The organism is Streptomyces sp. Ru72 (assembly GCF_002920635.1).
GTDB lineage: Bacteria > Actinomycetota > Actinomycetes > Streptomycetales > Streptomycetaceae > Streptomyces.
On record NZ_PQSR01000007.1, the window covers coordinates 56,516 to 112,737 of the forward strand.

At 70.9% G+C, this 56,222-nt stretch carries 54 protein-coding genes (1 of these 54 cut by a window edge); 38 read left to right on the forward strand and 16 right to left on the reverse strand.

Annotated features, from left to right (window positions below; all coding sequences use genetic code 11):
• Positions 1-402: 402 nt before the first annotated feature.
• Both C3488_RS05360 and C3488_RS05365 read left to right on the forward strand, forming a co-directional pair.
• On the forward strand, positions 403-1,113 hold the full coding sequence (locus C3488_RS05360; protein WP_181138890.1) for a response regulator transcription factor: 711 nt from the start codon (positions 403-405) through the stop codon (positions 1,111-1,113).
• A 48-nt stretch (positions 1,114-1,161) separates the two neighbouring features.
• Positions 1,162-2,679, forward strand: coding sequence for a HAMP domain-containing sensor histidine kinase (locus C3488_RS05365; RefSeq protein WP_103838209.1), 1,518 nt, complete (start codon positions 1,162-1,164; stop codon positions 2,677-2,679).
• Positions 2,680-2,684: 5 nt separating this feature from the next.
• Here C3488_RS05365 and C3488_RS05370 read toward each other — a convergent pair whose 3' ends face one another.
• Positions 2,685-4,640 carry an APC family permease gene (locus C3488_RS05370; RefSeq protein ID WP_103838132.1) on the reverse strand — a complete coding sequence of 652 codons (1,956 nt, stop codon included), beginning with the start codon at positions 4,638-4,640 and terminating at the stop codon, positions 2,685-2,687.
• A gap of 393 nt (positions 4,641-5,033) precedes the next feature.
• On the opposite strand from C3488_RS05370, the gene C3488_RS05375 reads away from it, so the two are divergent.
• Entirely contained in the window at positions 5,034-5,504 is a 471-nt protein-coding gene (locus tag C3488_RS05375) for a DUF4369 domain-containing protein (protein WP_103838133.1), read from the forward strand.
• Between the two features lie 124 nt (positions 5,505-5,628).
• Positions 5,629-5,991 carry a DUF952 domain-containing protein gene (locus C3488_RS05380; protein WP_103838134.1) on the forward strand — a complete coding sequence of 121 codons (363 nt, stop codon included), beginning with the start codon at positions 5,629-5,631 and terminating at the stop codon, positions 5,989-5,991.
• A gap of 155 nt (positions 5,992-6,146) precedes the next feature.
• Here the strand turns inward: C3488_RS05380 and C3488_RS05385 are convergent, their stop codons facing one another.
• Positions 6,147-7,109, reverse strand: coding sequence for a DMT family transporter (locus C3488_RS05385; RefSeq protein WP_103838135.1), 963 nt, complete (start codon positions 7,107-7,109; stop codon positions 6,147-6,149).
• A gap of 299 nt (positions 7,110-7,408) precedes the next feature.
• The gene (locus tag C3488_RS05390; protein ID WP_181138891.1) at positions 7,409-8,089 is read right to left on the reverse strand and encodes a hypothetical protein; all 681 of its coding nucleotides are present in this window, start codon (positions 8,087-8,089) and stop codon (positions 7,409-7,411) included.
• A gap of 139 nt (positions 8,090-8,228) precedes the next feature.
• On the opposite strand from C3488_RS05390, the gene hemL reads away from it, so the two are divergent.
• From hemL to C3488_RS05430, 8 genes are all read left to right on the forward strand, one after another.
• The gene (gene hemL / locus C3488_RS05395; protein WP_103838137.1) at positions 8,229-9,548 is read left to right on the forward strand and encodes a glutamate-1-semialdehyde 2,1-aminomutase; all 1,320 of its coding nucleotides are present in this window, start codon (positions 8,229-8,231) and stop codon (positions 9,546-9,548) included.
• Complete coding sequence (locus C3488_RS05400) at positions 9,545-10,234, forward strand: histidine phosphatase family protein (protein WP_103838138.1); 690 nt, start codon at positions 9,545-9,547, stop codon at positions 10,232-10,234. The genes hemL and C3488_RS05400 overlap by 4 nt, the downstream gene beginning before the upstream one ends.
• Positions 10,235-10,423: 189 nt before the next feature.
• On the forward strand, positions 10,424-11,755 hold the full coding sequence (locus C3488_RS05405; RefSeq protein WP_103838139.1) for a hypothetical protein: 1,332 nt from the start codon (positions 10,424-10,426) through the stop codon (positions 11,753-11,755).
• Between the two features lie 66 nt (positions 11,756-11,821).
• The gene (locus C3488_RS05410) at positions 11,822-12,457 is read left to right on the forward strand and encodes a TlpA disulfide reductase family protein (protein ID WP_103838140.1); all 636 of its coding nucleotides are present in this window, start codon (positions 11,822-11,824) and stop codon (positions 12,455-12,457) included.
• Position 12,458: 1 nt separating this feature from the next.
• The gene (locus tag C3488_RS05415; RefSeq protein WP_103838141.1) at positions 12,459-13,229 is read left to right on the forward strand and encodes a cytochrome c biogenesis CcdA family protein; all 771 of its coding nucleotides are present in this window, start codon (positions 12,459-12,461) and stop codon (positions 13,227-13,229) included.
• Between the two features lie 3 nt (positions 13,230-13,232).
• On the forward strand, positions 13,233-15,089 hold the full coding sequence (locus tag C3488_RS05420; protein ID WP_181138892.1) for a cytochrome c biogenesis protein ResB: 1,857 nt from the start codon (positions 13,233-13,235) through the stop codon (positions 15,087-15,089).
• Positions 15,086-16,168: a c-type cytochrome biogenesis protein CcsB gene (ccsB, locus tag C3488_RS05425; RefSeq protein WP_103838142.1), complete on the forward strand. Its 1,083-nt coding sequence runs from the start codon at positions 15,086-15,088 to the stop codon at positions 16,166-16,168. Before C3488_RS05420 ends, ccsB begins: the two co-directional genes overlap by 4 nt.
• Positions 16,169-16,273: 105 nt before the next feature.
• Positions 16,274-16,693, forward strand: a complete 420-nt coding sequence (locus C3488_RS05430; RefSeq protein ID WP_103838143.1) for an SRPBCC domain-containing protein — start codon at positions 16,274-16,276, stop codon at positions 16,691-16,693.
• Here C3488_RS05430 and C3488_RS05435 read toward each other — a convergent pair.
• The 3 genes from C3488_RS05435 to C3488_RS05445 all read right to left on the reverse strand — a co-directional run bounded on the left by C3488_RS05435 (position 16,690) and on the right by C3488_RS05445 (position 21,581).
• The gene (locus C3488_RS05435; protein WP_103838211.1) at positions 16,690-18,231 is read right to left on the reverse strand and encodes an ABC transporter substrate-binding protein; all 1,542 of its coding nucleotides are present in this window, start codon (positions 18,229-18,231) and stop codon (positions 16,690-16,692) included. The genes C3488_RS05430 and C3488_RS05435 overlap by 4 nt on opposite strands.
• A 121-nt stretch (positions 18,232-18,352) precedes the next feature.
• The gene (locus C3488_RS05440) at positions 18,353-20,458 is read right to left on the reverse strand and encodes a hypothetical protein (RefSeq protein ID WP_103838144.1); all 2,106 of its coding nucleotides are present in this window, start codon (positions 20,456-20,458) and stop codon (positions 18,353-18,355) included.
• Positions 20,459-20,615: 157 nt separating this feature from the next.
• Positions 20,616-21,581: an isopenicillin N synthase family oxygenase gene (locus C3488_RS05445; RefSeq protein WP_181138893.1), complete on the reverse strand. Its 966-nt coding sequence runs from the start codon at positions 21,579-21,581 to the stop codon at positions 20,616-20,618.
• Between the two features lie 373 nt (positions 21,582-21,954).
• On the opposite strand from C3488_RS05445, the gene C3488_RS05455 reads away from it, so the two are divergent.
• Positions 21,955-22,911, forward strand: coding sequence for a DMT family transporter (locus tag C3488_RS05455; protein WP_103838147.1), 957 nt, complete (start codon positions 21,955-21,957; stop codon positions 22,909-22,911).
• Here the strand turns inward: C3488_RS05455 and C3488_RS05460 are convergent.
• Positions 22,799-23,689: a LysR family transcriptional regulator gene (locus tag C3488_RS05460; RefSeq protein ID WP_103838148.1), complete on the reverse strand. Its 891-nt coding sequence runs from the start codon at positions 23,687-23,689 to the stop codon at positions 22,799-22,801. The two genes, C3488_RS05455 and C3488_RS05460, sit on opposite strands and share 113 nt — an antisense overlap.
• On the reverse strand, positions 23,689-24,084 hold the full coding sequence (locus C3488_RS05465; protein WP_103838149.1) for a PLD nuclease N-terminal domain-containing protein: 396 nt from the start codon (positions 24,082-24,084) through the stop codon (positions 23,689-23,691). Before C3488_RS05465 ends, C3488_RS05460 begins: the two co-directional genes overlap by 1 nt.
• 190 nt (positions 24,085-24,274) lie before the next feature.
• Here C3488_RS05465 and C3488_RS05470 point away from each other — a divergent pair, with 190 nt between their 5' ends.
• The 9 genes from C3488_RS05470 to C3488_RS05510 all read left to right on the forward strand — a co-directional run bounded on the left by C3488_RS05470 (position 24,275) and on the right by C3488_RS05510 (position 33,616).
• The gene (locus tag C3488_RS05470; RefSeq protein ID WP_103838150.1) at positions 24,275-25,732 is read left to right on the forward strand and encodes a menaquinone biosynthesis decarboxylase; all 1,458 of its coding nucleotides are present in this window, start codon (positions 24,275-24,277) and stop codon (positions 25,730-25,732) included.
• Positions 25,729-26,631: a menaquinone biosynthesis prenyltransferase MqnP gene (gene mqnP, locus C3488_RS05475; protein ID WP_103838151.1), complete on the forward strand. Its 903-nt coding sequence runs from the start codon at positions 25,729-25,731 to the stop codon at positions 26,629-26,631. Before C3488_RS05470 ends, mqnP begins: the two co-directional genes overlap by 4 nt.
• A 246-nt stretch (positions 26,632-26,877) precedes the next feature.
• On the forward strand, positions 26,878-29,163 hold the full coding sequence (locus tag C3488_RS05480; RefSeq protein WP_103838152.1) for a glycosyltransferase family 39 protein: 2,286 nt from the start codon (positions 26,878-26,880) through the stop codon (positions 29,161-29,163).
• A gap of 153 nt (positions 29,164-29,316) precedes the next feature.
• The gene (locus C3488_RS05485; protein WP_103838153.1) at positions 29,317-30,006 is read left to right on the forward strand and encodes a UbiX family flavin prenyltransferase; all 690 of its coding nucleotides are present in this window, start codon (positions 29,317-29,319) and stop codon (positions 30,004-30,006) included.
• Between the two features lie 103 nt (positions 30,007-30,109).
• Positions 30,110-30,565 (forward strand): Lrp/AsnC family transcriptional regulator, encoded by a 456-nt coding sequence (locus C3488_RS05490; protein ID WP_103838154.1) that lies wholly within the window; start codon positions 30,110-30,112, stop codon positions 30,563-30,565.
• Positions 30,566-30,606: 41 nt separating this feature from the next.
• Positions 30,607-31,770 (forward strand): aminofutalosine synthase MqnE, encoded by a 1,164-nt coding sequence (mqnE, locus tag C3488_RS05495; protein ID WP_103838155.1) that lies wholly within the window; start codon positions 30,607-30,609, stop codon positions 31,768-31,770.
• An 8-nt stretch (positions 31,771-31,778) separates the two neighbouring features.
• Positions 31,779-32,303, forward strand: coding sequence for a GNAT family N-acetyltransferase (locus C3488_RS05500; RefSeq protein ID WP_103838212.1), 525 nt, complete (start codon positions 31,779-31,781; stop codon positions 32,301-32,303).
• Positions 32,304-32,409: 106 nt separating this feature from the next.
• A complete protein-coding gene (locus C3488_RS05505) occupies positions 32,410-32,709 on the forward strand; it encodes a DUF4229 domain-containing protein (RefSeq protein WP_103838156.1) in 300 nt (99 codons plus the stop codon).
• Between the two features lie 217 nt (positions 32,710-32,926).
• On the forward strand, positions 32,927-33,616 hold the full coding sequence (locus tag C3488_RS05510; protein WP_103838157.1) for a TetR/AcrR family transcriptional regulator: 690 nt from the start codon (positions 32,927-32,929) through the stop codon (positions 33,614-33,616).
• Positions 33,617-33,700: 84 nt separating this feature from the next.
• Here the strand turns inward: C3488_RS05510 and C3488_RS05515 are convergent, their stop codons facing one another.
• Complete coding sequence (locus C3488_RS05515; RefSeq protein ID WP_103838213.1) at positions 33,701-34,573, reverse strand: MaoC/PaaZ C-terminal domain-containing protein; 873 nt, start codon at positions 34,571-34,573, stop codon at positions 33,701-33,703.
• The gene (locus C3488_RS05520) at positions 34,573-35,874 is read right to left on the reverse strand and encodes a 3-oxoacyl-ACP reductase (RefSeq protein WP_103838158.1); all 1,302 of its coding nucleotides are present in this window, start codon (positions 35,872-35,874) and stop codon (positions 34,573-34,575) included. The genes C3488_RS05515 and C3488_RS05520 overlap by 1 nt, the downstream gene beginning before the upstream one ends.
• Positions 35,875-36,155: 281 nt before the next feature.
• Here C3488_RS05520 and C3488_RS05525 point away from each other — a divergent pair, with 281 nt between their 5' ends.
• The 3 genes from C3488_RS05525 (at position 36,156) to C3488_RS05535 (ending at position 40,520) form a co-directional block, all read left to right on the forward strand.
• Entirely contained in the window at positions 36,156-38,090 is a 1,935-nt protein-coding gene (locus tag C3488_RS05525) for a long-chain fatty acid--CoA ligase (RefSeq protein WP_103838159.1), read from the forward strand.
• Between the two features lie 144 nt (positions 38,091-38,234).
• The gene (locus tag C3488_RS05530) at positions 38,235-39,242 is read left to right on the forward strand and encodes a DUF1259 domain-containing protein (protein WP_103838160.1); all 1,008 of its coding nucleotides are present in this window, start codon (positions 38,235-38,237) and stop codon (positions 39,240-39,242) included.
• A gap of 72 nt (positions 39,243-39,314) precedes the next feature.
• Positions 39,315-40,520: a cytochrome P450 gene (locus tag C3488_RS05535; protein ID WP_103838161.1), complete on the forward strand. Its 1,206-nt coding sequence runs from the start codon at positions 39,315-39,317 to the stop codon at positions 40,518-40,520.
• Positions 40,521-40,535: 15 nt separating this feature from the next.
• Here C3488_RS05535 and C3488_RS05540 read toward each other — a convergent pair whose 3' ends face one another.
• Both C3488_RS05540 and C3488_RS05545 read right to left on the reverse strand, forming a co-directional pair.
• Positions 40,536-40,850, reverse strand: coding sequence for an AzlD domain-containing protein (locus C3488_RS05540; protein WP_103838162.1), 315 nt, complete (start codon positions 40,848-40,850; stop codon positions 40,536-40,538).
• The gene (locus C3488_RS05545; protein ID WP_103838163.1) at positions 40,847-41,563 is read right to left on the reverse strand and encodes an AzlC family ABC transporter permease; all 717 of its coding nucleotides are present in this window, start codon (positions 41,561-41,563) and stop codon (positions 40,847-40,849) included. The genes C3488_RS05540 and C3488_RS05545 overlap by 4 nt, the downstream gene beginning before the upstream one ends.
• Before the next feature lie 69 nt (positions 41,564-41,632).
• Between C3488_RS05545 and C3488_RS05550 the strand changes: the two genes are divergently transcribed.
• Positions 41,633-42,208, forward strand: coding sequence for a helix-turn-helix domain-containing protein (locus C3488_RS05550; RefSeq protein WP_103838164.1), 576 nt, complete (start codon positions 41,633-41,635; stop codon positions 42,206-42,208).
• A 141-nt stretch (positions 42,209-42,349) separates the two neighbouring features.
• Here C3488_RS05550 and C3488_RS05555 read toward each other — a convergent pair whose 3' ends face one another.
• The gene (locus C3488_RS05555; RefSeq protein WP_043442843.1) at positions 42,350-42,553 is read right to left on the reverse strand and encodes a cold-shock protein; all 204 of its coding nucleotides are present in this window, start codon (positions 42,551-42,553) and stop codon (positions 42,350-42,352) included.
• Between the two features lie 287 nt (positions 42,554-42,840).
• Here C3488_RS05555 and C3488_RS05560 point away from each other — a divergent pair, with 287 nt between their 5' ends.
• The 5 genes from C3488_RS05560 (at position 42,841) to C3488_RS05580 (ending at position 46,984) form a co-directional block, all read left to right on the forward strand.
• Positions 42,841-43,689 (forward strand): menaquinone biosynthetic enzyme MqnA/MqnD family protein, encoded by an 849-nt coding sequence (locus tag C3488_RS05560; protein ID WP_103838165.1) that lies wholly within the window; start codon positions 42,841-42,843, stop codon positions 43,687-43,689.
• A 33-nt stretch (positions 43,690-43,722) separates the two neighbouring features.
• Positions 43,723-44,448, forward strand: coding sequence for an A24 family peptidase (locus C3488_RS05565; RefSeq protein ID WP_103838166.1), 726 nt, complete (start codon positions 43,723-43,725; stop codon positions 44,446-44,448).
• A gap of 89 nt (positions 44,449-44,537) precedes the next feature.
• Positions 44,538-45,752 carry a cyclic dehypoxanthinyl futalosine synthase gene (gene mqnC / locus C3488_RS05570; RefSeq protein ID WP_103838167.1) on the forward strand — a complete coding sequence of 405 codons (1,215 nt, stop codon included), beginning with the start codon at positions 44,538-44,540 and terminating at the stop codon, positions 45,750-45,752.
• A gap of 7 nt (positions 45,753-45,759) precedes the next feature.
• On the forward strand, positions 45,760-46,209 hold the full coding sequence (locus C3488_RS05575; protein ID WP_103838168.1) for a hypothetical protein: 450 nt from the start codon (positions 45,760-45,762) through the stop codon (positions 46,207-46,209).
• Positions 46,210-46,288: 79 nt separating this feature from the next.
• A complete protein-coding gene (locus tag C3488_RS05580) occupies positions 46,289-46,984 on the forward strand; it encodes a demethylmenaquinone methyltransferase (protein ID WP_103838169.1) in 696 nt (231 codons plus the stop codon).
• Here C3488_RS05580 and C3488_RS05585 read toward each other — a convergent pair.
• A complete protein-coding gene (locus C3488_RS05585) occupies positions 46,971-47,312 on the reverse strand; it encodes a PASTA domain-containing protein (protein ID WP_258053297.1) in 342 nt (113 codons plus the stop codon). The two genes, C3488_RS05580 and C3488_RS05585, sit on opposite strands and share 14 nt — an antisense overlap.
• Positions 47,313-47,405: 93 nt before the next feature.
• Entirely contained in the window at positions 47,406-47,912 is a 507-nt protein-coding gene (locus tag C3488_RS05590; RefSeq protein ID WP_103838171.1) for a GNAT family N-acetyltransferase, read from the reverse strand.
• Between the two features lie 158 nt (positions 47,913-48,070).
• On the opposite strand from C3488_RS05590, the gene C3488_RS05595 reads away from it, so the two are divergent.
• The 3 genes from C3488_RS05595 to C3488_RS05605 all read left to right on the forward strand — a co-directional run bounded on the left by C3488_RS05595 (position 48,071) and on the right by C3488_RS05605 (position 52,092).
• Positions 48,071-49,360 (forward strand): geranylgeranyl reductase family protein, encoded by a 1,290-nt coding sequence (locus tag C3488_RS05595; protein WP_103838172.1) that lies wholly within the window; start codon positions 48,071-48,073, stop codon positions 49,358-49,360.
• A gap of 197 nt (positions 49,361-49,557) precedes the next feature.
• Positions 49,558-50,112: a hypothetical protein gene (locus C3488_RS05600; RefSeq protein ID WP_103838173.1), complete on the forward strand. Its 555-nt coding sequence runs from the start codon at positions 49,558-49,560 to the stop codon at positions 50,110-50,112.
• A 168-nt stretch (positions 50,113-50,280) separates the two neighbouring features.
• The gene (locus tag C3488_RS05605; RefSeq protein WP_103838174.1) at positions 50,281-52,092 is read left to right on the forward strand and encodes an FAD-dependent oxidoreductase; all 1,812 of its coding nucleotides are present in this window, start codon (positions 50,281-50,283) and stop codon (positions 52,090-52,092) included.
• A gap of 87 nt (positions 52,093-52,179) precedes the next feature.
• On the opposite strand, the gene C3488_RS05610 is transcribed toward C3488_RS05605, so the two are convergent.
• Positions 52,180-52,983, reverse strand: coding sequence for a C40 family peptidase (locus C3488_RS05610; protein WP_103838214.1), 804 nt, complete (start codon positions 52,981-52,983; stop codon positions 52,180-52,182).
• Between the two features lie 805 nt (positions 52,984-53,788).
• Here C3488_RS05610 and C3488_RS05615 point away from each other — a divergent pair.
• The 4 genes in view from C3488_RS05615 to C3488_RS05630 are tightly spaced (at most 13 nt apart) and all read left to right on the forward strand, a layout consistent with a single transcriptional unit that may run on beyond the window.
• Positions 53,789-54,148 carry an NADH-quinone oxidoreductase subunit A gene (locus C3488_RS05615; protein WP_003992243.1) on the forward strand — a complete coding sequence of 120 codons (360 nt, stop codon included), beginning with the start codon at positions 53,789-53,791 and terminating at the stop codon, positions 54,146-54,148.
• A gap of 13 nt (positions 54,149-54,161) precedes the next feature.
• On the forward strand, positions 54,162-54,716 hold the full coding sequence (locus C3488_RS05620; RefSeq protein ID WP_007383964.1) for an NADH-quinone oxidoreductase subunit B family protein: 555 nt from the start codon (positions 54,162-54,164) through the stop codon (positions 54,714-54,716).
• Positions 54,713-55,477: an NADH-quinone oxidoreductase subunit C gene (locus tag C3488_RS05625; protein WP_103838175.1), complete on the forward strand. Its 765-nt coding sequence runs from the start codon at positions 54,713-54,715 to the stop codon at positions 55,475-55,477. The genes C3488_RS05620 and C3488_RS05625 overlap by 4 nt, the downstream gene beginning before the upstream one ends.
• A protein-coding gene (locus C3488_RS05630) for an NADH-quinone oxidoreductase subunit D (RefSeq protein WP_103838176.1) crosses the window boundary here: on the forward strand, positions 55,474-56,222 show its 5' portion. Its footprint extends 583 nt past the window's final position; only the first 749 of its 1,332 coding nucleotides appear in the window; the start codon lies at positions 55,474-55,476; its stop codon lies beyond the right edge, outside the window. The genes C3488_RS05625 and C3488_RS05630 overlap by 4 nt, the downstream gene beginning before the upstream one ends.

Consider the following 56,222-nt stretch of genomic DNA (forward strand, 5'->3'; position numbering starts at 1 on the left):
CATGATCCAAACGAGAGGCCCAAGGGTCTTTCGTTCGGATCATGCCGTGGGTGAGGGTGGGCCGCCGCCGTCGTGCGTGCCGGCCCACCCTTCCGCGTCGGCCGGTCTCCGGACCGGGGGGAGGATCCGGGACCGGCCGCGCGGACCCTCGCCCGGCCACGCCCTGGGATGGCGGGCCGGGCGGGCTCGGGGATTCGGCGGACCGTCGGCCGCCGTGCCGCGGCCCGCCTCGATGGCTCTCCGCGTCCCCCCCCGGAGGGTCACGCGGTGATGTCGACTTCGCCGACACAGTGGCCCGACCAGGTAAGTCACCGCGGCTGAGGCGGTGAGAGGCGGGTAAGAAGCCCCTTCCTCGCTCCACCACCCGCTGGTGCACCGCCGTGACCTTGGCAGACTGGGGGCGTGACCCAGACAGTGCTGCTCGCCGAGGACGACCGCGCCATCCGCCATGCCCTGGAACGCGCGCTGACGCTGGAGGGTTATCAGGTGACCGCCGTGGCCGACGGGGTCGAGGCCCTCGCCCAGGCCCACCGCAGCCGCCCCGACGTGCTCGTCCTCGATGTGATGATGCCCGGCATCGACGGCCTCCAGGTGTGCCGGGTGCTGCGTGCCGAGGGCGACCGCACGCCCATCCTGATGCTGACCGCGCTGGTCGAGACGGCCGACCGCATCGCGGGCCTGGACGCGGGCGCCGACGACTACGTCGTCAAACCGTTCGACGTCGAGGAGGTCTTCGCCCGGCTCCGGGCCCTGCTGCGCCGCAGCAACGGCGGCTCCTTCGAGGCCCCCAAGGAGGAGGACAAGACCCCCACCGGCCAGGTGTCCGTCGCCGGGCTGCGCATGGACGTGCAGGCGCGCCGGGCGTGGCGAGGCGAGCGCGAGCTGGAACTGACCCGCACCGAGTTCGACCTGCTGGAACTGCTCGCCCGCAACGCGGGCATCGTCCTGGACCACGCCACGATCTACGACCGCATCTGGGGTTACGACTTCGGCCCCGGATCCAAGAACCTCGCCGTCTACGTGGGCTATCTGCGGCGCAAGCTCGACGAGCCGGGCGCGCCGGCGCTCATCCACACGGTACGTGGCGTGGGGTACGTACTGAGGGAGGACTAGGTGCCTCCACCGCGTCGATCGGGCGCCGACGTGGCCGTCGGGTTCTGGATGAGCCTGTGGCATCGGCTGCCGGCCGGGCTCCGCGGCCGGCTGCGGCTGCGGGCCAGGCTGCGCAAGGTGTCCTCGTTGCGGACGACCTTCACGGTGTCGTTCGCGGCCGTCGCCGCCGGCGTCACCGTCCTCGTCGGATTTCTGAGCTACGACGCCGCCGCCCGCCTGGTGCGCGTCGACCAGCAGACCGTGTTCACCCAGGTCGTCGCCGACCTGCGGGCCCAGGTCAGCCAGAAGCAGCTGATGCCGGACGACTTCGCCATCTCCGACAAGGACCACGACACCCCGCGCGACGACATCATCCGGCCCGCCCGCACGGTCGTGCAGGTGCTCGGCCCCGGCGGCGCGGTCGTCGACCACTCCAACCCGCCGCTGCCCGTGGGCGCCGACGACCGCAAGATCGCCGCCAGTGCCAAGGCCGCCAAGCTGCTGGAGCACCGGAACGTCGACGTCGGCGGCGACGTCTACCGGGTCGCGACCGTGGCGCTCGGCCACGGCCGCGGCGGGGTGCAGGTCGCCCAGGAGCTCAGCTCCACCGAGGACCTGCTGCGCAGCCTCCAGCAGCGCACGGCCTTGTTGATGGGAGCGGTCGTGATCGCGGCCGGCCTGTTCGGCTGGTGGCTGGCCCGGCGGATGACCCGGCGGCTGGTCGTCCTCGCGGGGGCCGCGGAGGACGTGGCGCGCACTCGACGGCTCGGCATCCAGGTGCCGGTCACCGGGAACGACGAGGTGGGCCGTCTCGGCCGCTCCTTCGACCGCATGCTCGGGCGCCTCGCCCAGTCGGAGGAGGACCAGCGGCGCCTGGTGCAGGACGCGGGTCACGAGCTGCGCACGCCGCTCACCTCGCTGCGGACGAACATCTCCCTGCTGCGCCGGATAGACGAGCTGCCGCCCGCCGCCCGCGAGGAGCTGGTCGCCGACCTCGCGGAGGAGTCCCGCGAGCTGACCGACCTGGTGAACGAGCTGGTCGCGCTGGCGGCCGGGCAGTCGGACACCGAGCCGGTGCAACGGCTGACGCTGGCCGACGTCGCGGAGGACGCGGCGACGATCGCCCGGCGGCGTACGGGGCGCGAGATCGTCGTCCGGGCCAGTGGTGACACGACGGTCGACGGCCGTACCACGGCCTTGCAGCGGGCGGTTTCGAACCTGCTGGAGAACGCGGCGAAGTTCGACCGGGACGCCGAGGCGCCGATCGAGATCGTCGTGACCGGTCCCGAGCATCCGCTCCAGCTGGAGGACTCGGACGAGCCCGAGAGCGGGGCGCCGCTGGGGATCGTACGGGTGGAGGTGCTGGATCGGGGGCCCGGGATCGAGGAGCCGGATCTCATGCGGATCTTCGACCGGTTCTACCGGGCCGCGGACGCGCGGAGTCTGCCGGGGTCCGGGCTGGGGTTGTCGATCGTGCGGGAGGTCGCCACCTCGCACGGGGGTGCCTCGTTCGCGTACCGGCGTGAGGGGGGCGGGGCGGTCATCGGGTTCACGGTGGGCGGGGGAGCCAGGGCCGGGGGCGACTGACCGGGTCACCCGACGTGCACGCGCGGCCGGCGCGCCCGGTTCGGTTCCGCTTCGCGCAGGACCTCGCGGGTGACCGGGGCCACCTCCCCCTGGCCGAAGAGGAAGAAGCGCAGGAAGTTGGCGAACGGGTTGCCCTCGGTCCACTCGAAGTAGATGTGCGGGATGCAGCCGGTGCTCTCCCGGACGTGCAGCAGCAGGGCCGCGAGGGCGTTGGGGATCGAGGACGACTCCAGGGTGAGCACCCGGTAGCGGCCGTGCATGACCTCGCCGCGGACCGTCATGCTCGACTCGAACTCCGAGGGGTCGCCGACGGTCACCTCCACGAAGACGAAGTCCTCCTGCGGTGGCAGGTCGTTGTCGTTGCGGATCTGCTCGATCTTTTCCCGGTATTCCGCGAAGTCCCGTTTGTTCGGCTCGTTGGCGATGAAGCGGATACGGCGGCTGGCGATATCTCTGACGAAACGTTCCGCCATGTCGTCGAGCGTCACGCTGGTCACGCGCAACTCGAAGGCACGGGCCAGCCGCGACAGCAGCGAGACGAGGATGATCCCGGCGATGAAGCAGGCGCCGATCTTCACACCGTCCGGCCGCTCGATGACGTTCGCGACCGTCGTGTAGAGGAACACCGCGGAGATCACCGTGAAGACGACCACCAGACGGCGCTGGTGGGCCTTGTGGGTGGCGATGGTCACCGCGATCGCCGCCGACGACATCAGCACCAGCACGCCGGTGGCGTAGGCGCCTCCCTGGGCGTCGACGTCGGCGTCGAAGATCCAGGTGACGACGAAGGCGATCAGGGTGAAGACGATGACCATGGGGCGCACCGCGCGGGCCCAGTGCGGGGCCATGCCGTAGCGGGGCAGGTAGCGGGGCATCAGGTTGAGCAGCCCGGCCATGGCGGAGGCGCCGGCGAACCACAGGATCGCGATCGTGGAGATGTCGTAGACCGAGCCGAAGCCGCTTCCGAGGTAATCGTGCGCGAGGTACGCCAGCGCGCGCCCGTTCGCGGGACCGCCCGGCTTGAACGCGGGCGCCGGGATCAGCAGCGTCGTGATGAAGCTGGTGGTGATCAGGAAGACGCTCATGACGAGGGCGGCCGTGGTCAGCAGCTTCCTGGTGTCCCGGATCCGGCCGGTGGGCTTGTCCTCGGTGTCGCCGGGGTCGCCCTGGACGTGGGGCATGACGGCGACACCGGTCTCGAAGCCGGACAGGCCGAGCGCGAGCTTCGGGAAGACGAACAGGGCCAGCCCGACCATGACGAACACATTGCCGTGCTGGACGGTCAGGGCGGCGGTCCAGTCGGTGACGACGTGCTCGGCGGTCAGCACGTGCCACAGACCCACGACCACGACGACGGCGTTCAGCGCCAGGTACACGCCGACCAGGGCGACCGCTACGCCGATGGCCTCCAGGAAGCCCTTGAGGAAGACGGCACCGAGCAGGGCGATCAGGAAAAGAGTGATCAGCATCTGGTGGCCGTGCAGGGCGCCGGTGAGGTGGGGGTTCTGGATCAGGTGGGTGGAGGCGTCGGCGGCGGAGAGGGTGATGGTGATCAGGAAGTCGGTGGCGGCGAAGCCGAGCAGGGTGAGGACGAAGAGCTTGCCCTGCCAGAAGGAGAGCAGGCGCTCCAGCATGGCGATGGAGCCTGCGCCGTGCGGGCTCTCCTCGGCGACGCGGCGGTAGACGGGCAGGGCGCCGGCCAGGGTGACGGCGACGAGGACGACGGTGGCGACGGGGGAGAGCAGGCCGGCGGCGAGGGCGGCGATGCCGGGCTGGTAGCCGAGGGTGGAGAAGTAGTCGACGCCGGTCAGGCACATCACGCGCCACCAGCGCTGGCCCTTGTGCGGGGGCGCGGCCGGGGCGTGCGGACCCTGCGGGACGTCCGCCTTGCTCATGTCGGACAGCCCCTGCAGCATCCACGCCCGCAACCGGCTCGGGCGAACGTGCTCCGTGGCGGCCATCGGCGTGCTCCTGCCATACGGCTCTGCGAACGGGCCCCGACCACCTACGGCACATCCATCCCATACGTGGCCATAGAGGATGCCGCGCTACCAGCGTAGGCGGAGGGAGGGGGCGGGGGCCTTCGCACGGCGTGGGGAGGGGCCGGCGCGGGCCGGTGCGAGTCGGTGTGGATCGGCGGCAGCGACTCGAAGCGGAACAAGGTAAGAAATAGCTCGCCGAGGTGACCCGATCCACCTGCTCTGATTACAAGAGGTAACCGGTTTGGGGGTGTCGGCGTTACTGCAATGCGGTGACATCCGGGTCGCCGCCGGATCGGTTACATGGAAGCCTCAGGAGTGCGCGCGCTGGGGGAGTCCGTCAATGGGGGATCTGTCCGAGCACAGGAGACAAACGTGAAATCGTCACTTCGCACGCACTCCACCCGTGTCCTTGCCGCCGGTGCGCTCTCCGTCGCGCTGCTGACGTCCGCGGGGGCCGCCGCGTTCGCGGCCGACCCGGTCGCGCCCAACCCGGTGGCGGGCACGTCGACCAACGCGCCGAACCTGGCGACGAAGCCGGACCAGCCCAACCTCAAGCCGGCCGTGACCGCGACCACGATCACCATCCGCGCCGACAGGACCGAAGTGAAGTCCGGTCAGTCGGTGACGATCACGGGTCAGGTCAAGGGCCTGAAGGCGGGCGACAGGCTCGACCTCCAGCGCTACGACGGCAGGAAGTGGGCCACCGTGAAGACCGTCACGGTCAAGCGGGGCAGCAGCTCCACCTATGCCCTGGTCACCAAGCTGACCGGGATGGGCAAGGAGAAGCTCCGCGTGGTCCACGCGAAGACGATGTCGCCGACGGTGACCATCACCGTGAAGTGACGCCGTGAAAGCGGGGGCGTCCCGAACCGGGGCGCCCCCGCTTTCACGTGCCTGTCCACGGCGCGGGACCGTCCCCGTCCCTGGGCGCGGGGAGGACGGGCCGCACCCGTAGTTGAATCGGGCCATGATCTATCACGTCGTACCGCTCGCCGACTGGAACGCGGCTCCCGACCGCCCGTACGCCCCCGCCTCCCTCGTGGAGGACGGCTTCGTCCACTGCTCTCCCGACGAGGAGACGACGCTGGCCGTGGTCAACGCGTTCTACCGCGGCGCGCCGAGGCCGTTGCTGGCGCTGCTCCTCGACGAGAGCCGGCTCACCGCGCGGTGCGCGTGGGAGCGTGCGGTCCCCGCGCCGCCGCCGGGCGTGGCCGAGGGCACCCTGTTCCCCCATGTGTTCGGCCCGGTCGACCGCGACGCCGTCGCACGGACCATGGAGGTCGAGTGGGACGAGGAGGGGCGGGCGACCGGACTGAAGGACGCGGACTGATCCGCGCGTCGATCAGCGCCTGCCGCCGGGCAGCCGGACCGACCTCGGCCCGCCCGCCGTGGTCGCCTCTCCGACCGCGCCCCTGCCACTTCGCCGCGGTCCCCTGGGCCGGTCGGTCCCGGAACACCCGGGACCGGGCCGGAAGGCCTCCTTGGCTATCGTTGCCGGCGGCCGGCGCCGACGGGGGCGGTCAACAGGACCAGACCCACAGCGAGGACGGCCAGTCCGCACCAAGAGGCGGCGGGGAGGCGTTCGCCGAGGACGGTGACCCCCAGAATCGCCGCCACGGCCGGCTCGGCCAGGGTCAGCGTCGTGGCCATCGACGCCGGGGTGTGGCGCAGTCCGTGCCCGAAGAGCCGGTAGGCCAGGCAGACGGTGAACAGCGCCAGGTACACGGCCACTGCCGCGCCGCGGGTGGTGGCGAGCCAGTGCGTGTCGAGGAACAGCACGAGCGGCAGGACCAGGAGCCCGGCCGTGCCGAACAGCACGCCCATCACCGCATCGGACGGGTGCCCGCGGGTGATGAGCCTGCCGCCGATCAGCGAGTAGGCGGCGTATGACAGTCCCGCGCCCGCGGCGAGCACGACGCCCGTCAGGTCCATCGGCCTGGCAGGCCCGGTGAGCCCGGGCCCCAGGACCAGGAGGGCGCAGCCCAGCACGGCGGCCGTGGTGGCGCCTGCCCAGCGGGCGGTCGGCCGCGCCTGTCCGGTGATCCAGGACAGCAGTCCGGCGAAGACCGGCGCGCTGCCCAGCGCGATGACGGTGGCCACGGCCACGCCGGTGCGGGCCACCGCCGGGTAGAAGGTGACCGGATACCCGGCCACCGCCAGTGCGCCGAGGACGAGCAGCCACCGTTCGGGGCTCGTGCACGCGGCGGGCAGGGAGGGGACGCCGCGAGAGGTGAGGAACAGCAGGATGCCGCCGAGGGTGAGACCTGCGCAGCCGATGGCCGCCGCGGGTGCGCCGGCTGGTGCCAGAGAACTGGCGGTCCCGGTCGTGCCCCACAGCACGGCCGAGGTGAGGATGGGAGCGGGGCCGCTGAGGAGACCGCTGCCGGAAGGGCGCCGGCAGGCGGCGGCCGGGCGCGCGGGAGTCAGAGGGGTGGTGCGGTTCGGCACAGTCGTGATCTTCCGTCGTCGAATGCGTCTGGGACTGGATCCGAAACGGGCGCACGACAAAACGACCCCTGGCCGCCCAGTGGGTCGGCCGGAGAACGGAATCAAACCGTCAGTGCCTGCGCCCGGTCAGGCGCAGAGCGGCGGCAGAACGACGTGCCAGTAGGTGTTCACGCGGCGATGGTACCCGGCCGGGCCGCGGGTGCCGCGCGCACGGGCCGGAAGCACGGGCTCGCCCGACGCCTCCGCCATACGACGAGGGCGGGACCCGAAAGCCCCGCCCAGACCCACGAAACCTCAACTCACGGCCACACCAGGCAATACGGCTGATGCCCCGCCTCATGCAGCCGGTGGCTGAAATCCTGCCACTCGTGCAGCAGCTGGTACACGTTGAACGCGTCCCGCGGGCCGCCCCGGTCCGGCACCGTCGACCAGATGAAGGCCGCCGCGCCGACCTGTTCCTCGCCGATGCCGCGCAGCGGGTCCACGACCGTCATGGGGAGTTTGACGACCGCGTAGTCGGGGTGGAGGACCACCAGTTCCAGCGGTGGGACCTTGTGCAGCGGGACGCCCTCGATGCCCGTGAGGACCATCGCCGCCATCGTCTCCGGCTTGATCTTGGTGAACATGCCGCCCATGCCGAGCTCGTCGCCGCCGAGTTCCTCGGGACGCATCGAGATCGGGACACGGGCTGCCGTGGCGCCGTCCGGCGCGCCGAAGTACTTGTACGTCACCCCCACCCGACCACCATTCCCGCTTCCTGCCCCGAGCCGATCCCGCCGACGGTTCACATGGTCCATGCCATCCATACGCGTCAGCCGGTCGATTCGCTCAGGACCGCCGGGAGCGACAGGACCACCCTGTGAGCCCTGCGTCTGACGTGTCTCGCTCGTCTCCTCCGCGTCGCGCCGGTGCCTTCCCCGCCGGGCACGCCGAGGACCCAGGTCATCGGTCCCCTCGCCCAGTCCGCCACCGCGATGCATATCTCCACCCGACTGCTTTTCTAGGACGCGTGGCCCCCGCCGCGCAACCCGATCATCGTGTCAGTGACCTCCCCCACGGCCGCCCGCCGAAACGTGCGTTCAACCACCTGTCCGCAGGATCTTCGAGGCCTCTGACACCATGGCTAGTGTGAGCTATCCGTACGAAGCCCCAGTTTCGCAGACTCTTTTCGAGCGCGCGGCGGTCGTCACGCCCGGCGGCGTGAACTCTCCGGTGCGCGCCTTCCGCGCCGTGGGCGGTACGCCCCGGTTCATGGTGTCCGGCAATGGTCCGTATCTGACCGACGCCGATGGACGCGAATACGTCGACCTCGTGTGTTCCTGGGGGCCCATGATCCTCGGGCACTCCCACCCGGACGTGATCGCCGCGGTCCAGGAGGCCGTCGCCCGCGGTACCTCCTTCGGTACGCCCGGTGAGGGCGAGGTCGCTCTCGCCGAGGAGATCGTCGCCCGGGTCGCGCCCGTCGAGCAGGTCCGGCTCGTCTCCAGCGGCACCGAGGCCACCATGTCCGCCATCCGGCTCGCCCGCGGGTTCACCCAGCGGTCCAAGGTGATCAAGTTCGCCGGTTGCTATCACGGGCACGTCGATTCGCTGCTGGCCGCGGCGGGCAGTGGTGTGGCCACCTTCGCGCTGCCCGACACCCCGGGTGTCACCGGCGCCCAGGCCGGCGACACCATCGTGCTCCCCTACAACGACCTCGAGGCCGTCCGCGCCGCCTTCGCCGCGCACCCCGGCGAGATCGCCTGCGTGATCACCGAGGCATCCCCGGGGAACATGGGCGTGGTCCCGCCGCTGCCCGGGTTCAACCAGGGGCTCAAGGACCTGTGCCGGGACAACGGCGCCCTTTACATCTCCGACGAGGTCATGACCGGGTTCCGCACCAGCAGGGCCGGCTGGTACGGCATCGACGGGGTCGAGCCCGACCTGATGACGTTCGGCAAGGTCATGGGCGGCGGTTTCCCCGCCGCCGCGTTCGGCGGCCGCGAGGACGTCATGGCGCACCTCGCGCCGGCCGGGCCCGTCTACCAGGCCGGCACCCTCTCCGGGAACCCCGTGGCCACCGCCGCCGGCCTCGCCCAGCTGCGGCTGCTCGACGACGCCGCGTACGAGAAGGTCGACGCCGTCTCGGTCGAGATCCGCACGCTCGTCACGGAGGCGCTGAGCAAGGAGGGCGTGGCGCACCAGTTGCAGAACGCCTCGAACATGTTCTCCGTGTTCTTCACCGACCGGCCGGTGCGCAACTACGAGGACGCCAAGGCGCAGGAGTCCTACCGGTTCACCGCCTTCTTCCACTCCCTCCTCTCCCAGGGCGTCTACCTGCCGCCCTCCTCCTTCGAGTCCTGGTTCGTCTCCACCGCGCACGACGAGCGGGCCATCCAGCGGATCGCCGACGCCCTTCCGGCGGCGGCCCGGGCAGCAGCGGAGGCAACCGCGGCATGAGCGACATCACAGTCGTCCACCTGATGCGGCACGGTGAGGTCGCCAACCCGGACGGGATCCTCTACGGAAGACTGCCCGGCTACCACCTCTCCGAGCTCGGCCGGCAGATGGCCGAGCGGGTCGCCGAGCACCTGGCCTCCCGGGACATCACCCACGTCGTCTCCTCCCCGCTGGAGCGGGCGCAGGAGACGGCCACTCCGATCGCCAAGGCACACGGTCTCGATCTCGCCACCGACGAGCGGCTCATCGAGGCCGACAACGTGTTCCAGGGGAAGACCTTCGGTGTCGGGGACGGGGCGCTCAGACGGCCCGAGAACTGGAAGCACCTGGTCAACCCGTTCAAGCCGTCCTGGGGCGAGCCGTACGTGGAGCAGGTCGTCCGGATGATGGCGGCGCTGAACGCCGCCAAGGACGCCGCGCGCGGGCACGAGGCCGTGTGCGTGAGCCACCAGCTGCCGATCTGGATCGTGCGCAGCTTCGTGGAGCGGCGGCGGCTGTGGCACGACCCGCGCAAGCGGCAGTGCACGCTCGCCTCCCTCACCACGTTCACGTACCAGGGCGACAAGATCGTGTCGGTGGGCTACACCGAGCCGGCCCGCGACCTGGTGCCGCCGCATCTGCGCGCGGGCGCCAAGCCGGCGAAGGGGAAGTCCGCTGCGGGCAACGGCAAGGCGTTCGGGGCCTGAGCGCCTTTCCGCGCGGTGTCCTGCAGTTGACGGTCCGGCGTACGCTTCGTCACAAGACGTATCCAGTCCTGGCATCAGGCAGTATCTTCGTAAAATCCGCTACAGGTATGCGGTTTCAGCGGAACCTGCCTCTCCATCGCGCCCTCTCACTGTGCGACCACTGAGAGGGCGCTATGAGATGGGGACGGAATGCGGGACATCAGCCGACGGGGACTCATAGGACTCGGCGCGGGTACGGCGGCGGCCATGGGACTCGCCGCCTGTGGTACCCAGCACGACGGCGCGAGTCCCGCCCACGGTTCCGACAAGGGGGGATCCGACGCCACGGGAGGTCCCAGCAACAGCCCCACGGCCACCGGGCGTCCGCTGGGTGACGGCTCCACCGCCGACACCGGCAAGCAGCCGAACCAGCCGGACAAGCCGGTGCCGCTGGAGCCGGGCCAGACTCCTCCGCAGTTCGTGGTCTTCTCCTGGGACGGCGCCGGCGAGGTCGGCAACGGGCTCTTCCCGCGCTTCCTGGACCTCGCCAAGGAGCACGGCGCGCACATGACGTTCTTCCTCTCCGGGCTCTACCTGCTGCCGGAGTCGAAGAAGCGCAAGTACCTGCCGCCGAACAACGCTCCGGGCGCCTCCGACATCGGCTACCTCAGCGACGAGCACATCAAGTCCACGCTGACCAACGTCCGCCGGGCCTGGCTCGAAGGCCACGAGATAGGCACCCACTTCAACGGCCACTTCTGTGGCGAAGCTCACGGCTCGGTCAAGTGGTGGAAGCCCAAGCAGTGGCGCAGCGAGATCGACCAGGCAAAGGCCTTCGTCAAGGAGTGGAAGACCAACACCGGCTGGCACGACCTGCCGCCGCTGCCGTTCGACTACGACAAGGAACTGGTCGGGGGCCGTACGCCCTGCCTGCTCGGCCAGGACAACCTGCTGCCCACCGCCCGTGAGCTCGGCTGGCGCTACGACGCCTCCTCGCCCGGCGGCAACCAGGTGTGGCCGGTGAAGCGGCACGGGCTGTGGGACTACCCGCTCCAGGCGATCCCGTTCCCGGGGCACAGCTTCCAGGTGCTGTCCATGGACTACAACATCCTGGCCAACCAGTCGAAGAACTCGACCAAGGCGCCCGCGTACAACTACCCGGGCTGGCGACAGCAGGCTGCACAGGCCTACATAGCCGGATTCAGGCGGGCATACGAGACGAACCGGGCACCGTTCTTCATAGGCAACCACTTCGAGCACTGGAACGGCGGCATCTACATGGACGCCGTCGAAGAGGCGTTCAAGCACATCGCTCGCGAGAAGGAGAAGGGCGCCGACGTCCGCATCGTCTCCTTCCGGCAGTTCACGGACTGGATCGACGTGCAGCGGCCCGAGATCGTGGCCAAGCTGCGCACGCTCGGGGTCGGGCAGGCGCCGACCGGTGGCTGGAAGGCGTTCCTCTCCGAAACCTCCGGCACCGGCAAGAAGACCTCGGGCGGCCCCTCGGGCGCTTCTTCGGGAAGCCCCTCGAACCCCGCCTGAAATGCGGGTTTCCGCCCACAAGGGGGGTGGGCAAGATCCCCGGAACGGACATGCGAAACTTTTCACATGAGTGCCGCCTGCCGCGCCCCCCAGCGCCTGAACCGCACCCGTAGCCGCAGCCGCCGACGCGCCGTCCTGGCCACCGCCGGGGCCGCCGTCGCGGCGCTCGTGCTGTCCGCCTGCGGATCCGGCGGCACCTCCGGGGGTTCGGGCAACACCAACTTCATCACCGGCAAGGACGGCATCGCGACCGTCAAGAAGGGCGAGCGGGCCGACGCCCCAGACCTGTCCGGCACGACCATCGACGGCAAGAAGCTCGACGTCGCCGACTACAAGGGCAAGGTCGTCGTCATCAACGTCTGGGGCTCCTGGTGCCCGCCCTGCCGGGCCGAGGCCCCCAACTTCGTCAAGGTCGCCAAGGAGACGGCGGGCAAGGGCGTCCAGTTCGTCGGCATCAACACCCGCGACACCAGCACCGGTCCGGCCCGCGCCTTCGAGCAGCAGTACGGGGTCACCTACCCGAGCCTGTACGACCCGACGGGCAAGCTCATGCTCCGCTTCAAGAAGGGCACGCTCAACCCGCAGGCGATCCCGTCCACGCTGATCATCGACAGGGACGGGAAGATCGCCGCGCGCACCCTGCAGGCCCTCACCGAGGACAAGCTGCGCGAGATGCTCGACCCGGTCGTCGCGGAGAAGTGACGTGACGGCCGTCTCCACGCTCGCCGCCGAGGGCTACAACGGCACGGTGCTCAACGGAGCCCTGCTGGTCGCCCTCCCCGTCGCCCTGCTCGGCGGTCTCGTCTCCTTCTTCTCCCCGTGCGTCCTGCCGCTGGTGCCCGGCTACCTGTCGTATGTGACCGGGGTCACCGGCACCGACCTGGCCGAGGCCCGGCGCGGGCGGATGGTCGCGGGCGCCTCCCTGTTCGTGCTCGGCTTCACCGCCGTGTTCGTCTCCAGCGGGGCGCTGTTCGGTTTCTTCGGCTCGACGCTGCAGGAGCACAAGGACGTTCTGTCCAAGGTGCTGGGCGTCTTCATGATCCTCATGGGTCTGTTCTTCATGGGGGCGATGCCCTGGTTCACCCAGCGCGAGTTCCGCCTCCACAAGCGGCCCGTGGCGGGACTGGTCAGCGCCCCCGTGCTGGGCGCGCTGTTCGGCATCGGCTGGACCCCGTGCATCGGCCCGACGCTGTCCTCGGTGCTGATGCTCTCCTCCGACCAGGGCAGCGCGGGCCGCGGCGCCCTCCTCACCGTCGCCTACTGCCTCGGCCTCGGCGTGCCCTTCGTGCTCGCCGCCGTCGCCTTCCGCAAGGCGCTCGGCGCGTTCGGCTGGGTCAAGCGGCACTACCAGTGGGTGATGCGCATCGGCGGCGGCATGATGATCGCGACCGGGCTGCTGCTGGTCACCGGCGCCTGGGACGGCATCGTGCAGCAGATGCAGAGCTGGTCCGACGGCTTCACGGTGGGGGTCTGATCCATGAGCGACACACGGAGCACCGACGTGCACAGTGACGAGACCCCCGAGATCCTGGCGCACGGCAGTGAGCCCGACCTCGGCGAGGCCGGTTCGCAACTGTCCACCGCCCCCACCGAGACGGCCATGCCCGGCTCCTTCGGCGGCTCCCGCGCCCCCGGCGCCAAGGGCTGGATCACCTGGACCGCGCGGGAGATCATCGGCTGGGTCCGCTGGTTCTGGCGGCAGCTGACCTCCATGCGGGTCGCGCTGATCCTGCTGTTCCTGCTCTCGCTCGCCGCGGTCCCCGGCTCGCTGATCCCGCAGACCGGCCAGAACGCGCTGAAGGTCCAGGACTTCAAGGACGCGCACAAGACGCTCGGCGAGATCTACGACAAGCTCGGACTGTTCCACGTCTACAGCTCGGTGTGGTTCTCCGCGATCTACATCCTGCTGTTCATCTCGCTCATCGGCTGCATCGTGCCGCGCACCTGGCAGTTCACCGGCCAGCTCAGGGGCCGCCCGCCGGCCGCCCCCAAGCGGCTGACCCGGCTGCCCGCCTACGCGACCTGGCGCACCGACGCCGATCCCGAGCAGGTCCGCGAGGCCGCGCTGGCGCTGCTGCGGCGCCGCCGCTTCCGGGCTCATGTCGCCGGGGACGCCGTCGCCGCCGAGAAGGGCTATCTGCGCGAGGCCGGCAACCTGGTCTTCCACATCGCTCTCGTCGTGATGCTGGTCGCCTTCGCCTGGGGCCAGCTGTACAAGACGGAGGGCAACAAGCTGATCGTCGAGGGCGACGGCTTCTCCAACACCCTCACCCAGTACGACGACTTCAAGTCCGGCAACCTCTTCAGCGACGACAACCTGGTGCCGTTCAGCTTCACTCTGGACAAGTTCACCGGCACCTACGAGCGCAACGGTCCCAACAAGGGCACCCCGCGCACCTACCAGGCGAACATCACCTACAGCGTGGGCGCCTACGGCAAGGACAAGAAGACCACCATCAAGGTCAACGAGCCGTTGGTGATCGGCGACGCCAAGGTCTACCTGGTCAGCCACGGCTACGCGCCCGTCGTCACCGTCCGCGACGGCAAGGGGAACGTCGTCTTCCATGACGCGGTGCCGCTGCTGCCGATCGACTCCAACGTGACCTCGCAGGGCGCCATCAAGGTCCTCGACGGCTACAAGAACGCCCAGGGCCAGTCCGAGCAGCTCGGCTTCCCGGCGTTCTTCGTGCCGACCTTCGCGGGCGCCGGCCAGGGCACGATGTTCTCCCAGTTCCCGGCGCTCGACTACCCGGTGCTCGCTGTCTCCGCGTACCACGGCGACCTGGGCGTCAACGCGGGCATCCCGCAGAACGTGTACCAGCTGGACACCAAGGCCAGGGGTCTGAAGCCGTACAAGGACGCCAAGGGGAACATCGTCAAGGCCCGTCTGCTGCCCGGCGAGACCATGAAGCTGCCGGGCGGGAACGGCTCGATCACCTTCGACAAGCAGATCAAGTCGTGGGCCGGCTTCCAGGTGGTGCAGCAGCCCGGCACCGGCTGGGCGCTCGGCGGCGCGATCGCCGCGATCTTCGGCCTGGCCGCCTCGCTGTTCATCCAGCGCCGCCGCGTGTGGGTGCGCGCGACGACCGGTGCCGACGGCGTCACCGTCGTGGAGATGGCGGGCCTCGGCCGCAGCGAGTCCGCGAAGGTCGCCGAGGAACTGGGCGACCTGGCCGCACTCGTCCACGAGCAGGCACCCACGAAGACCGACGAGAACGACGACTCCGCCGAGCCCGGCGAGGCCGCCGACGACACGACCCCCGACGCCGACCCCGAACAGGAGCCGGACGCCGCAACCCCCGTACCTGCCGCTGAAGGGGCTCAGAAGAAGTGACCCTCGCCACCGCCACCAACGAACACCTCGCGAACATCAGCAACACGCTGATCTACTCCGCGATGGCCGTCTACACCCTGGCCTTCTTCGCGTACATCGCCGAATGGCTCTTCGGCAGCCGCAGCAAGGTCGCCCGCACGGCCAACGCGCTCACCACCGAGGCCGGGAGCAAGGCCGCCGGGCCCGCGGTCACGGTCAACAAGGCGGGGGGCACCGCGGTCCTGGAGCGGCCCAAGGTCGTCACCCGGGCCGTGGCCGGCGCACGTGACGTGCCGGACGGCCCCGGCGCCCACGGCGGTGACGAGCAGGGCGACCTCTACGGCCGTATCGCCATCTCCCTCACCGTGCTCGCGTTCCTCGTGGAGCTCGGCGGCGTGATCGCCCGCGCGGCCTCCGTGGAGCGCGCGCCGTGGGGCAACATGTACGAGTTCAACATCACGTTCTCCACGGTCGCCGTCGGCGTCTACCTCACGCTGCTCGCGCTGAAGAAGAACGTGCGCTGGCTCGGCCTCTTCCTGACCACCACGGTCCTGCTCGACCTCGGCCTCGCCGTCACCGTCCTCTACACGGCGAGCGACCAGCTGGTCCCGGCCCTGCACTCGTACTGGCTGTACATCCACGTCTCCACCGCGATCATCTGCGGCGCGGTCTTCTACGTCGGCGCGGTCGGCACGATGCTGTACCTGTTCAAGGACTCCTACGAGAACAAGCTGGCGAGCGGCGGCAAGCCCGGCACCTTCGCCACGTCCGTCCTGGAGCGGCTGCCGTCCTCGGCGTCCCTGGACAAGTTCTCCTACCGCGTGAACGCCGCCGTCTTCCCGCTGTGGACGTTCACGATCATCGCGGGCGCCATCTGGGCGGAGTCCGCCTGGGGCCGCTACTGGGGCTGGGACCCGAAGGAGACCTGGGCGTTCATCACCTGGGTCGCCTACGCCTGCTACCTGCACGCCCGCTCCACGGCCGGCTGGAAGGGCCGCAAGGCGGCGTACATCGCGCTGATCGCCTTCGGCTGCTGGCTGTTCAACTACTACGGCGTGAACATCTTCGTGGGCGGCAAGCACTCGTACGCGGGCGTCTGAGCAGCTGCGACGAAGGCCGGTTCCCATGACGCGGGTCAGGGGACCGGCCTTCGCCGTACGGCGGGCACGGATGCGGAACGTTCCACCGGGAGTGACGCTGGTGTCATGACCGATCCCATCGAAGAGGGCACCGCCGAGCACCGGGGGGACGCGTACGTACGGCACTACCTGCTGCGCCTGCCCCGCCCCGTGGAGGACGTCTGGCCGGTGCTGGCCTCCGCCGAGGGGCTCGCGGAGTGGCTGGCCCCCGCCGAGCCGTTCGAACCGCGACTCGGCGGCGCGGTGGGCCTGCGGCTCCCGGACGGCCCGGCCGAGGGCCGGATCACGGCCTGGGACGTGGAGCGGGTCGCCGAGTACACGGTGCGGGGCCGGGGTCGCATCCGCTTCCACCTGGAGCCGGGCCGCCCGACGGGGACGACGGTGCGGTTCACGCACGAGAGCGCGGAGGACAGGGACCCGGGCTGGCGAGACCGGTTCGAACGCTTGCTGGGGTCCGTGGCCCAGGTCCCCGACGACGGTCCCTAGGCGGGCGGCAGGCACTCCTTGGCCGGCGGACGGCCCTCGGGCCAGGCGATCCGCACGAACCGCGCACCCCCGTCCGGGGTGAGTTCCACGATCGGCACGGCCTTGTCGTACGGGTTCCCGTGCACGTCGAGGCAGATCCAACCGCTCGCCCCGTCCACCCGGTGCGAGCCCTTCATGAACGCCCACTCGTTCACCACGTCCGTCAGCGCAGGCACCGCGCTGCCGGTCGGCGTGGCCTCCCGCATCCCCTGCACCGCGAGCCGCATGGCGTCGTACGCGATGATCAGCTGTCCGTCGGCGAGATCCACCGCCCCGATCGGCCCCACCGGCTGCTTCGCGCCACGCGCGATCAGGCCGTCGAGCTCCTGTGCGTCCGCGGCGCTGCCGCCCGTCCGCGCCGTCTCCTTCTTCCACGCGTCGGGATGCGCGAGCGCGGTGTAGCGCACGGACAGGTTCCGCGCGAGGGCCTTCCAGTCGAGGCGCTTGTCCCCGTTGAGGTACGAGCCCTCGTCGCCCGTGAGCACGGTGAGCCGGTGGTCCATGCAGCCGCGCGCACCCAGCGCGTTGACGAACTGCCGCAGCTGGGTGTGGCGCCCGGCGAACAGGATCGTGTCCGTGGTCTTCGGGGTGTCGCACACCAGTTGGGTGATCTGCCGGAACTGGTTCGCGGTCGTGCCCTCCTGCGTTCGGTCCTCGGGCGGGGTGAACGGCTGCGCCTGGTACGGCGATCCGGCCACCAGCTTCTCGAACGCGCTCTGCAGGGTGCGTGTGTAGGGGTCGCCCGGCTTGTCGTAGACCAGCAGCGCCCTGCCCCCGGAGACCCGGGCGAAGGAGGCGAGCGCACGGGCCGAGTCGCTGTTGGTGGGGGCGACACGGGCGAGCCCCGGGTAGGGATCCTTGCCGTCGGCCCCGTTGGCGAGGCTGTCGGCGGTGATGGAGGAGCCCACGACCGGTATACCGCGGTGGGTCAGCTCCTTGACGGCGGCACGGTTGTTGTCGGTGCTCAGCCCTATCCCGGTCACCGCCCGCAGCCGGTCGGCGCCCTCGGCCATCCGCGTCAGCCGGTCGACCACGCGCGGCCAGTAGGACCCGTCCCGGCCGGTGTTGGCGAGCACCAGCCGGATCTGGGGCATCTCACCGGTCGCGTCGTGGTTGGCCCGGTACTGGGCGAGGTAGGCGCCCTGGAGTTCGTGCAGCGTGTCGTCGACACTGTCCGGGTCGCTCGCGGTGAACGGCTCGAAGAGCGCGACGGTGACGTAACCGCCGGACTTCAGACGGTCGTTCTCCCGGTACACCGCCTGCACCACGTCGGCGAACCGACGCTGCCCGAAGTCGTACGCCGTCGTCGACACGCCCACGCAGTCGCCCCCTTCGAGGCGGGCCACCCCCGGGGCGCAGGAGGGCTGCCGGCCGATGTAGGTGACGACGCCCCACGCGGTGCCGGCCACCAGCACGGCGGCGACCAGCAGCGCCGCATACCGGCGGAAGCGGATCTCCCACACGTCCTCGCGCAGCCAGGTCCACCAGCGTGCCGCCATCATCGCCCCCCGTTCTCGTACGGTCCGCGGAGACCACCCCGGCCACCCGCACCACCCGGCCCACCCCAGCCATCCCCAACACTGCGGCCACACCGACCGCACCGGCCCGTCGTCGCGCCGGTCATCCCCGGTCCCCGTCCTCGTCGTCGCCGGGGATGCGCAGTGGCCGTCCGGCCAGCGCGTCCGTCGGCCAGTCCCGCGAGGCCCGCCACAGCAGGGCGGTGCCCGAGGGGTGCAGGTTCGACAGCTGTTCCAGTTCGAAGCGCAGCCGCTCGGCCACCTTCACATCGGGCAGCACCAGCGGGTCGGTCAGCTGCCACACAGCGTGCAGCAGCCGCCGCACCCGCAGGTGCAGGACGGGGTCCACGCCCTGCGGCGGCCGCTGTTCGGCGTCCGTACGGCCGAGCGCGACGGCGGCCCGGTGGTCGTGGTCGTGACCGCCGTCGAAGTCCCGGCCCTCGGGGTCGTGCGCGTGGTAGTAGGGCGCGGACGCGATGAAGACCAGCGCGGACAGCCAGGTGCCGACATCCGTGCCGGTGAAGGTGTCGCGCAGATGGGCCACGGCGAAGTCCGCCTTGCCGAGGGCGAGTTCGTGGTGCAGCCGGTAGCGGGCGGCGTCCGCCCCGCCCTGCTCGCCGTAGTGGTCGACGAGCGCGCGGTGCGCCGCCTGCCACTGGGCGTGGCCCGCGTCGAGGTGGTGCAGCCGCAGCAGGAGCAGCGCGCGCAGGAACGGGTCCCCGACGAACTGTCCCGGCGCGCTCGGCCGGCCCTCCGCGGCGAGCCGTTCCTCCAGTCCGAGCACCCCGGCCGCGCCGAAGTCGTCCGGGAGGCGGTCCCGGGCGAGCGCCAGAGCGGACGGGCGGTCGTGGGCGGCCGCGAGCACGGTCAGCTCGTCGAGCCGGCCGCCCGGCACCAGCCGGTCCAGCAGCTCCTGGTAGGCGGGGCGGCCGTCGTGCTCGTCATGGACGGTGACGTCCCCGGTGAGCAGGGCGCCGAGGGACGCGGCCCCGCGCGGCAGGTTCTGCCGCGCCGACTCCGCGAGCAGGGTGATGCCGAGCGGGTTGCCGCCGGTGAGCCGGTGCGTGGCGTGCGGAAGTTGGGGCGGTACGTCGACGCCCCGGCAGACGGCGCCCACGATGTGCAGGGTGTCGTCGGGCTTGAGCGGCGGCAGCGACACGAGCAGCGCCCGGGAGGACGGGGAGGCGCCGGGTTCCCAGCCGGTGGTGCGGGCGACCTCGGTCAGGGTGCGGCGGGCCGCGTTGCGCAGGGCCGGGTGGGTGTAGCCGCGCAGGGCCGCGAAGAAGACGACCTGGTCGCGGATGCCGTCCGCGCGGTCACGTAGAACGCACTCCAGCAGGCCGCGTCCGGCGGGCTCCTGCACGTTGTCGATGAGGATCACCGGGCGGCCGACGCGGCGGGACCGCTGCACCACACCGGCGTAGGCGTCGTCCAGGTCGGCCAGCAGGGCCCGCACGAGATGGCGCTCGGCGTGGGTGCGGGAGTCGCCGCCGGCCCGGAAGTGCCCGGACAGCAGGATGAGCCCCAGCTTGGGGTTGCCGCCCGCGTTCGGGTAGTCGCGGTACCAGGTGGCCGCCCTGCGCAGCCGGCGGTGGGTGGGGGAGACGCCCTCGCTGAAGGACTCCAGGGTCGCCTCGATGATCGGCTCGACGACGGGCCCGGTGTTCGACATGGACGCGATCAGCTTGGCGACCACCTTGCTCACCCAGCGGCCCGCGAAGCCGTCGAGGAAGGACCGGGAGTCGTTCAGCAGGAGGATCCGCTCGGCCTCCTGCCGGATGCGCGGTACGTCCCGGTCGCCCCAGCCGCCCGCCGCGACCGCGAGCAGCCCTGAGGCGAGCCGCGGGAACCCGATCCGCCGGGCGCCCGTGACGGGCTCGGCGAGCTGCTCGGCGACGGTGGTCAGCGCCTGAGCGACCGGTGACCAGACCTCGCCGGGCCGCTCCGGCGGCGGCCCGGCGAACTGGGGCTCCTCACCGTCGATCAGCGCGACGGGCGTGTGCCCCTGGTAGGCGGCGCGCACCTCGGCGAGGGTTGCGCTCTTGCCGAGTCCGCGACCGCCCGCGAACACCACGAACGGCAGGTCGCCGTCGTGCTCGTACGGGCAGGAGCGCAGCTGGTGGGGTCGCAGGCCGACGAGCCGCGAGGCGAGCCCGGGCGGCTCGGTGTCGAACAGAGGCTCCCGGCCGTGCAGCCGTCTGTCGTCCACCGCATCTCCCCCCGGCGCGGTCCGCTTCGATGTGCTGCTGTGAGCTGTACCCAGAAGTGAGGTATACCCAGACCACTGTTGAAAAATGGGGAGTTGATTCGGACCGGTGCACAGCACGGCCGTCGGGTTGCGGAAATCTTCCGGTGTTGGCCGATTCTCAGCCCACTGTGATCGAGTCCAGCTTCTGCCGCAGATACACGTGCGAGTCCACGGGCTCGTACGCCACCCGCCCCACCGGCGCCGGCACCGACTCCACGATCGTGCCCGGGGTGCACTCGCCGAAGTAGACGAGCGACATCAGCTCCTCGCCGGGGGCCTCGGCCGGCGGCGGCAGGACGCGGTGGCGGCCCGAGCGCCAGCGGTCGCCGGTCCAGCGGGCCATCAGGTCGCCGATGTTGATGGTGAAAGCGTCCGGGTCGTACGGGGCGTCCTCCCAGCCGCCGTCGTCCGTCCACACCTGCAGACCGCCCTTGCCCGCCTGGCGGTCCAGGATCGTGACGGTGCCGAAGTCGGTGTGCGGGCCGATGCGGAACTGGCCCGGCTCCGGCTCACCGACGACCTCCGTGCCCGGATACCAGTTGATGTTGAAGCCGTACGTCGGGTGGCCCATGTGTCGGGTGAAGAAGTCCGGTTCCAGGCCCAGCGCCTCGCCCAGCAGCGACAGCAGGCGGCTCTCCAGCCGTGCCATCCGCGCCAGGTACTCCTCGCACAGCCCGCGCAGTTCGGGCACCTCGGCCGGCCACACGTTGGGCGCGTACCACTCCGCATCGACCTCCGGGTCCCCGAACGGCTCCTGGGTCGCGAACGTCAGCGACTCCTTCAGGTCGGGCGGGGTCTCGGTGCCCTCCGCGTAGCCGTTGGCCTCGGCTCCGGGACCGAGCCAGCCGCGTCCGCCGACCTTGGCCGCGTACTTCTCCTTGACCTCGACGGGCAGGGCGAAGAAGCCCCGCGCGGCGGCACGGATCCCCGCGCGCAGAGAGGTCTCCACGCCGTGCCCGGTGACCAGCAGGAACCCGGCGCTCTGCAAGGCCTCGTCGACGGTACGGGCGATCCGGGCGCGGGCGTCCGGGGCGCCCTCCAGCCAGGGGCGCAGGTCGATGGTGGGGATACGGGGTTCGCTCACTGTGGTGCTCCCTGCCCGAGTCGATACCGACGTCCTCAGTCGTACCCCGGCGGGAGCGCGGCGGCCCGCCCGGCCCGGGTCCGGGCGCCGTCGCTCCAGCCTTGCGGGCTACTGGCCGCCCAGCAGCCCGAGGACCCTGTTCACCGCCTCCGGGACCGGCGCGCCGACCGCGGCGGCCGTCGCGGCGATCCCGGCGACCGCCGTCAGCGCGCGGTGCCGGGAGGAGACGTCAGGAGGACGCCACCCGCAGCAGCAGTCGGCCGCGGACGACGTGGCGGCCGCCTCGACCCATCGACGGCGCCGATGGGCCCATCGGCAGCACGCCCCACCAGCGCCTGGACCGGCGCGTCCGCCCCCTCGTAGCGTCCAGGACATGACCCCTGAGACCAAGGGCACGGCCCAGCTGACGACCGCCATGGTGCTCTCCGGCACCCTCGGTGTCTTCGTCGTCGAGTCGGGCGCCTCCCCCTTCGACGTCGTCTTCTTCCGCGTCCTGTTCGGCGCGCTCGCCCTCGGCGCCTACGTCACGGCCCGCGGCTGGCTGCGCGGCCACGGCTTCACCCGCCGCACCCTGGCCCTCGCCGTCCTCGGCGGGGTGTTCATCGTGTTCAACTGGGTGCTGCTCTTCCAGGCGTACCGGAACACGTCCATCTCCGTGGCGACGGTCGTGTACCACACGCAGCCGTTCTACGTCGTGCTGCTCGGTGCCCTGCTGTTCCGCGAGCGGCTCACGGCCGCCAGGCTCGGCTGGGTGGCCGTCGCCTTCGCGGGGCTCGTCCTCGTGTCGGGCGTCACCCCGAGCGACTTCGGCAACGGCGGCTCGTACCTGGTCGGGGTGGGACAGGCGCTCCTCGCCGCCCTTCTGTACGGGCTGTCCACCCTCGTCACCAAGCACATCACCGGCGTACGGCCACACCTCATCGCCCTCGTGCAGGTACTCGTCGGCATCCCGCTGCTGCTGCCCTTCGCCGACTTCGGCGCGATGCGGGGGCAGGGCGCGGACTGGGGTTGGCTGGTCGGTCTCGGCGTGATCCACACCGGGCTGATGTACGTCCTCATGTACGCCGCCTACGCCCAGCTCCCGACCTCGAAGATCGCCGTGCTCGCCTTCGTCTATCCGGCGGTCGCGATGGTCATGGACTGGGCGGTCTACGGCCACCACATCGGGCTCGTCCAAGCGCTCGGCGTCCCGCTGATCGTGACGGCGAGCCTGAAGGTCACCCTTGCCCGGCCTGTTCCGACACCAGCCTCCGCGCCTGCTCCACGAACAGCCGCGCGTGCGCCGGAAGCCGCTTCCCGGCCCGCCACGCGAGCTGCGTGCGAAGCGTGAACGGCGGCTCCCACAGCAGCCGTACGAGCACACCCTCCGCGAGTTCGGCGGCGACCGTCGTCTCGGGCAGCAGCGCGATCCCGAGGCCGGCCGCCGCCGCGCGCTTGGTGGCCTCGATCGTGCCGAACTCCATGAAGTCCACCGGCGCCAGAGCGGTCAGCTCCCGCTCGAACAAATCCCGGTAGGCGCAACCGGGTTCGGTGGCGAGCAGGGACTCCCGCACCAGGTCGGAGAGGGCGACCCGCTTCCCGGCGAGCGAGTGCCCGGCTGCCGCCACCAGCGCCAGCGGCTCCACCGCCAGCACCTCCGACTCCAGCCCGGCGTGCTCGGTCTCCTCCTCCATCAGGAAGCCCAGGTCGTACGTCCCCTGCCGGAGCGCCTGCCGGGTCTCGTCGCCGATGGTGGTGCGCAGCGCCAGGCGCACCTTGGGGTAGCGGTGGTGGAAGAACTCCAGCAGCGGGGGCAGCCGGTAGGACGTCAGCGACTCCATGGTGCCGACGGTCAGGGTGCCGGCCGGTTCCTCGGCGCCGGTCACCGCCGTCCGTGCCTCCTCGCTCAGCTCGATGATCTGCCGGGCGTAGGGCAGCAACCGCTCGCCCGCCTCGGTGAGCCGGATGCGGCTGCCCAGCCGGTCGAACAACTCGGCACCCAGCGAGGACTCCAGCGCCCGGATCTGGGAGGTCACACTGGACTGCGCGTACATCAGCTCGGCCGCGGCCCGGGTGAAGCTCAGGACGGTGGCGACCTTCTCGAAGGTGACGAGCAGCCTCAGCTCCATCAGTCGGCCGCGGGCCCCTCGCCCCGCTCCCGGCGCCGCAGTTCCTCCTCGCGGCGGCGCAGGTCGGCCTCCCACTCCTTGAGCAGGGCCTCGTCCTTCTTGTTCTCTTCCTTGAGGGACCTCAGGAACTCGGGGTTGTCGTCGGGTGCGACAAAGGCGGTGCGGTGGTTGCGGTGCCACTCGGAGGGCGTGGAGCCGTTCGGGGCGGGGCCGCGGTGCTTGCCGGCCACCAGCCAGGCGATCGGGCCGACCAGCACCTCGCCGAAGAGCAGGATGATGATGACCCAGACCACCTTGGGCAGCCCGCGCACCTGCTCCTCGGGGGTGTTCAGGCAGTCGATGAAGGCGTATATCCACAGCGCCAGGACCAGCAGGAACGGCAGATACCTGAACATGGTGGTGCGATCCCCCAGGAGACGGCGAGGGGCGTGCGACAGGCCCCGGTGACGGGGTCAGGGTAGCGGGTGGCCGCTGTGCGGTTCCGGGGGCCGCCGCGTCCCACAGCCGCTCCGCCGCGGGCCGGACCCCGGCCGAACCGCCGGGGCGCCCGGAGTTCCGAACCGGCTCTCGGCGATACTGGGACGCATGGCTTACGACGATCTTCGGTCCCTGCTCCGGGCGCTGGAGCGCGAGGGAGACCTCAAGCGCATCAAGGCAGAGGTCGACCCCTATCTGGAGGTCGGGGAGATCGTCGACCGGGTGCAGAAGTCCGGTGGCCCCGCGCTGCTCTTCGAGAACGTGCGCGGGTCGAGCATGCCGCTGGCGATGAACGTGTTCGGCACCGACCGGCGGCTGCTGAAGTCCCTCGGCCTGAAGTCGTACGACGAGATCTCCGAGAAGATCGGCGGCCTGCTCAGGCCCGAACTGCCGCACGGGTTCGTCGGGGTGCGCGAGGCCTTCGGGAAGCTCGGCGCGATGGCGCACGTGCCGCCCAGGAAGGTGAAGGCCGCTGACGCGCCCGTCCAGGAAGTGGTGCTGCACGGCGACGACGTCGACCTCGACGTCCTGCCGGCCCTGTTCACCTGGCCCAAGGACGGCGGCTCCTTCTTCAACCTCGGGCTCACCCACACCAAGGACCCCGAGACCGGGATCCGCAACCTCGGTCTGTACCGCCTCCAGCGCCACGACAGGCGCACCATCGGCATGCACTGGCAGATCCACAAGGACAGCCGCAACCACTACCAGGTGGCGGCCCGGCGCGGGGAGCGGCTGCCGGTCGCCATCGCCTTCGGCTGCCCGCCCGCCGTGACGTACGCCGCCACCGCGCCGCTGCCCGGCGACATCGACGAGTACCTGTTCGCCGGGTTCATCGCGGGCAAGCGGATCGAGATGGTCGACTGCAAGACCGTGCCGCTCCAGGTCCCGGCGAACGCCGAGGTGGTCCTGGAGGGCTGGCTGGAGCCCGGCGAGATGCTGCCGGAGGGGCCGTTCGGCGACCACACCGGCTTCTACACCCCTCAGGAGCCCTTCCCGGCGCTGACGATCGACTGCGTCACCATGCGCCGCCGCCCGCTGCTCCAGTCGATCGTCGTGGGCCGCCCGCCGACGGAGGACGGACCGCTCGGCCGCGCGACGGAGCGGTTCTTCCTCCCTCTGCTGAAGATCATCGTGCCGGACATCGTGGACTACCACCTGCCCGAGGCGGGGGGCTTCCACAACTGCGCGATCGTCTCGATCGACAAGAAGTACCCCAAGCACGCCCAGAAGGTGATGCACGCCGTCTGGGGCGCACACATGATGTCTCTCACCAAGCTGATCGTGGTCGTCGACTCCGACTGCGACGTCCACGATCTGCACGAGGTCGCCTGGCGCGCCCTCGGCAACACGGACTACGCCCGCGACCTCACGGTCGTCGAAGGCCCCGTCGACCATCTCGACCACGCCTCCTACCAGCAGTTCTGGGGCGGCAAGGCGGGCATCGACGCCACGAAGAAGTGGCCCGAGGAGGGCTACACGAGGGACGGCGGCTGGCCCGACATGGTCCTGTCCGACCCCGATACGGCGGCGAAGGTCACCCGCCGCTGGAAGGAGTACGGCCTGTGAGCAGCGCCTCCGCCGCGATTCCGCAGCCCGGACGCACCAAGGCGTTCCTGCGGCTTGTGATGATCGAGCACTCCGTCTTCGCCCTGCCCTTCGCGTACATCGCCTCGCTGACCGCGATGTACCAGTGGGACCGGAACATCCACTGGGGACGGCTGCTCCTCGTCACGGTCGCCATGGTGGGGCTGCGCACCTTCGCCATGGCCGCGAACCGGATCATCGACCGCGAGATCGACGCCCGCAACCCGCGCACCGCCCACCGCGAGCTGGTCACCGGCGCGATGACGGTGCGGCACGCGTGGACCGGTGCCCTGATCGCACTGGTCTTCTTCCTGGGCGCCGCGGCCCTGCTCAACCCGCTGTGCCTGGCGCTCGCCCCCATCGCCGTGATCCCGATGGTGGTGTATCCGTACGGCAAGCGGTTCACCAACTTCCCGCAGGCCATCCTCGGTCTCGCCCAGGCGATGGGCCCCGTCGGCGGCTGGCTGGCGATCAGCGGCAGGTGGGACTGGGACGCGGTGATCCTCGGCCTCGCCGTCGGCATCTGGATCGGCGGCTTCGACCTGATCTACGCCTGCCAGGACGTGGAGACGGACCGCGAGACCGGAGTCCTGTCGGTGCCGGCCCGCTTCGGCATTCCGGCGGCCGTCTGGGGCGCTCGCGCCTGTCACGCCGTCACGACGGCACTGTTCGTCTGGTACGCGGTCGTCACCGGCGCCGGCTCTTTCTTCTGGCTGGGCCTGGTGATCGTGGCGGGCGCCTTCCTCTACGAGCACACCATCGTCCGCCCGCACGACCTGACCCGCCTGAACCGGGCCTTCTTCAGCGTCAACGGGTTCATCGGCATCGCCCTGTTCGTGTGTGCGCTGCTGGATCTGCTGGTGCGCGGGCTGACGGTCTGAAAGGCGTGGATCCGGAAGCCGTGGACACCGGGAGCTGCGCGCCCTGAAAGCTGTGCGGCCCAAAAGCTGTGCGCCCACTGTGTTATTCATGTGGGCCGGGTGTGTACAGGGCCGGTAATGGGCGGGACTTCACTGATTGAAATGTCGTCCGGCCGGGTTAAAGAATCGTCCTGATTCTGGCGAGAACTTTCTCGAAACGGGCCTTTTCGGTGGGGCGGGCGCGCCTGTGCCCCAAGACTGCTGTGCATGGCTACGACAGTCCTCATCCCGCCCACCGGTTCCGTTCGCCGCGCGCCGTGGCGTTCGCCGGCGGATCAGCCGTCATACGCGCGCCCGGCGCTACTGGTCATCCTCGCGCTCGCCGCCGTGCTCTACGCATGGGGGATCGACCACAGCCAGTACCACACGTTCTATGCGAACGCCGTCCGCAGTATGACGGAGAGTTGGAAGGCTTTCTTCTACGGCTCTTTCGACCCCGGGAATTCCATCACGCTCGACAAATTGCCGGGATTCCTGTGGCCGCAGGCGCTTTCCGCGCGCATCTTCGGATTCCATCCGTGGGCGCTGATCCTCCCCCAGGTCCTCGAGGGGGTGGCGAGCCTGCTGGTCCTGCACCGGCTGGTGCGCCGCTGGGCGGGCGTGAACGCGGCGCTGGTCGCCTCCACGGCGTTCCTGCTGACCCCGGTGGCCGTGGGGCTCTACCGCACCGCCGTCGAGGACCCCGCCTTCACGTTGTGTCTGCTGCTGGCGGCCGAGGCCACCCAGCGTGCCGCCCGGGACGGCCGGCTGCGCCCGCTGGTGCTCGCCGGTGTGTGGGTCGGGCTCGGCTTCCAGGCCAAGATGCTGGAGGCGTGGGCGGTGCTGCCCGCGCTCACCCTGGTGTACCTCGTCTCGGCGCCGATCACGTGGCGGAGGCGGCTGGCGCACCTCGGCGTGTCCGCGGTGGTGATGACCGCCGTGTCGGCGTCCTGGATGCTCGCCGTCACCCTGACCCCCGCCAAGGACCGGCCCTATGTGGATGGCACCACCAACAACTCCGCGTTCAGCATGGTGGTCGGCTACAACTTCCTGAACCGCTTCTCCTCCCTCGGCGTCAGCGCGGCCTCCACGGGCAGCGTGAGCGCCACACAGGGCGGCGGAGGCGGCCGGGGCGGCCCGTGGCAGGCAGCAGGCCCGGCGCAGGAGACCCGCCCGGCGCAGGGGACCGGCCTGGCGCAGGGGACCGGCCGGACGGGCGGCACCGGAGTCGGCGGGGGCGCCCGGTACCGCCGTACCGTGACGGGCGCCGCCCTGGGAGCCGGGACGAACGCGCTGCACCGGACCGGCGGCCGGGGCGGTGACCAGAACGGCTGGTCGAAGATGTTCGGTACGTCGCTCGCCTCGCAGACCGGCTGGCTCTACCCGATCGCCGCCGTCGCCGTCGTCTGCGGTCTGCTGTGGCGCCGGGGCAGGCCGCGCACCGACCGGGCTCGTTCCGGATTCCTCCTCTGGGGCACGTGGCTGGCCACGTACTTCCTGGTCTTCAGCGCGGGCAGCGTGGCCGGCCACACGTACTACATGGGCGTGATCGCCGTACCGCTCGCCGCGCTCACCGGCGGCGGCGTCGCGCTGATGTGGCGCGCCTACCGCGCCGGCGGCCGTCGCGCGTGGGCGCTGCCGGGCGCGGTGGCGGCGACGGCGGCGTGGAGTGCGTACCTCGCCGGCCAGTTCCCGTCGTTCCTGCCGTGGCTGGCGCCCGTGGTGGGAATGCTCGGTCTCGGCGCCGTCGTCCTGTTGGTGCGGGCCCGTCCGGGTCGTACGCCCTTCGGCGGCCGGCTCGCCCTCGCCGGACTGGCGGCCTCCCTCACGGCGGTGCTGCTCGCGCCGAGCGCGTGGGCGGTGCAGGTGTTCAACCCCTCCTACGGCAGTTCCGGCATGGGCGCGGTCGGTCCCTCCGCCGCCGACCGCGGCCGCGGCTCGGTGGTCTCGGCGGCCGGCCGGACGGGCCGACCGGCCTGGGGCGGCGGCGCGACGCGCGGCACCACGGCGGCCCGCGGCGGCAGGGGCGGCTTCGGCGGCGTGGGTGGCTTCGGCGGCATGGGCGGCTTCGGCGGCTTCGGCGTGCAGGGCGGACTCACCGTGGCCGAGCGGAAGGTGCTCGACTACACCACCGCGCACCAGGGCTCGGCCGCCTATGTGTTCGCCACCACCAGCTGGAACGGCGCGTCCCCGTACATCCTCGCCACCGGTGCCCACGTCCTGCCGCTCGGCGGCTTCAGCGGCAGGGTGCCGTTCCCGACGCAGGCGCAGTTCCGGGAGCTGGTCGACACCGGCAAGGTGCGGTACGTGCTGCTGGGCGGCGGCCGCGGCACGGGCGCCCTGTTCGGCGGCGGTGGTGGGACGACGGCCACGGCGCAGATCACCGACTGGGTCCGCTCCGCCTGCACCCCGGTCCCGGCCTCGGCGTACGGCGGCACGGACTCCGCCGCCCCGGGCACGGCCGGCGGGGCGGTCGCGGCCCAGACGCTGTACCGGTGCGCGCCGGGCCATTGACCGGCACGCGCCGGGACGGCCCCTCTGCTCGTGGGCGGAGGGGCCGTTCTGATGAGCGGGTTCCGGTACCGGGCGAGGAGGCAGGCGGGCGGGGGCTGCGGGAACCGCCCCTTGGCCCGTTCCTGCCCCGCGGCGCCGGATAGGCTCGGTGTCGTGAACCCAGCCAAGCCAGGAGAGACGCCGCGTACGCCTTGGATCGTAGGGGTGTCCGGCGCCTCCGGCACCCCGTATGCCGCCGCCGTGCTGCGCGGACTCCTCGCCGCGGGCGAGAGCGTCGACCTCGTCGTCTCCCGTGCCTCGCGGCTCACCCTGCTCGACGAGACCGGGATCGCCTTCCGGGACGCCCACTGGCGGGAGGACCTGCGCGAGTGGCTGGGACGGGGCGCCGACGGAAAGCCCGGGACGTTCGTGGTCGACGTCGACGGGGACCGCGTGCGGCACTGGAGCGCCGGTGACCTGGCCGCAGGGCCGTCCTCAGGGTCGTACCCGTCGAAGGGCATGCTGATCGTGCCCGCGTCCACGGCGTGTGTGGCGGGGGTCGCGCTCGGGTTGTCCAAGGACCTGTTGCAGCGGGCCGCGAGCGTCACGCTCAAGGAGGGACGGCGCCTGGTCGTCGCCGTGCGGGAGACCCCGCTGGCCGGGCAGACCCTCAAGCAGCTGGTGGCGCTGGACGAGGCGGGCGCGGTGGTGCTGCCCGCGTCACCGGCGTTCTACGCGGGGGCCACGCACATCCAGGACCTGGTGGACTTCGTCGCGGGGCGGGTGCTGGACGCGGCGGGGGTGCCGCACCGGCTGTACCGCCGCTGGGAGGGCGAACTCGGCGGTTCCCGGCCCGTCCGGTGACCGTCTGCCCCCATGAGCACCAGGCAGCAGCACAGCACCACTCATCACTTCAGGAACTCTGCAGATCTCTCATCGGATCTCTTCATCGGAAGGCTTCGATCGCATGGACGCGGTGGACAGGCAGCTCATTCAGGCCCTGAGGGAGAACGGCCGGGCCTCCTACGCGGAGTTGGGGCGCCTCGTCGGCCTGTCGGGACCGAGCGTCACCGACCGCATCAACCGCCTGGAGGCGGCGGGCGTCATCACGGGTTACCGCGCCACGGTGAACGCCGCCTCGCTCGGCCTCGGAGTGACCGCCCTCATCGGCATCTCGCTCTCCGACGCCGCCGACCACGAGGACGTGGCGCGCCGGCTGAAGGACCTGCCCGAGATCGAGGACTGCTGGTTCATCGCCGGCGACGACTCCTTCATGCTCAAGGTGCGGGCGACGGACGTCGACGGCCTGGAGAAGATCATCCGTCGGCTGTCGGGCACCCAGGGCGTCTCCCGGACCCGTACCACGATCGTGCTGTCGACGAAGTGGGAGAACAGGGTCGGGGACCTGCCGGAAGAGGCGTAGGTCTACGGTTGACGGAGTCTGTCTCAGAAAGAGGTATCCGCATGGACGTCGGGCTCAAGCGCGAGCTGGAGGACAAGGTCCGCTCCGGTGAGCGGCTGACCCGTGAGGACGGCATCGCGCTGTACGAGTCGGACGACCTGGCCTGGCTGGGCGGCCTCGCGCACGAGGTGCGGACGCGTAAGAACGGTGACGTCGTGCACTTCAACGTCAACCGCCACCTCAACATGACCAACGTGTGCACCGCGTCCTGCGCCTACTGCTCCTTCCAGCGCAAGCCGGGTGAGAAGGACGCGTACACGATGCGCATCGAGGAGGCGGTGAAGCTCGCCAAGGCGATGGAGTCGGAGAACCTCACCGAGCTGCACATCGTCAACGGCCTGCACCCGAACCTGCCGTGGCGCTACTACCCGCGGTCGCTGCGCGAGCTGAAGAAGGCGCTGCCGAACGTGTCGCTGAAGGCGTTCACGGCGACGGAGATCCACCACTTCGAGACGATCTCCGGTCTTTCGGCCTCCGAGATCCTGGACGAGCTGATCGACGCCGGTCTGGAGTCGCTGACCGGTGGCGGCGCGGAGATCTTCGACTGGGAGGTCCGGCAGCACATCGTCGACCACCGGACCCACTGGGAGGACTGGTCGCGCATCCACCGCCTGGCGCACGAGAAGGGTCTGAAGACCCCGTGCACCATGCTGTACGGCCACATCGAGGAGCCGCGCCACCGCGTGGACCACGTGCTGCGCCTGCGCGAGCTCCAGGACGAGACCGGCGGCTTCCAGGTCTTCATCCCGCTGCGCTACCAGCACGACTTCGTGGACATGAAGGACGGCAAGATCCGCAACCGTCTCCAGGCCCACACGCAGATGGCGACGGGCGCGGAGGCCCTGAAGACGTTCGCCGTCTCACGCCTGCTCTTCGACAACGTCCCGCACGTCAAGGTCTTCTGGGTGATGCACGGCGTCCAGACCGCGCAACTGGCCCTCCAGCACGGAGCGGACGACATGGACGGCTCGGTCGTCGAGTACAAGATCACGCACGACGCGGACGACTTCGGCACGCCGAACAAGCTGACCCGCGAGGACCTGCTGGAGCTGATCCGCGACGCCGGGTTCCGGCCGGTGGAGCGGAACACGCGGTACGAGATCATCCGGGAGTACGAGGGCCCGGACCCGGCGCGGCGGGAACAGCCGCAGCCGATGAGGGTGTGACCCGGCCGGTGGCTCTCGATTTCACGCTCGACCCCGCCATGACCCCTGCCCTCCGCGACGGGATCCTCGGCCTCTGGGTCGATGTGACCAACGCCGGGGGAGCGGTGGGGTTCGTGGCGCCGGTCACCCCGGACGCGATACGCCCCGAGCTGCTGAAGCACCTGATGGCCATGAGCGAGGGGCGCAGCCGGCTGCTCGTCGGGCACGACGATGACGGGCGGGTGGCCGCGACCGCGTTCCTCACCTTCAACACGCACCGCCTGATGACCCACTGGATCTGGCTCTACACGGTCATGGTCCACCCGCGGCACCAGGGCAAGGGCTACGGCCGTGACCTGCTGGCCGCCGCCGCGGACGCGGCCTGCGGTCTGGAGGGCATAGAGGCGATACGGCTCACCTGCCGCGGCGGCCTCGGCCTGGAGCGGTTCTACGGCTCCTGCGGCTACAAGGAGGTCGGCCGGGTCCCTGGGGCGATCCGGGTGGCCCCCGGGGACGACCGCGACGACGTCACCATGCTGCTGCCTCTGGGGTGAGCGGGGTCGCGCGCACCCCACTGCAAGATCGGGTGCCCGGCGTGCTTCACTGGACGGTGCCCTTTGGGAACGTTCGGAACGGATCGGAACGGAAGAGTGGATTGAGATGCTCCGATACACGCTGATGCGCCTCGGCATCCTCGCGGGCTGCCTCGTGGTCGTCTGGGGCCTCGTCTACTCGGGCATCGCCCCGCGCGGCCTCGGCGCCTCCAACGGCCTGTGGATCGTCATGCTGGCCCTGGTGATCTCGGCGCCGATCAGCTTCGTGGTGCTGCGCAAGGAGCGGGACCGGGCGTCGGTGCAGATCGTGCAGCGGGTGGACCGTATGAAGGCGAACCTCGAGGCCAACCGCAGCCAGGAGGACGTGGCCGACGACACGGCACGGGCGCAGGGGCAGACTTCCTGAAAGCGCGCGTCACAGTGGGCCGACCGTAGGGTCTTTCGTCTGGATCAGGACGGGCTCGCGGGGCCTGGCACGCACTCCCCCACTGCCTTGACGGCGCCGGCGGCGTTGTCGTCGGTCGCCGACTCCCCCACGCTCGGACACGCTCGCGCGGGGGCACCCCCATGGCCCCGCTCCCTGATCCGGCCTGACCCAAACGAAAGACCCTAGTCTTGCCCGCATGGGTTCCGTGAAGACCAAGCGGATGCCGCGGGCCGTGCGGGAGCAGCAGATGCTCGACGCCGCCGTGAAGACCTTCGGGCAGCGCGGCTACATGGCCGCCTCCATGGACGAGATCGCCGAACTCGCCGGTGTGTCCAAGCCGTTGGTGTACCTGTACCTGAACTCCAAGGAATCTCTCTTCAGCGCCTGCATCCGCCGCGAGGCCGCCGCCCTCGTCGAGGCGGTCCGTTCGGGCGTCCGGCCCGGGACCGGCGCCGACCGCCAGCTCTGGGAAGGGCTCCAGGCCTTCTTCACGCACACCGCGCGGAACCCGGACGGCTGGGCCGTCCTGCACCTCCAGGCCCGTACGCACGGGGAACCCTTCGCCGCCGAGGTGGCCGCGATGCGCGAGGAGATCGTCGCGTTCGTCACCCGGCTCATCGCCGCCGCGGCCCGTGACGGGGGTACCCGCTGCTCTCACGGAGTCGGGAGCTTGGGGGATCATGACGACCCGGACCTGTCCGAACACGAGGTCGCCGGGCTCGCCGAGGCCCTGGTCGGGGCCGCCGAGTCGCTCGCTGCCTGGGCCAACGTCACGCCCGGTGTCTCCGCCCGCCAGGCCGCGGCGACCCTGATGAACTTCGCCTGGGCCGGGCTGGGCAACCTCATGGAAGGGCGGCCCTGGACACCACCGATCACGGTCTCCTGAAGGACCGGCTCGGACGATCACGCGGGCGTGGGCCGACGGCCGCCCCGCTGTGCGGACTGCTCGTCCGCCGGGTGGCGTGACGCCTCAGGCGGCGAGCGGGAGCACCCGTCCCTCCACGTGCACCTTCCCCCGCTCTCCCCTTCGCTCGAGCGGGTGCGCCCCCGTCCCGCTCCGCAGCTCGAACCGCCCGTGTCCGTCCGCCGCGTAGGTCACCGTCCCCGGCAGCGGCACCGGAGCCCGGAACTCGGCCCGCACCCGCACCGCCTCCGGCGCCCTGTGCGCGGCGAGACAGCGGGCCACCGTCCACATGCCGTGCGCGATGGGCCGTGGGAACCCGAACAGGCGGGCGGTGAACGGGTACATGTGGATGGGGTTGCGGTCGCCGGACACGGTGCCGTAGCGCCGGCCGACGTCTCCGGCCAGGTGCCACTCGGCGACGGCGGGCAGGGGCGTGTGTTCCGCTCGCTCGGCGGGACTCCCCGCGGTGCGGTGCCGTGCCAGATACGTGCTCGTCGACTCCCACAGGACGTCCTCGCCGCCCCGCACCTCGGTGACCACCGATGCCTCGGTCCCGCGCCGGTGCGGCGCCAGCCCGCCGATGTGCACGGCCAGTTCGTACTCCCCGGCGACCGCCGGCGCCCGGTACCGGGTGATCTCGATCGAGGTGTGGACGAGGCCGAGCAGCGGCAGCGGGAAGCCCCACTCGCTCATCAGCCGCATGGCCAGCGGGAAGCCCAGCACATGCGGATAGGTCAGCGGCAGTGCGTCGTCGCCGGTCGCGAATCCGCACACGCGCTCGTACGCCGCGAGCCGCGCGAGGTCGATGCGCAGCGCGGGCAGGACGAGCCGGTCGCGGGGGAAGTCGGTGTCCGGACGGGGGCGTTTGAAGGGGGACAGCAGGGCGCCGCGGGCCAGGAGCGGAGCGAGCGCGGGGGGCCCGGTGAGGACGACGGACATCACGCCCCCAGCAGGCTCTGGCCGCAGACGCGAACGACCTGCCCGTTGACCGCGCCCGACGCCGGGTGCGCGAGCCAGGCCGTGGTCTCGGCGACGTCTGCCGGAAGACCGCCCTGCGCAAGGGAGTTCATCCGGCGCCCCGCCTCACGGATGAACAGCGGTATAGCGGCCGTCATCCTCGTCTCGACGAACCCGGGCGCGACCGCGTTCACCGTCACTCCGTGCTCGGCGAGCGCACGCGGCGCGAGGGAGCGGACCAGGCCGACGACGCCCGCCTTGGCGGCGCCGTAGTTCGTCTGTCCGGCGTTTCCGGCGAGCCCCGCGATCGACGCGGTGGCGACGATGCGCCCACCAGGCTTGATCGTCCCGGCCTTCAGCAGCGCGTCCGTCGTCCGCAGCACGCTCGCCAGATTGACGTCGAGGACCGGACTCCAGTGCTCCACGGGCATGTTGACCAGGCGCCGGTCGCGGGTGATCCCCGCGTTGTGGATCAGCACGTCCAGGCCGTCCGGGAGTGCGGAGGCGATGCGCTCACCCGCGTCGGCGGCGGTGATGTCGAGCGAGAGGGCCCTGCCGCCGAGCCGTTCGGCGACCGACCGGGCCTCCTGCGCGGCCCGCGGTACGTCGAGTACGACGACCCGGGCTCCGTCCCTGGCCAGCGTCTCGGCGACCGCCTCGCCGATGCCCCGGGCGGCGCCGGTGACGAGGGCGGTGCGGCCGGCGAGGGGGCGGTCCCAGTCGGCGCCGACCTCCGCGGAGGTTCCCACCACGATCAACTGGCCGCTGACGTAGGCGGACTTGGGGGAGAGGAGAAAGCGCAGGGTCGACTCGGCGGCGGCGGCGTCCGTCAGCCGGACGAGGTTCACGGTCCGCCCGCGTCCGATCTCCTTGGCGAGGGAGCGCACGAACCCCTCCAGCGCCTGCTGGGCCGCGGCCTGGTGGTGGTCGGCGGGGTCGAGGGGCGCACCCAGGACGACGACCCGGCCGCTGCTCGTGACCGACCGCACCACGGGGTGGAGCGCCGCGTGCACCTCGGCGAGCGAGCCGACGTCCCGCACGCCGGTGGCGTCGAGGACGACGGCGGCGGGGTCGTCCCGGCCGGGTGTGAGCCCCGTCCGGCCGAGAACGGGAGCGAGGTCCAGGCCGGACCTGCCGGCCGTGAGGTGGAGCAGCGGGCCGGACAGGGCCGGCCGCTCGGGCGACCAGCGCTGCAGGGGCGCCGGCTGCGGCAGCCCCAGGCGGCGGGTCAGGAAGCGGCCGGGCGCGGTGCCGGCGAAGCGCAGATAACGGTCGGTCGTCATGGCAGCTCCCTGCTCGTCCAGTGCTTACTCCAGAGTAAGGTTACCCGCGGTAAGGCTGCGTCACCGGTGACCCTGACGGCACGTCAAACCCATGGGCGAGTCCTGCACAGCCCCGTCCCCGGACCCTCCCCGAACCCGCACAGAGCCCCCACGCGGGCGCCGTACGATCGCGGTCCTAACCGGCGGTAACAGCGAGCCGCTGCCGCGGGTGAACATCTCGGTACGCACCGCGCGTACCTATGCAGCACAGCAGTGTGTAGCTGCAGGCCCCAGGAGCTGCCATGCCCATCTCGTACTCGTCCGCGCCCGTGCCCGCCCCCGTCGACCTCGACCACGACGGCCGCCCGGTGCTCGTGGAGCCGGAGACCCGGCGGCTGAACGGGGAGGTCCGGGAGGCCTACGTGCCGCCGCTGGTGCCGCCGGTGACCCACGGCTCGCTGGCCGACCTGCCGTTCGAGAACGCGAGCGAGGCGCCCGGCCACCGGGTGCTCAGCCGCCGGGACGCGGACGGCGGCTGGACGGATGTGACGGCGGCCCAGTTCGCCGACCAGGTGCTGGCCCTGGCGAAGGGACTGATCTCCGAGGGCCTGATGCCGGGCGACCGGATCGCGGTCATGGCGCGCACGATCTACGAGTGGACGCTGCTGGACTTCGCGGCCTGGGCGGCCGGCCTGGTCACGGTCCCCGTCTACCCCACCTCCTCGGTGATCCAGATCCGTTGGATCCTCCAGGACTCCGGCGCGGTGGCCCTGATCACGGAGACGGTCGGCCAGGCTTCGGCCATCGGCCCGGAACGCCACCGCCTGCCCGACCTGCGCCACGCCTGGGTGATCGAGAAGGGGCACGTGGAGCGGCTGGCCGAGCTGGGCGCGGCGGTCCCCGACCAGGAGGTGACCGTCCGCCGGGGCGTGCTCGGCCCGGACACCCTCGCCACCCTCGTCTACACCTCGGGCACGACCGGCCGTCCCAAGGGGTGCGCGCTGACACACGGCAACTTCCTTGCGGAGGTGGACAACGCGACCCGGCTCCTCTACCCGGTCTTCCACGCCAGGACGAGCGAGGAGCCGTCGACGCTGCTGTTCCTGCCGCTGTCGCACGTCTTCGGCCGTATGGTCGCGGTCGCCTGCATCCGCGCACGGGTACGGCTCGGGCACGCGCCCAGCCTGAAGGCGGAGGACCTGCTGGCCGACCTGGCGAGTTTCCGGCCGACCTTCCTGCTGGTCATCCCGTACATGCTGGAGAAGGTCTTCAACAACGCCCGGGCGGCGGCCGAGCGCGGCGGCCGGGGAGCGCTGTTCGACCGCGCGGTCTCGGTGGCCCGCCGCTACGGCGAGGCGCTGGAGGCCCGGCAGCACGGCACCGGCCCCGGCCCGAGCCGCGCCCTGAAGGCGGCCCGCGCCTTCTACGACCCGCTCGTCTACCGCCGCATCCGCGGCGCCCTGGGCGGCCGGCTCCGCCACGTGATCAGCGGCGGCTCCCCGCTGGGCGTCCCCCTCGCCGCCTTCTACGCGGGCGCAGGCATCGAGATCTTCGAGGGCTACGGCCTGACGGAGTCGACCGGCGCGGCCACCGTCACGCCTCCTCTCAAGCCCCGGCTGGGCACGGTGGGCTGGCCGCTGCCCGGCACCCGGGTGCGGATCGCGGCGGACGGCGAGGTGCTGCTCTCCGGCGGGCAGGTCTTCCGCGGCTACTGGGAACCGCACGCGGGCGGCGTCGTCCCGGCCACCCCCGACGGCTGGTTCCCGACGGGCGACATCGGCCGCCTGGACGACGAGGGCTACCTCACGATCACGGGCCGGAAGAAGGAGATCCTGATCACCGCGGGCGGCAAGAACGTGGCGCCCGCCCCGCTGGAGAACTGGCTGCGCTCCCACCCCCTGATCTCGCAGTGCCTGGTCGTCGGCGACGGCCGCCCCTATGTCTCCGCCCTCCTCACGCTCGACGTGGACGGCATCACCCACTGGCGCCGGATGAACGGCAAGCATCCCGTCCCGCCGGAGCTGCTGGTGGGGGACGCAGAGCTCGACGCGGTCCTGCAGCGCGCGGTGGACGAGGCCAACAAACTCGTCTCCCGGCCCGAGTCGATCCGCCGCTTCACGGTCCTGCCCGTGGACTTCACCGAGGAGGCCGGGCATCTGACGCCGTCGATGAAGCTGCGCCGCGAGGCGATCATGCGGGACTTCGCCCGGGAGGTGGAGGAGCTGTACGCGCAGTAGGGCCCGTGCGTCACGCCCCGCCGGCGACGGATTCACCCGTTCGAGAACGCCACTAGCCCACCTGGCCGCAGGCGGCGGCCGTGCTGGCGGCGGTCCGGGGCCCCCCGTGCTTCCATCGCGTCCAGAGGCGTCGAGGAGGCTCACATGATGGCCGATGATCCACAGCAGGACACCCACGCCCGATCGGGTGCACCCCGGCGGCGCGTGCTGGCCGCGGCCGCCGCGCTGGCGCCCGTGCTGGCCGCCGCGCACACCGCCCCCGCCCGTGCCCTGCCCGCCGCGGGGGACCACGGACACCGGGACGGGCCGGTCAGTCCGGTGCGCACCGGCCTCGCGGACTGGGCGGACGTGGCCAAGGCGCTGGGCCGCGGCGGCGACATGAAGCGCGACCTGATGTACCACACGGGCCTGCCGCGCCGGGACCTGTCGGTGATCTCCGAGGGCGTCCTCGTCAAACCCGAACTCGCCCTGGGCTCCCACGTGTCCTTCGTCCGCTACGCCGACGGCAGCACGATGACGATGGGCGACCTGGTGGTCACCGAGCGGGAACTGCAGCCGTTCCTCGACGTCCTCCAGCAGCACCGGATCGCGGTGACCGCGCTCCACAAGCACCTGCTCTCCCAGATGCCCGACATCTGGTGGGTGCACGTCCACGCGCACGGCCACGACCCGGTGACCGTGGCCCGCGGGCTGCGCGCGGCGTTCGACCGTACCGGCACCCCGCCCCCGCAGCGTCCCGCACCGTCCGGCCACACCCTGGACACCGCGGGCATCGACGCGGCGCTGGGCGTCAAGGGAACCTACGACGACGGGGTCTACAAGAGCCTCTTCATCCGCCGCGAGACCATCACCGAGGGCGGCATGGCGCTGCCGCCGGGCCTGGGGTCGACCACCGCCTTCAACTGGCAGCCACTGGGCGGCGGCCGGGTGGCGATCAGCGGCGACGTGGCGATGGTCGCCGAGGAGGTCCAGAACGTCCTCGCGGCCCTCAGGCGCGCCAAGACCCAGCTGGTCGAGCTGCACAACCACGGGCTGAGGGACGAACCCCGCCTGTTCTTCACCCACTTCTGGGCCGTCGGGGACGCCGTCACGCTGGCCCGGGGCCTGCGCCCCGCGGTGGACGCCACCAACGCGGCTCCGGCCGGCGCTTGAAGAGACGTCATCCCCCCGCTTCCGGTACCGCCGGGGGCCAAGCAGAGCACGTGGACGAGGGAGAACCCCGCGATGACCCAGAGCACCGAGCCCATGATGTGCCCGTTCGACTTCAGCGAGGGTCTGGAGTTCGATCCCGCGCTCGCGGAGCTGATGGCCCGCGATTCCATCACCCGTATCCGGCTGCCGTACGGCGACGGCGCCGCCTGGCTGATCACCGACTTCGAGGGCGTACGGCAGGTGACCACCGACCAGCGGTTCAGCCGGGCGGCGATCATGGGCCACGACTATCCGCGGCTGACCCCGGAGCCCATCGTCTCCCCGGAGTCCATCAACGTGATGGACCCGCCGCACAGCAGCCGCCTGCGCCGCCTGGCGTCCCAGGGCTTCGCCCGGGGACACGTGGAGCGGATGCGGCAGCGGATCGTCCGGCTGGCCGACACCCTGCTGGAGGAGATGGCCGAGCAGGGGCCGCCCGCGGACCTCGTCCAGCACCTGTCCAACCAGCTCCCGCAGCAGACCATCTACGACGTCCTCGGCATCCCCCGCGAGGACTGGGCGCGGATGCAGGAGTACGCGCACCAGTTGCTCGAGACCGGGCCGGACAGCCGCGAGACCGCCGCGAACGCCAAGGCCGCGCTGCGCTCCTACTTCCTGGAGCAGGTCGAGCAGCGGCGGCGCACACCCGGGAACGACCTGATCAGCGCGCTGGCCGCGGCCAAGGACGGCGACGACGTCCTCGACGACGAGGAACTGGCGGTCATGGCGCTGACGCTGGTGCTCAGCGGGCAGGACACCGCCACCTGCCAGATCAGCGACATCTGCTACCTGCTGCTGACCCGGCCGGAGCTGATGGAACACCTCAGGAGCCGTCCGGAGTCCCTCACCGACGTCATCAACGAGCTGCTCCGCTACATCCCGTTCCGCAAGGGGGTCGGCATCCCCCGGGTGGCGCTGGAGGACGTCGAGATGGACGGCGTACGCATCCGCAAGGGCGACTTCGTCCACGTGTCGTACCTGACGGCGAACCGTGACCCGAAGCGCTACCCGGACCCGGACGTCATCGACCCGGAGCGGCCGCCCATGCCTCATATGACGTTCGGCTGGGGCGGCCACCGCTGCATCGCCGTACCGCTGGCCATGGCGGAGCTGGAGGTGGCCATCGGGCGCCTGGTGGAACGGTTCCCGACGCTGCGGCTCGCCGTGCCGGCGGAGGAGATCCGCTGGGACACGGAAACGATCCGCCGCTTTCCGCTGGAGCTGCCGGTGACCTGGTGAGGCGCGGCCGGGCGGTCAGGCCACCCCGGCCGCCCGCAGCAGGGCCGTCGTGGCCGCCGCGCCCAGCACGACGACCACGAACGGCGCCCGTCGCCACGCCAGACCCACGGCCACCAGGACCCCGGCCGGGCGCGCCCACCCGGCGAAGGCGCCCGACTCGGTGAGCGCGCCCGTCGCCAGCAGCGCGACCAGCAGCACCACAGCTCCCGCCGACAGCAACCGCTGGACCCGGCCGGGGAGTTCGACTCGGCCGTGCAGCAGCGGACCCGCCAGCCGGAAGGCGTACGTCCCCACGGCCAGCGCCACGATCGCGGCGAACGTCGCCCTCATGCCTGCCTCCCCGAGCCCTGTCGGCCCAGCGCGAGCAGCCCTGCCAGTGCCAGCAGCACCGGCAGCCCGGCCGGCACGAACGGTGTCACCGCGAGGGCCACCGCGCCACCCGCCAGTGCCGCCCGCCGTACTCCCGCGTCGTCCCGTACGGATGGCAAAACCAGCGCCGCCAGAACGGCGGGGAAGGCGGCGTCCAGCCCGAAGGCGCCGGTGTCGCCGAGCGCGCTCCCGGCGAGGGCCCCGCCGAACACGCTCAGGTTCCACACCGCGTACATCCCGATCCCGGAGACCCAGAAGGCCGCGCGGCGCCGGGCCGGGTCCCGCTGGGCCAGGGCGAAGGCCGCCGTCTCGTCGGTCACCAGATGAGCGCCCAGGAACCGCGTCGCGCGCCCCCGGCCGCCCAGCACGTCCGCCACCGCGAGGCTGAAGGCCGCCGTGCGTGTGTTCAGCAGCAGGCCCGTCGCCGCCGCGGCCAAGGGGCCGCCCCCGGCGAGCAGGATCCCCACCGCGCTGAACTGAGCGGAGCCCGCGTACACCACCAGCGACATCACCACGGGCACCCACACCGGCAGCCCGCCCGCGACCGCGATCGCTCCGAACGACACGCCGACCACCCCGCTGGCGAGGCAGACGAGGGAGACGTCCCGGAGCAGGGCCCGGTCCACGGTCGTCGGCAAGGGGAGGACATCGGGTGTTCGGAACGGCGAACGCATGTTTCCTACAATGGACAACAGCCTCTCTGTTCGTCAAGGCGAACGAGCGTACCGACGGAGCGAACATTGATGACCGACGACACCGCCGCCCCACCGCCCCGCCTCCCGCTTGACTGGATCGCCACCGCCCTGCGCCGTGAGCGCACGCGTGCCGGGCTCTCCCTCTCCGAGCTGGCCAAGCGCGCAGGCATCGCCAAGTCCACGCTGTCCCAGCTGGAGGCGGCGGGCGGCAATCCCAGCGTGGAGACCCTGTGGGCGCTGGGGGTCGCCCTCGGCGTGCCGTTCAGCGCGCTGGTCGAACCGCCCGCCCCGGCCGTTCAGGTGATCCGCGCGGGCCAGGGGCCGACCGTGCACTCGGAGCAGGCCGGCTACGCGGCGACCCTGCTGTCCGCGAGCCCGCCCGGCGCGCGCCGGGATCTCTACCACATCCGACTGGACCCGGGAGTCGCGCGGGTGTCGGAACCCCATATTCCGGGCAGTGTGGAGCACTTGGTCGTGAGTGAGGGGCGGGTTCTCGCCGGGCCGCGCGGTGAGGAAGTGGAGCTGGGCCCCGGGGACTACATGGCGTTCCGCGGCGACGTCGCCCATTCGTACGAGGCGCTGGCACCCGGGAGCGCCTTCGTGCTCGTCATGCAGCACGTGTGAGTGCGCCGAGGCTCTTGTGGGAAAGACCGGCGCATCCCGGAGAATTCGCGAAGAATTCACCGAAAGGCAGGAGCCCCGCCGCCGAATGGCGCGGGGCTCCTTGGGTACTGCTCTCAGTTCTGGATCAGGGACTCAGCGATCTCAGATCGCGGTGACGTTCTCCGCCTGCGGGCCCTTCGGGCCCTGCGTCACGTCGAAGGAGACCTGCTGGTTCTCCTCGAGGGAACGGAAGCCGTTCGCGTTGATCGCGGAGTAGTGGACGAAGACGTCCGGGCCGCCGCCTTCCTGGGCGATGAAGCCAAAGCCCTTCTCGGCGTTGAACCACTTCACGGTTCCGGTAGCCATAAGCCCTCCTTGGGCCCAAAGGGTTGCCCTGCTCCAGAACTGCAAGTGTGAAAACGGAACCGCTGCACAACTGCATATGTCTGAAAACGACGAGAGCCCGCGGTCACATGCTCCGCAGGCTCTGTACTGCAAGGAAACCAAACTGCAACTTGCTGTGAGCCTAGCACGCGGGCAGGGAAAAGCAATAGAGGTCAAGATCACGTCACCCGTACGTTTGAATGCTCCGGGAACCCTTGACAACGGGGGTCGGGGACGGTGGCCTACGGGGCGGGGGCTAGTCTCGCGATGTGGACAATTCTCGCACCCGGCCGCGCGTCGGCCACATCCAGTTCCTCAACTGCCTGCCCCTGTACTGGGGGCTCGCGAGAACCGGCACCCTCCTCAACCTGGAGCTGACCAAGGACACGCCCGAGAAGCTCAGCGAGCAGCTCGTGAAGGGCGACCTCGACATCGCTCCGATCACCCTGGTCGAGTTCCTCAAGAACGCCGACGACCTGGTCGCCTTCCCCGACATCGCGGTCGGCTGCGACGGCCCGGTGATGTCGTGCGTGATCGTCTCCCAGGTCCCGCTGGACCGGCTGGACGGTGCCCGGGTCGCCCTCGGCTCCACCTCCCGGACCTCCGTACGCCTCGCCCAGCTGCTGCTCGCCGAGCGGTACGGGGTGGCCCCGGACTACTACACCTGCCCGCCCGACCTCAGCCTGATGATGCAGGAGGCCGAGGCGGCCGTGCTGATCGGCGACGCCGCCCTACGCGCCAACCTCATCGACGGACCGCGCTTCGGCCTCGACGTGCACGACCTCGGCACGCTGTGGAAGGAGTGGACGGGCCTGCCGTTCGTCTTCGCGGTGTGGGCGGCCCGGCGCGACTACCTGGAGCGGGAGCCCTTCATCACCCGCAAGGTGCACGAGGCCTTCCTCGCCTCCCGCAACCTGTCCCTGGAGGAGGTCGGCAAGGTCGCGGAGCAGGCGGCGCGCTGGGAGGCCTTCGACGAGGACGTCCTGGAGCGGTACTTCACGACGCTCGACTTCAGCTTCGGGGGCCCGCAGCTGGAGGCGGTCGCCGAGTTCGCCCGCCGGGTCGGCCCGACGACCGGTTTCCCGGCGGACGTGAAGGTGAAGCTGCTCGAACCGTAGGGGAGTTGTCCGCTCCGTCCCTACGCTGTCCGGGTGGATCTGGACCTCTGGGCGGCCGTCGGCGCCGCGGTGTGGGGTGCGGCGGCCGGCGTGCTGGTGCCCCGTGCCGCGTACCGGCTGTCCGTCGAGCCCGGGCAGCAGTGGCGGGACCGGTGCCCGGACGGGCATCCGATCGGCGGATGGGTCGGACGGGCGCGGTGTGCGGACGGGCGGCGGTACGGCCCCGCGGCCGTGCTCGTGGGCGCGGTCACCGCGCTGGTGTGCGCGGTGCTCGCGCTCGCCACCGGCACGCGCCCGGAGCTGGCCGTGTGGCTGCTGCTCGCCCCCGTCGGCGTCCTGCTGACCCTCGTGGACTTCCGGGTGCAGCGCCTGCCGGACGTCCTGACCCTGCCGCTGGCCTGTGCCGCCCCCGCCCTGCTGGGGCTGGCCGCGCTGGCGCCCGAGCACGCGGGACGGTGGCGCACCGCACTGCTCGGCGCGCTCGTGCTGGGCGGCGCCTACTTCCTGCTGTTCCTCCTCAACCCGCACGGCCTCGGCTTCGGGGACGTCAAGCTGGCGCCCGGGCTCGGGGCGGTGCTCGGCTGGTACGGCTGGGGGACCGTGGTGCTCGGGACCTTCGCAGGGTTCCTGTTCGGGGGGCTGTACGGGCTCGGGCTCGTCCTCGCCCGGCGCGCCGGGCGGCGTACGACGATCCCGTTCGGGCCGTTCCTCATCGCGGGCGCGTTCGTCGGGCTGGTCATCGGTGCGTACGCGGCCTGACGTCGGTCCTGCAAAAGCGCTGGCGTAGGCTGGTTCGGTCCGTTCGCGACCCTTACGTGTCCGTCCATCCCCCGCCGAAAGGGAGCCCGGTGACCGAGAAGGCCGACCTCACGTCCATTGATGTCACAGCCGTGCTCGACCGTGCCGCCGCCGGTGGGCGGATCACCCCCGAGGAAGCGCTCGTCCTCTACCGCGAGGCGCCGCTGCACGCGCTGGGCGCCGCGGCCGACGCTGTGCGCCGCCGCAAGTACGCCGGGATCGAGCACATCGCGACGTACATCATCGAGCGCAACATCAACTACACGAACGTGTGTGTGACGGCGTGCAAGTTCTGCGCCTTCTACGCGGCCCCCAAGGACACGGAGAAGGGCTGGACGCGCGACCTCGACGACATCCTGCGCCGCTGCGCCGAGACCGTCGAACTCGGCGGCACCCAGATCATGTTCCAGGGCGGCCACCACCCCGACTACGGCGTCGAGTACTACGAGCGGCACTTCCGCGCCATCAAGGAGGCGTTCCCCCAGCTGGTCATCCACAGCCTGGGGGCCTCCGAGGTGGAGCACATGGCCCGTATCTCGGGCGTGTCCGTGGAGGAGGCCATCTCCCGCATCCACGCCGCCGGGCTCGACTCCTTCGCCGGTGCCGGTGCCGAACTGCTGCCCGAGCGGCCGCGCAAGGCGATCGCCCCGCTGAAGGAGAGCGGCGAGCGCTGGCTGGAGATCATGGAGACCGCGCACCGGCTGGGCGTGGAGTCGACCTCCACCATGCTGATGGGTACGGGCGAGACGAACGCCGAGCGCATCGAGCACCTGCGGATGATCCGCGACGTGCAGGACCGCACGGGCGGGTTCCGGGCGTTCATCCCGTACACCTACCAACCCGAGAACAACCACCTGAAGGGCCGCACCCAGGCGACCATCTTCGAGTACCTGCGGATGATCGCGGTCGCCCGCCTCTTCCTCGACAACGTCCGGCACATCCAGGGTTCCTGGCTGACCACCGGCAAGGACGTCGGCCAACTGACCCTGCACTACGGCGCCGACGACCTCGGCTCGATCATGCTCGAGGAGAACGTCGTCTCCTCGGCCGGCGCCAAGCACCGCTCCAACCGCATGGAGATCATCGACCTGATCCGGAAGGCGGGGCGCGTCCCGGCCCAGCGGTCGACGACGTACGAGCACCTCGTGGTCCACGACGACCCGGCGAACGACCCGGTCGACGACCGCGTGATGTCCCACATCTCCTCCACGGCCATCGAGGGCGGCACGGCCCACCCGGAGTTGAAGCTCCTGGCCTCCAACTAGGGCGCGCATGCTGACGATCCACACTGCGGACGAGGTCCGGGTGGCATGGGACGCCGAACCCGTCGAGGACGGTGCCGTCGCCGTCGAGGGCACCCGGATCGCCGCGGTGGGGCCCCTCGCCGCACTCCAGGAGCGGTTCCCGGGCGCCCGCGTACGCCGCTGGCCCGGCACCCTCGGCCCCGCCCTCGTGCACGAGGGCCCGCTGCCGGAAGCGCCCACACCGCGCGAACGCGTGCACGCGGTGCTGAAGCTGGGCGCGGTGGCCGTACTGGAGCAGCACGCGGGCACGCCCGAACTGCGGGCCGCCGCCGAGCGCAACGACGTCGTGGTGCTGCCGGGCGCCCGCCCGGCAGGCGCGCTCGTCGAGACCGGCCGCGCCGACCTCGCCGTCTTCGGCGAGGCGGGCGCCTGCCTGGCCACGGTCTGCGCGGGGCGTCTGGTGCACCGTAGGCGCTGAGTCAGCCGGTTCAGGACACGCCCTGCGGTGGGCACCGGCCGGGCACGGTCGGCTCAGGCCCTCCTGACACAATGGTCCCGTGACCCGCGCATCCCTGGACAAGCAGCCGCACGAAGTCGCCTCCATGTTCGACGACGTGGCGGAACGGTACGACCTGACGAACGACGTGCTGTCGCTCGGGCAGGCACGGCTGTGGCGCAAGGAGGTCGCGAAGGCGGTCGACGCGCGCCCCGCGCAGAAGGTCCTGGACCTCGCGGCGGGCACCGCGACCTCGTCGCTCCCCTTCACGCGGACCGGTGCGTACGTCGTCCCGTGCGACTTCTCGCTCGGGATGCTCCAGGTCGGAAAGAAGCGGCACCCCTGGATGCCGCTCACCGCCGGCGACGCGACGAGGCTGCCGTTCAAGGACGACACCTTCGACGCCGTCACCATCTCCTTCGGGCTGCGCAACGTGCACGACACGGACGCCGCGCTGCGCGAGCTGTACCGGGTGACCAAGCCCGGCGGACGGGTCGTGATCTGCGAGTTCTCGCATCCCACGTGGGCGCCGTTCCGCACGGTCTACACCGAGTACCTGATGCGCGCGCTGCCGCCGGTGGCCCGCGCGGTGTCGTCCAACCCCGACGCGTACGTCTACCTCGCCGAGTCCATCCGTGCCTGGCCCGACCAGCCGGCCCTCGCCGAGCGGCTGCGCGAGGCGGGCTGGTCCAAGGTGGCATGGCGGAACCTCACCGGCGGGATCGTGGCCCTGCACCGGGGCTTCAAGCAGGACTGACCGCGTACGGGTCGCCCGGCTCGTCCAGCTCGCGCTGCATTCCGCCCCTGGGCGGTGGCGGCACGCGCGGTTCGCGCACGCCCGCTCCTCCGCCGCCCTCGCCCTCGCCGAGGTCGAACCAGACGGTGACGACGGCGCCGCGCGGCACCTCGGCGCCGGGCTGCGGGTACTGCCGTACGACGTAGTCGACGACGGTGTCGTGGAAGTCGGGCCGGTCGGGCGCGGCGAGCAGGACGCCCTGCTGCTTGGCGGCCTCGCGCGCGTCCATCGCCATCAGACCGATCAGCCGCGGCACGCGCACTTCGGGTGTTTCGGGTGGTATAGGCACAGATGTCACCCCCAGCGGTACTGGAAGGGTAACCGGCCGGGGGTACCACCCGGAAGCGCCAGGTGTCTTTCTGTGACAGTCGATCACCCACGGTCACAGATCGAGGCGGTAGCAGTGGCCCTTCCGCTGCGACGTCGGCGTCACGTAGGTCTCCGCGAGGCGCATCCCCAGCCGCTGCGTGACCGCGATGGACCGCGCGTTGCGGGCGTCCACCATGGCCACCACGCTGCGCACACCCGCCGCCCGCACGCGCTCCAGGGTCATCCCGGCGGCCGCCGTCACATACCCCTTTCCCCAGTGCGCCCGCGCGAGCCGCCAGCCGATCTCGATCTCGCCCCTGGGACCCCACTCGCGCGGCCACGGCTGAGCGCCCGTGAAGCCGATGACCTCCCCTGACTCGTCGAGCACGCTCCACAGACAGAAGCCGTACTCGGCGTCGTGCCGGCGCTGGCGCGCGGTGAGCTCCTCGTAGACGGACAGCTCGGCGGCCTTGCCGCCGTGGAACTCCATGACCTCGGGGTCGGCGAACACCCGGTGCCAGGCGAAGGCGTCCTCGTCGGTGGGGACGCGCAGCCGTACGTCGGGGAGAGCTCGGTTCATGGGGGCAGCCCTTCAGCCGGGAGGTCGGTGACGCTGAATAGACTGCCCATGTCCAGTGCCCGTCAGCACGCTGTTTCGGCCGCGGTTTGCCCGTGGCCTTCTCGCTGCCCGCGGCAGGCGCTGGTGTTGTCGTCGTCGAGCCTTGGGGAGAACCCGCCGTGACCGAGCCCCAGCCCCTTACCGAACACACCGCCGATGTGATCGTCGTCGGGGCCGGGCCAGCCGGTTCCACCACCGCGTACTACCTCGCGAAGGCGGGCCTGGACGTCCTGCTGCTGGAGAAGACCGCGTTCCCGCGCGAGAAGGTGTGCGGTGACGGCCTGACGCCGCGCGCGACCAAGCAGCTCGTCGCGATGGGCATCGACATCTCCGAAGAGGCCGGCTGGCTGCGCAACAAGGGGCTGCGCATCATCGGAGGCGGGGTGCGGCTCCAGCTCGACTGGCCGGATCTCGCCTCCTACCCGGACTACGGACTGGTCCGCAAGCGCGACGACTTCGACGAGCAGCTGGCCCGGCAGGCGCAGAAGGCGGGTGCGCGGCTGTACGAGCGCTGCAATGTGGGCGCCCCGATCGTCGACGACCGCACCGGCCGTATCACCGGCGTGCACGCCAAGCTGGGCGACGAGAAGCGCGAGGTCACCTTCCACGCGCCGCTCGTGGTCGCGGCGGACGGCAACTCCTCGCGGCTGTCGCTGGGGATGGGCCTGCACCGCCGCGAGGACCGCCCCATGGGCGTCGCGGTCCGTACGTACTTCACGTCCCCGCGCCACGACGACGACTACCTGGAGTCCTGGCTGGAGCTGTGGGACCGGCGCGGCGGCCAGGAGCGGCTGCTGCCCGGCTACGGCTGGATCTTCGGCATGGGCGACGGGACGAGCAACGTCGGCCTGGGCGTGCTGAACACCTCGGAGTCCTTCAAGGAGCTGGACTGGCGCGAGGTGCTCAAGGCCTGGTGTGCCTCGATGCCCCAGGACTGGGGCTACACCCCCGAGAACATGACCGGCCCGATCCGCGGTGCCGCCCTCCCCATGGCCTTCAACCGCCAGCCGCACTACACCAAGGGCCTGTTGCTCGTCGGCGACGCGGGCGGCCTGGTGAACCCCTTCAACGGCGAGGGCATCGCCTACGCCATGGAGTCCGGCCACATCGCGGCCGACGTCATCGTCCAGGCCCTGGCCCGCGCGACCCCCGGCCAGCGCGAACTCGCCCTGCAGAACTACCCGAAGATCCTGAAGGACACCTACGGCGGCTACTACACGCTGGGCCGCGCCTTCGTGAAGCTGATCGGCAACCCGAAGGTGATGAAGATCGCGACCCAGCGCGGCCTCACGCACCCCGTGCTCATGAAGTTCACCCTGAAGATGCTCGCCAACCTCACCGACCCGACGGGCGGCGACGCCATGGACCGGATCATCAACGGGCTGAGCAAGGTGGCTCCACGTTCGTGATCGCGAAGCGGCCCCCTTTCCACCTCCCGCCGGGACGTGGAAAGGGGGCCGCGGTCACTCCGTGACGCCGGGCGTGCCGGTCAGTGCCGCTCGGGGCGGCGGCGCTTCACACGGAACAGGACGAAGCCGGCGGCGAGGAGCACCGCGGCGGTGGCAGCAGCGGCCGCGCGTCGGCGTGTTCGCTACCGTGGCCACCCATGACCACCTCCGCGGATCACGGCACGGACCCGACGCGGCACCCGGAGCTTCTCGCGTGGCTGCACGGGCGCCGGCAGGCCTTCGACCAGTGGGCGCAGCAGGCCGGCGCCGACCGGCTCGACTTCAGCCCCGACTCCCTGAACGAACTCGAAAACCTTCTCCGCGAGACGTTCCAGTCGGATGCGGAGCTCCGTGCCCAGCGGCTCGACCCGTTCGTTCAGGGCGCCGTCTGGTACCTCGGGGAAGTGATCTGCCGCACCAAGGGCATGGTGTGGAAGTTCGAGCGCGATGTCGACGCGGCCGACACGGCTGCGATGCCGCCTCTGTTCGGTCCGGACGCACCGCCGGGCACTGTCGACACTCCGTGTGTCAGCTTCCTGGAGGACGGCCCCGAGCGGGGCCTGTACCCGCTGAACATCCTGTGCCGCACGCTCATCGACAAGGACGAGCTGGGTGAGCCGGTCGACGAGCACCTGGTCGACGCCCTCGCAGACGACTACCTCGATGACGAGTTCGACGAGGACGAGTTCGACGAGGACGCCGGCGACGACTAGGGCCTGTTCCCGCGCCGGGCCTCGGGCGCGAGCGGCGGACACGAGCCGACGAGCCTGCCCTGGACGAGATCGCTCGGCATCGCTGTGTCTCCTTTGTTGTGAGGATGCTGTGGCGGCGGGAAATCGGGCTTCCGGCCTGCCGGAGTCCCTCCCTACTCTCCGGGACTCATGACAAAAGAAAACGCGCAGCAGCCACAGCAGAACACCGGTCCCACCCGCAGAACGTTCCTCGCGGGCGCCGGGGGAGTGGCGGGCGCACTCGCCTTACGGCCGGGCGGCAGCGCCCGCGCCGCCGCCCGCAAGCACGTCGCCGTTCTCGGCGGCGGTGTCTCGGGGCTCAGCGCCGCCCAGGAACTCGCCGAGCGCGGCTATGCCGTCACCGTCTACGAGTACTACGACGTCCTCGGCGGCAAGGCCCGCTCCATGGACGTGCCAAATACGGGGAGCGGTGGCCGCAGAGCGCTGCCCGGCGAGCACGGCTTCCGGTTCTTCCCCGGTTTCTACCGGAATCTGCCGGACACCATGCGCCGCATCCCCTTCCCCGGCAATGCGAACGGCGTGCACGACAACCTGCGCAACGGCACCGAGGAGTTGTTCGCCCGCAGTTCCGGCCGCCCCGACCTGCACTTCCCCCTGCGCCGGGTCACGACCCCGCCGGCCCCCGGCGACATCACCCCGTCCTGGCTCCGCGACCAGATCCTGTCCGTACTGGACCTGGGCACCCACCTCCCCGCCCACGAGGCCGCCTACTTCGCCGACCGCCTCCTGGTCCACCTCACCAGCTGCGACGCCCGCCGCGAGGACCAGTGGGAGAAGACGTCCTGGTGGGAGTTCATCCGGGCCGAGGAGATGAGCGCGGAGTACCAGACCGTCCTCGGCATCGGCCAGACCCGCAACCTCGTCGCCACGCGCGCGGAGGTGGCCTCCACGCGCACGGTCGGCCGCGTCATCATCGAGGCCCTCATCCTGTGGGGCCTGCTCGGGCGCGGCCTGGACGGCGACGCCGACATCGACCGCGTCCTCAACGCCCCGACCAGCGAGGCCTGGATCGACCCCTGGGCGGCACACCTGCGCTCCCTCGGCGTCGAGTTCGTGCTGGGCACCGAGGTCCGTGAGGTGGGTTACGCGGGCGGGCGCGTCACCGGTGTGAGGGTCGCCGCGCGCGACGGCGGCGACGAGCGCACGGTCACCGCCGACCACTACGTCTCCGCGATGCCCGTCGAGCACGCCCGCCGCACCTGGGGCGCGGCCCTGCGCGCCGCCGACCCGCAGCTCGCCCGGTGCGACGCGCTCAAGACGGACTGGATGACCGGGGTGCAGTTCTATCTGCGCACGCCCACGCCCGTCGTCCACGGGCACATCAACTGCCTGGACTCACCCTGGTCGGTGACCGGCATCGGGCAGGCGCAGTTCTGGGACGTACGGGACTTCTCACGGGACTACGGCGACGGCCAGGCCCGGGACTGCCTGTCCGCGATCATCTCGGAGTGGGACAAGCCCGGCATCCTGTACGGCAAGACGGCCCGCGAGTGCACCAAGGAGGAGATCGTCGCCGAGCTGTGGGCCCAGCTGAAGGACGGACTCAACGACTCCGGGAAGACCACGCTGAGGGACGAGGACCGCCTGGGCTGGTTCATGGACCCGGCGGTGACCGGTCTCGGCGGCCCCGACCCGCAGAACCGCGAGCCGCTCCTCATCCATCCCACGGGCACGCTGTACAACCGCCCCTCGGCGAGGACCGCGGTACCGAATTTCTTCCTCGCGGGCGACTACGTCCGGACGGATGTGGACCTGGCGACGATGGAGGGTGCCAACGAGTCGGCGCGTAGGGCCGTCAACGCACTGCTGGACGCGGACGGCGCGGACGCCGAGCGGTGCCGGATCTGGGAGCTGTACCGCCCGCCGGAGCTGGAGCCCCTCAAGCGGGTCGACGAGGTGCGTCACCGGCTCGGCCTGCCGAACACGTTCGACGTGGGGTGAGCGGAGCCGACCGGTGACGAGCCGGGAGGGCCGCCGCCTCGAACGGGCGACGGCCCTGCAATCCCCGTACCGCTTACGACAGCTCGGTCAGAGCACGCGGACCGCGCCGGACGGCGGGTCGTAGGACAGCGGGTGCTCTCCGACGCCGCTGGAGGGGTTCTGCGCGCCGACGAACATGCCGTCGCCCACGTACACCGCGACATGGTAGGCGCTGCCCGCGCCGCCCCAGTACAGGATGTCCCCGGGCTGCAGGTTGCTCAGCGAGACCTGGGTTCCGGACGTCGACTGGTCCTGGGAGACCCGCGGAAGGTTGATGCCGACCTGCTTGAAGGCCGTCTGCACCAGGCCGGAGCAGTCGTACGCCGACGGACCGGTGGCGCCGGAGACGTACGCCTTGCCGATCTGCGCCTTGACGAAGGCGACGACCGCCGCGGCCGAACCGGTGGCCGTGGAGGAGCCCGTCGAGGTGCTGGTCGCGGCGGCGAGGACGGTCCGCTCGGCGCTGCGCGAGGCGGCCTCCGCCTGCTTGCGCTCCGCCTCGGCCTTCCGCTTGGCCTCGGCCTCCTTCTTCTTGGCCTCCGCGAGGTCCGCCTTCGCCTGCTTCGCGGCGTTCGCGGCGGCCGCGTCGCGCTCGACCTGCAGCTGGTAGTTGGCCGCGGCCTGCTGGGTGGCCGCCGCGGACTGTGCGACCTGCGTGGCCACGTCGGCCGTGAGGGTCGGCAGCTCGAGCGTCTGGGTCACCGGCTCTGCGGCGTCGGCCGATGCCGCCGAGGCTCCGGCCACGGCCAGGGTGCTGAGGACACCACCGGCAACTCCGGCCCGCATCGCGATGGTCGACGCGCTGCGGTTGCGGGGCTTCCGGTGGCTGCGTATGTGAGCGGTGTGGGACATGGGGACAAGCGGTACCAGGGACTCCTCCATACCTTCAAGAAACGTGTGGTCCGCCACAGTTGTTCAATCGGCGGCCTGAATCCCGGGCGTGTCATTCTTTATTGACGCCGTAACGGGCAAAGCGGACAGTGGTGATCAAGCCTGTGATCATGGGCTTTCGTCGTTACGTCCCGAATTGCTCCCGACCTACCACTGGTTGGGGCGGATGGCCAAGCCCGCTTTATTGAACGCTCCCATGGATGTGGCGCAGGTCACGGAACGGTCACTGTCGCGGGGGCGTCTCGCGCGTGCAGCGGTGCCCTCGGTCCGTGCGCCTGCCCTGCCGCTTGTGAATGCATGCACCTCTGTGCGCGAAGCCGCCCCTCTGCTCGTGAACGCGTGCACACGTCCACATTCGTCCCCGCTCCTCCCTCTGATGTGTGAACGAGCTCCTTTAGCAAGGGATCTGGTCCAGCGCCAATTTGCTTTGAACGCTTGCCCTTTGATAATGCAAGACCGCCGCGACCAGCGGAAACGAGCGAAAATGTCACCTCTTGGTGATCACTCGACTGCTTCGCGTACGTAGATCACCGCTCATCCGACTTCATGATCGTTCGCCTGGTGGTGGAGATCACAAAGTACGTGCTGACCCCCGTGTCGCAGATCACACACCCGCGGGCATAAGATGCACGGCAGTTGGGCTTGTGACCTGCTTCACATGTCCGCGATCTTCGCTGGGGCGAGCGGGGCTTTCGGGACATGTGGGACGGATGTGAGCTCAGCGCAACCGCCAGCAGTCAGTGCCGACTGAGAGGAGCGAGGAGCGGTGAACGCGTATGCGCCCATCCTCGTACTGGGAGCCCTCGGGGCAGGCTTTGCGATCTTCTCCGTGGTCATGGCCACGCTGATCGGTCCGAAGCGGTACAACCGCGCCAAGCTCGAGGCCTACGAGTGCGGTATCGAGCCGACCCCCACGCCGGCCGGCGGCGGGCGCTTCCCGATCAAGTACTACCTGACGGCGATGCTCTTCATCGTCTTCGACATCGAGATCGTCTTCCTCTACCCCTGGGCCGTCACCTTCGACGCCCTGGGGATCTTCGGGCTCGTGGAGATGCTGCTCTTCGTGCTCACCGTCTTCGTCGCGTACGCGTACGTATGGCGGCGCGGCGGCCTGGAATGGGACTGAGGGGCCTTACGTCATGGGACTCGAAGAAAAGCTGCCGAGCGGTTTCCTTCTGACCACCGTCGAGCAGGCCGCGGGATGGGTGCGCAAGGCGTCGGTCTTCCCGGCCACCTTCGGCCTCGCCTGCTGCGCCATCGAGATGATGACCACCGGCGCCGGCCGCTACGACCTGGCGCGCTTCGGCATGGAGGTCTTCCGCGGCTCGCCCCGCCAGGCGGACCTGATGATCGTCGCGGGCCGGGTCAGTCAGAAGATGGCGCCGGTCCTCAGGCAGGTCTACGACCAGATGCCGAACCCCAAGTGGGTGATCTCGATGGGCGTGTGCGCCTCCTCGGGCGGCATGTTCAACAACTACGCGATCGTCCAGGGCGTCGACCACATCGTCCCCGTCGACATCTATCTGCCCGGCTGCCCGCCACGGCCCGAGATGCTGATGGACGCGATCCTCAAGCTGCACCAGAAGATCCAGTCCTCCAAGCTCGGCGTGAACGCCGAGGAGGCGGCCCGTGAGGCGGAGGAAGCGGCGCTCAAGGCCCTGCCGACGATCGAGATGAAGGGGCTGCTGCGATGACCGACGCGAACGGCACCCACGCGGCGAACGGCTCCGCGAACGGGGTCAACCCCGAGAAGGACCTCGGCGCCGCCAACCTCCCCGGCCGGCGGGGCGAGGGCGGCGAGGAGATCCGCGTCCAGCGCGGCATGTTCGGGGCCGACAACGGCGGCGACACCTCCGGCTACGGCGGCCTGGTCCGCTCCATCCGCCTCCCGGGCGCGGCCACCCGCCCCTACGGTGGCTGGTTCGACGAGGTCGCCGACGAACTGGAGGGCGCCCTGGAGGAGCAGGGCCTCGTCCCCGAGAACGCCATCGAGAAGACCGTCGTCGACCGCGGCGAGCTGACGTTCCACATCGAACGCGAGTACCTTCTCGCCGTCGCCCAGACCCTGCGCGACGACCCGGCGCTCCGCTTCGAGCTGTGCACGGGTGTGAGCGGAGTGCACTACCCCGGCGACAAGGGGCGCGAGCTGCACGCCGTCTACCACCTGCGCTCGATCACCCACAACCGGCTGATCCGCCTGGAGGTCAGCGCCCCCGACGCCGACCCGCACATCCCGTCGCTCGTCTCCGTCTATCCCACGAACGACTGGCACGAGCGCGAGACGTACGACTTCTTCGGCCTGGTCTTCGACGGCCACCCGGCGCTGACGCGGATCATGATGCCGGACGACTGGCAGGGCCATCCGCAGCGCAAGGACTACCCCCTCGGCGGCATCCCCGTCGAGTACAAGGGCGCCCAGATCCCGGCTCCGGACCAGCGGAGGTCGTACTCATGAGCACGCACACCCCGTCGTCAGCCTCCGCGCGCGAGACCACCGAGGGCACCGTCTACACGGTCACCGGCGGTGACTGGGACGAGGTCGTCGAGTCCGTGTCCCGCGCCGACGACGAGCGCCTGATCGTCAACATGGGCCCGCAGCACCCGTCCACGCACGGCGTGCTGAGGCTCATCCTGGAGATCGAGGGCGAGACGGTCACCGAGGCCCGTTGCGGTATCGGCTACCTGCACACCGGCATCGAGAAGAACCTCGAGTACCGCACGTGGACGCAGGGCACCACGTTCGTGACGCGCATGGACTACCTGACGCCGTTCTTCAACGAGACGGCGTACTGCCTCGCTGTGGAGAAGCTCCTCGGCATCGAGGACCAGGTTCCCGACCGCGCCTCGGTCATCCGGGTGCTCCTGATGGAGCTGAACAGGCTCTCCTCCCACCTGGTGTGCATCGCCACCGGCGGCATGGAGCTCGGCGCCACCACGATCATGATCTACGGCTTCCGCGACCGGGAGATGATCCTCGACATCTACGAGCTGATCACCGGCCTGCGGATGAACCACGCCTACGTCCGCCCCGGCGGACTCGCCCAGGACCTGCCGCCGGGCGCCGTGGACCAGATCCGCGAGTTCGTGAAGAAGATGAAGAAGAACTTCCCGGAGTACGACAAGCTCGCCACTGGGAACCCCATCTTCAAGGCCCGTATGCAGGACATCGGCTACCTGGACCTGGCCGGCTGCATGGCCCT

Excerpts from the sequence above, each read along its gene's own strand:
- C3488_RS05365 (WP_103838209.1), top strand. The coding sequence starts at position 1,162 with ATGAGCCTGTGGCATCGGCTGCCGGCCGGGCTCCGCGGCCGGCTGCGG.
- C3488_RS05370 (WP_103838132.1), bottom strand. The coding sequence starts at position 4,640 with ATGGCCGCCACGGAGCACGTTCGCCCGAGCCGGTTGCGGGCGTGGATG.
- C3488_RS05380 (WP_103838134.1), top strand. The coding sequence starts at position 5,629 with ATGATCTATCACGTCGTACCGCTCGCCGACTGGAACGCGGCTCCCGAC.
- C3488_RS05390 (WP_181138891.1), bottom strand. The coding sequence starts at position 8,089 with ATGCATCGCGGTGGCGGACTGGGCGAGGGGACCGATGACCTGGGTCCT.
- hemL (WP_103838137.1), top strand. The coding sequence starts at position 8,229 with ATGGCTAGTGTGAGCTATCCGTACGAAGCCCCAGTTTCGCAGACTCTT.
- C3488_RS05400 (WP_103838138.1), top strand. The coding sequence starts at position 9,545 with ATGAGCGACATCACAGTCGTCCACCTGATGCGGCACGGTGAGGTCGCC.
- C3488_RS05405 (WP_103838139.1), top strand. The coding sequence starts at position 10,424 with ATGCGGGACATCAGCCGACGGGGACTCATAGGACTCGGCGCGGGTACG.
- C3488_RS05410 (WP_103838140.1), top strand. The coding sequence starts at position 11,822 with ATGAGTGCCGCCTGCCGCGCCCCCCAGCGCCTGAACCGCACCCGTAGC.
- C3488_RS05420 (WP_181138892.1), top strand. The coding sequence starts at position 13,233 with ATGAGCGACACACGGAGCACCGACGTGCACAGTGACGAGACCCCCGAG.
- C3488_RS05430 (WP_103838143.1), top strand. The coding sequence starts at position 16,274 with ATGACCGATCCCATCGAAGAGGGCACCGCCGAGCACCGGGGGGACGCG.
- C3488_RS05435 (WP_103838211.1), bottom strand. The coding sequence starts at position 18,231 with ATGGCGGCACGCTGGTGGACCTGGCTGCGCGAGGACGTGTGGGAGATC.
- C3488_RS05455 (WP_103838147.1), top strand. The coding sequence starts at position 21,955 with ATGACCCCTGAGACCAAGGGCACGGCCCAGCTGACGACCGCCATGGTG.
- C3488_RS05460 (WP_103838148.1), bottom strand. The coding sequence starts at position 23,689 with ATGGAGCTGAGGCTGCTCGTCACCTTCGAGAAGGTCGCCACCGTCCTG.
- C3488_RS05465 (WP_103838149.1), bottom strand. The coding sequence starts at position 24,084 with ATGTTCAGGTATCTGCCGTTCCTGCTGGTCCTGGCGCTGTGGATATAC.
- C3488_RS05470 (WP_103838150.1), top strand. The coding sequence starts at position 24,275 with ATGGCTTACGACGATCTTCGGTCCCTGCTCCGGGCGCTGGAGCGCGAG.
- C3488_RS05480 (WP_103838152.1), top strand. The coding sequence starts at position 26,878 with ATGGCTACGACAGTCCTCATCCCGCCCACCGGTTCCGTTCGCCGCGCG.
- C3488_RS05490 (WP_103838154.1), top strand. The coding sequence starts at position 30,110 with ATGGACGCGGTGGACAGGCAGCTCATTCAGGCCCTGAGGGAGAACGGC.
- mqnE (WP_103838155.1), top strand. The coding sequence starts at position 30,607 with ATGGACGTCGGGCTCAAGCGCGAGCTGGAGGACAAGGTCCGCTCCGGT.
- C3488_RS05505 (WP_103838156.1), top strand. The coding sequence starts at position 32,410 with ATGCTCCGATACACGCTGATGCGCCTCGGCATCCTCGCGGGCTGCCTC.
- C3488_RS05510 (WP_103838157.1), top strand. The coding sequence starts at position 32,927 with ATGGGTTCCGTGAAGACCAAGCGGATGCCGCGGGCCGTGCGGGAGCAG.
- C3488_RS05515 (WP_103838213.1), bottom strand. The coding sequence starts at position 34,573 with ATGTCCGTCGTCCTCACCGGGCCCCCCGCGCTCGCTCCGCTCCTGGCC.
- C3488_RS05520 (WP_103838158.1), bottom strand. The coding sequence starts at position 35,874 with ATGACGACCGACCGTTATCTGCGCTTCGCCGGCACCGCGCCCGGCCGC.
- C3488_RS05525 (WP_103838159.1), top strand. The coding sequence starts at position 36,156 with ATGCCCATCTCGTACTCGTCCGCGCCCGTGCCCGCCCCCGTCGACCTC.
- C3488_RS05530 (WP_103838160.1), top strand. The coding sequence starts at position 38,235 with ATGATGGCCGATGATCCACAGCAGGACACCCACGCCCGATCGGGTGCA.
- C3488_RS05535 (WP_103838161.1), top strand. The coding sequence starts at position 39,315 with ATGACCCAGAGCACCGAGCCCATGATGTGCCCGTTCGACTTCAGCGAG.
- C3488_RS05540 (WP_103838162.1), bottom strand. The coding sequence starts at position 40,850 with ATGAGGGCGACGTTCGCCGCGATCGTGGCGCTGGCCGTGGGGACGTAC.
- C3488_RS05545 (WP_103838163.1), bottom strand. The coding sequence starts at position 41,563 with ATGCGTTCGCCGTTCCGAACACCCGATGTCCTCCCCTTGCCGACGACC.
- C3488_RS05550 (WP_103838164.1), top strand. The coding sequence starts at position 41,633 with ATGACCGACGACACCGCCGCCCCACCGCCCCGCCTCCCGCTTGACTGG.
- C3488_RS05555 (WP_043442843.1), bottom strand. The coding sequence starts at position 42,553 with ATGGCTACCGGAACCGTGAAGTGGTTCAACGCCGAGAAGGGCTTTGGC.
- C3488_RS05575 (WP_103838168.1), top strand. The coding sequence starts at position 45,760 with ATGCTGACGATCCACACTGCGGACGAGGTCCGGGTGGCATGGGACGCC.
- C3488_RS05590 (WP_103838171.1), bottom strand. The coding sequence starts at position 47,912 with ATGAACCGAGCTCTCCCCGACGTACGGCTGCGCGTCCCCACCGACGAG.
- C3488_RS05600 (WP_103838173.1), top strand. The coding sequence starts at position 49,558 with ATGACCACCTCCGCGGATCACGGCACGGACCCGACGCGGCACCCGGAG.
- C3488_RS05605 (WP_103838174.1), top strand. The coding sequence starts at position 50,281 with ATGACAAAAGAAAACGCGCAGCAGCCACAGCAGAACACCGGTCCCACC.
- C3488_RS05610 (WP_103838214.1), bottom strand. The coding sequence starts at position 52,983 with ATGTCCCACACCGCTCACATACGCAGCCACCGGAAGCCCCGCAACCGC.
- C3488_RS05620 (WP_007383964.1), top strand. The coding sequence starts at position 54,162 with ATGGGACTCGAAGAAAAGCTGCCGAGCGGTTTCCTTCTGACCACCGTC.
- C3488_RS05625 (WP_103838175.1), top strand. The coding sequence starts at position 54,713 with ATGACCGACGCGAACGGCACCCACGCGGCGAACGGCTCCGCGAACGGG.